Origin of the sequence: Psychrobacter sp. TAE2020, assembly GCF_018919485.1 — a bacterium.
Taxonomy (GTDB): domain Bacteria; phylum Pseudomonadota; class Gammaproteobacteria; order Pseudomonadales; family Moraxellaceae; genus Psychrobacter.
The window spans coordinates 767,801-825,471 of the sequence record NZ_JAHLMU010000001.1 but is presented as its reverse complement, the minus strand read 5'-3'; the positions used below and the strand labels follow the sequence as shown (position 1 = coordinate 825,471).

Sequence of the window (57,671 nt, the reverse complement as noted above, 5' to 3'; positions counted from 1 at the left end):
ATTAATGATATCGATGACAAATATAAATAAGCCATCGCAAACGCTGAGACTATTTGGAATAATTAAATAGCCTTAACGTGTAAAGGCGGTTATCTTAGCAAATTATTGCGCTTAGAACAATATATTTGATAGCCAATGCGTAAACAAGTGCAATACTTGGATAGTATTTGGCGTAATAGGGTCAGGATTAGCAAATATGGCCTTAATATATTAGGCTGATAAAATCTCTTACAATAAATCGCCAACAAACCACTCCGTTATTCGCCAACTTAGGTATGATATTAATATCTCCTCACCGAAATACCGTACTTTTAGTAGCCAATTGCATTAGTGGCTTTTATTAGTAACAATGGTTGTTATGGGCTTACCTTTTTAATAATTAGGTCGGTAGACCTCACGACTCTAAAAATGGACAAGATATGCAACGAAAAGCAATAGTAATTGGCGCGACAGGGTTGGTAGGACAACATCTTGTCAAGCAGCTTAGTGAGCTTTATGATACTTTAATCGTGATTGCACGGCGTCCACCGCGCTATATCAATGCCAGCATGCATTTTTATCAAGTTAATGATTTTGATAACTTAACGGAAGTGTTTACTAGTATTGGGGTAAATAAAAGCACTGACGCTTTTAGTTGCCTTGGCACTACCAAAAAACAGGCAGGTAGTGATGAAGCCTTCCGTAAAGTTGATCATAGTTATAATGTTAACTTTGCTAAACTTTGTCATAGCAGGGGTGTTGAAAACTTCTTTTTACTATCATCAATGAATGCTGATATCGACAGCCGCTTCTTATATAATCAAGTGAAAGCTGAGACAGAAAACTCAATAACTGAGTTAGATTTTAGCCAGCTGGTAATATTTCGTCCCTCATTACTACTTGGCAAACACAAAGGGCGTCCATTAGAGAGCATCAGTCAAAAAGCTTTCCAGCTGATTTCGCCGCTGTTATCTGAATCTTTACCGCTACATCCTATCTCTGCCAAGCGTGTTGCTAGTGCTATGGCGATGAGTGCTCACGATATATATGAGCGCAACAAGTATCGTCCTGAGCCTAGTACCAATAATGTCACTGTTATCGAAAATAAGCAGATGCTTGCGATGACGCGAGTAAAACATTAAGCTAAGTACTCAGTAGCAATAAATAGCACAGCAGGCTAAAAATAGCCTAGGTAGTATAGTGCTAATACTAGTAACCATAATAATCGCTATTAAGAGTGCTTTAAGATAAAGCTTAATAATAATTATCAATAAGGAGTGTATAGATGTCAGAAGCTACTATGAATAAAGAGAATTTTGTCACTTGTGATCTGTTAGATGCTAATCCTGAGTCGCAAGTTTGCCTGCCAAATATCGAAGGTAAGTCATTTTATAGTTTCGGTGGCAAAGATAGATTTTGTGGCGAGATTATCACAGTAAAATGTTTTGAGGATAATAGCCGTGTCAAAACTTTGCTTAATAGCGATGGCAAAGATAGCAAGGGCGAAGGTAAAGTGCTAGTAGTTGACGGTGGCGGCTCTATGCGTTGTGCGCTACTAGGCGATATGATTGCGCAGTCGGCGATAGATAATGACTGGGCGGGCATCATCATTTATGGCTGTGTACGTGATGTCGATGATATGGCTCAAATGGAACTTGGCGTTATGGCATTGGGTTGTATCCCACGCAAATCTAACCGCCGTGATGAAGGCCAAACCGATCTTGAAATTAGCTTTGGTGACTTAACCCTTAATTCTGGTATGTTTATATATGCAGATAACAATGGCATCATTGCTAGTGATAAAGCCTTGATCTAGCATATACTTTTATCTATTATTATATTTATTACCTGTAGCGCTCATAATAATGTAATGCTTATAAAGTATAGTAATGATAAAAGAAAACAGGTTACAAATCTCAGCTTAGCGGCTGGGATTTTTGCCTTAGTAAACTGATTGTAATCTTAATCACAAACCGTTACGGCATACATTTTGGTCAAACGGCAAAAAATTCGTATAATAACCCTCTGACTCTTAACTTAGATCCTACTATCTATGCCTATTACTGCTCTGACTGATGCTTTTGCCCCTATTAACCAGCAGCTATTCCCCATTGACAATGCGCAGCGACGCTGGCTAACGCCGGTGCATGGTGCTGTCAGTAGCTTATGGCTAGCAAGCTTGATTCAATCACCATTTTGGGATGTGGCAGAGCGCCTAAAAGTAGTAGTCACTCGCGATCAAAATCAGCTTAATCAAATTGAGACTGAGTTGGCGTTTTGTGGCGTCGACGCTTATGTGTTTCCTGATTGGGAAACTTTAACATACGATGAGCTGTCACCGCATCAAGATATTGTCAGCGAACGTATTAACCTACTGACTGATATGCCAACTTCAGGGGTGTTGTTGATATCCATTCAAGCTTTGATGCATCGTGTTGCACCCCCAAGCTGGTTAATAGGTCAACATTTTGATCTTAGTGTGGGCGATCAATTCGATATTAATACCCAGCGTGAGTTATTAGCAAAAGCGGGTTACCGAGCTGTCGAAAATGTATTTGAGCCAGGAGAGTTTGCTGTACGTGGCAGTATCATTGATATCTTTGCGATGGGTCAACCCTTTCCACTGCGCTTAGATTTGTTCGATGACGAGATTGAGACTATTCGCTTTTTTCATCCGCAAACCCAGCGTACGCTTACTGAAGATGATCTCAAAGCGATGTTATCTGGCAATGATAGCAGTATGGGTAAAGAGTCGATATCGCTATTACACAAGCTACCTGATATCTCTAAGCCTATTCAACAGTTCCAGATTCTACCAGCAAAAGAGTTCCCATTAGAAGAAGGTAAAGAAACCTTTCGGATGAACTTTGCGGCGATGTTCCCTAATACCAGTAGTCGCAAATTTGAGCTGCATAAAGATGTGATGGCTGGTATCTCTAGTAGTGGCCTTGAATATTACCAGCCGTTATTTTTTGATTTAAAAGACTGGACTCAGGAGAGTAGCCTCTTCGCTTATCTGCCTAGTAATGCCTTGTTAATCACTGATGAGCTAATTAGCGAGCATCAAGTCGAGTACTGGTCACAGATTCAACGGCGTTACGAAGAGCGTCGCCATGATATTGACAAGCCTATCGTTGCCCCTGAATTGTTATATCTGTTATCTAATACCCTAAACGAGCATCTGAACCGTTATCCACGAGTTATTCTAAGCGCGCGTAACGAGCTAGTCAAGATGACGGATGTGGCATCCATTGATGATGAGAGCTCAGAATCAAAGCTGCCATCATCATCAGCTTTAACTGCAAATAAACAGCAAGGTTTAGTCACTTTAAATGTGCAGCCACCACCGCAGCTAGCAGTCAATCATCAGAAGTCTGAACCGCTAGCTGAGCTATTAGCGTTTTTAGGGTTACAAGCACAAACCGCGACCCCAGTATTGATTGTTGCCGAAACTGCGGGTCGTCGGGAGATTTTGATTGAGCTGTTTAAGGGCAAAATAGATATAACTGCCTACGCTAGCTTTAAAGAATTTTTAGCGGTAGATAAAATAGCGGCTGCTAAGGGTACTGCGACTAGCAAACTGACTAATACTGATAAGCCATACGTTGGTTTAACGGTTGCTCCTATTGAGCGCGGTGTTTATGTCCCCGAGCGCTTAGTGATTATTAGTGAGACCCAGCTGTTTGGCCGGCAAGTGTTGCAAACTCGCCGCCGTCGGCAGAGTGGGGTGTCAGAAGAGTTCTTGGTCAAGAGTGTTACTGAAATGACCCAAGGTAGCCCTATTGTACATATTGAACATGGTATTGGTCGCTATAACGGTTTGATTACCTTAGATGTCGGTGATGGTGACCAAGAATTCATTCACTTAAAATACGCTGATGAAGCCAGTATCTATGTGCCAGTTGCTAATTTGCAGATGATTAGTCGCTATAGTGGCGGTGATCCAGCGCTTGCCCCTTTACATAAGATTGGCAGTGGTAAGTGGGACAAGGCCAAGCAAAAAGCCCTCGAGCAGATACATGACGTCGCTGCTGAGCTGCTTAATATGCAGGCTAGACGTGAAGCCAAAGTTGGTATTCATTTCAAAATTGATATCTCGCAGTATGAGCTATTTGCTAGTCAGTTTGCTTTTGAAGAGACTCCGGATCAGGCCAATGCTATTCATGCAGTGATGGAGGATATGAAGCAAAATCAGCCAATGGATCGCCTAATATGTGGTGACGTGGGTTTTGGTAAAACGGAAGTGGCTATGCGTGCGGCCTTTATCGCGGTTAGTGCTGGTTACCAAGTAGCGGTGTTAGTGCCAACTACTTTGCTGGCAGGACAGCACGAAGATAACTTCCGTGATCGTTTCGCTGATTGGCCGGTACGTATCGAAACCTTATCTCGATTTGGGGGTAAAAAGCATCAACAGACGGTGTTGGCTGACTTAGCGGCGGGTAAAGTTGATATTGTCATCGGTACTCATAAGTTGCTACAGCCTGATGTTAAGTTTTCCAACTTAGGTTTAATGATTGTCGATGAAGAGCATCGTTTTGGTGTACGGCACAAAGAGCGTATCAAAGCTATTCAGACTGATGTCGATAGCATGTCAATGACTGCTACTCCTATTCCACGTACTCTGAATATGGCGCTATCAGGCATGCGAGATATGTCTATTATCGCCACTCCGCCAGCACGTCGTCTGGCTATCAAGACTTTTGTGATGCAAAAAACTGAAGCATTAATGAAAGAGGCGATATTACGTGAGCTACTACGTGGCGGACAAGTTTATTTGTTGCATAATGATGTGGCTAGTATTGAGCGTATGGCAGAAACTATCCGTGAGCTAGTACCAGAGGCTAGAGTAGGGGTTGCACATGGGCAGATGCAAGAACGTCAGCTGGAGCAGGTTATGGAGCAGTATTATCATAAGAACTTTAATGTGCTAATCTGCTCTACTATCATTGAAACCGGTATCGATGTTCCTAATGCTAATACTATCATTATCGAGCGTGCTGACAAATTTGGCTTAGCGCAACTGCATCAGTTGCGTGGCCGAGTGGGACGTAGCCATCACCAAGCTTATTGCTACTTGCTTGTGCCGTCACTTAAGGGGCTAAAAGGCGATGCTAAGCGGCGCTTGCATGCCATTGAGCGTGCTAATACTTTAGGGGCAGGGTTTATGCTAGCCAGCGAAGATTTAGAGATTCGCGGAGCAGGCGAGATACTCGGTAAGCAGCAAAGTGGTAATATGCAGGCGATAGGGTTTAGTCTGTATATGGATATGTTAGAGCGTGCTACTAAAGCGATCAAGGCTGGTCGTGAGCCTGATCTAAATACCCCGTTATCACTGACTAGTGAGATTAACTTACATAGCTCGGCGCTGATACCTGAAGAGTATCTGCATGATGTGCATCAACGTTTGCTGTTCTATAAGCGTATTAGTAATGCTGATGATCGAGAAGCTTTAATCGATATTCGTACTGAAATGATTGATCGATTTGGCACTTTACCCGATCAAACTAAGCAGCTGTTTGCAGTACATGGACTGCGTATCCAAGCTGAGCCGTTGATGATTAATAAGATCGATGCTAATAGTAATAGTATGACCTTAGAGTTCGCTCCTGATACGCCAGTTGACGCTTTAGCCATCATAAAGTTGATTCAGACTGACGGTCAGCGTTATCGTATGAATGGCGCATCAGGTATTCGTTATAGAGACTCTGCTAAACTTGCAACCGCGCAACAGCGGGTAACGGCAGTACAAGAGTTGTTACGCTATTTTGATAATCATAAAGTAGTAGAGCCTATATAGAGGTTTTACTATAGCTTAGGCATTCAGACTATAAACTTAACTAGGGTAGCCCTTATTAACGCTAAGGGTTATTTGTAAAGTTGTCTATCTTATTATAGGATAAGGCTTGTTGTTTGATTGGGCCGTTATTGCGACTGTGAATAATGGCCTTAGTTGTACTAGCCTATTGGATAATTTCTAAAAATCTTTAACCTTAGTACAGTTAAGGGAGATATGACAATGACGCTATTTTATCTGTTAGATAACTGATAAAATGACATCAGTAGCCTTTTTGTGGGTTTTATTTCCTTTATTAATACTTTATAACAAGAGAAACCGTCATTATGTTCCAATTACATCCTAAGCTTGCTGCCGATAGTTTTTTGGTGGGCGATTTCCCGTTATCAACTTGTCGTTTGATTAATGATTGTCAGTTTCCTTGGTTGATATTGGTACCACGAGTATCAGGCATTAAGGAGCTTTATGAGTTGTCTGAGAGTGATCAGACGCAGTTTTTACGTGAGTCAAGCTGGTTATCGAGCCAGTTAGCTAAGACTTTTCAGGCGGATAAAATGAATGTCGCGGCTCTTGGTAATCAAGTGTCACAATTACACTTTCATCATATTGTACGTTACCAAAATGACAGTCAATGGCCAAATCCAGTATGGGGTATAACTGCGATACCCTATAGTCAAGAAGTTATGGCACAAATGCAGCAAACTTTGATGATGGCGCTACGTGGACATCATCAAATGCCTTTTGATTGGCAAATGTGATAGGCAAATGCTGTACTATAAGCGCTAGATAACTAGGTAATAGAGCCGTTTTTACGCCGCTCGTTTGATATATTAAACGCCGTTATCGATAATTTAGGATTTTTTAGCTAAATTATTTGATATAAGGCGTTTTTTTGTGACAAACGGTAGATTATCTATATGATTATATCTTTATAATCTATAGGCTAATAAAGCCTTATCAAAAGACATGTCTTTCAACTCCTTTTCCTTATTTTCTTTTGGTAATAACGAGTCAATAGTATGGTCGTTTTAGAGCCACTGAAACCTGATTCCTCGTCCAAATCCCATACTGTGGGTAGCTTTGATTATCCAGAAGTCCTAGTATTGCTGCTTACTGTGACTCTAATAGTGCTACATTCCAAGTTTACTCCCGAATCGATGGCATTATTCGTGGCTGTCAGCATTCCTAGTTTGATGATTTTGATTTACAACTATCGCCGTCAAACTAGCTTCTGGACTTCTAATATAGTGGTGATTTTATTATCTACTGTTATTGGGTCTATGCAGTTTTGTGTAGTGTTATCGCTTAGTTTAAGCTTATTGATCGGCGCACGCATTTTGACTAGTGAGCCTGATAGTCGACTAAGACTACTTATCATCTCTATGGTCAGTATATGGATATTTTACTATGTCAGTATTACCTTAAATGATAATAAACTCGATTGTAATGCAGGGTGGCTGCCATCTTCAGTATTGCTGGCTAGTATTGCGGTGATCTTACAGCAGTTCTGGCATATGCATCATCAGTATCTTAGTTATAATACCACTGCCAAGCAAGCCACAGGGCAAGCCAAAACGATGTTATCGATTATTAACAAGTTAACGCTTTTTATACCTTTGCAAGTATGGCAACCGATTGTAAAAGAAAATCAACCAGTCACTATAGACAATAAACGTGCCAAGCTATCCATTATGTTTTCGGATATCGCTGGCTTTACTGAGTTGTCTGATAGTCTGAGTGCGGATAACTTAGCAGAAATCCTAAATACTTATATGCAGTGCATGACGGCAATTGCTGATAAGCATGAAGCGGTTCTCGATAAGTTTATCGGTGATGGGATGGTTTGCTTCTTTGGTGAGCCTAGTAGCCGTGGTACCCGTCAAGATGCTCTAGACTGTGTAGCTATGGCTATTGATATGCGCCGAGAGATGCGTAGCTTAAGACAGAAGTGGCGGTTAATGGGCTTTGAAGGGTTATATGTACGTATAGGAATCACTACTGGTTACTGTCATGTGGGCAATTTTGGCAGTGATAATCGTCTCAGTTATACGGTTATTGGTAGAGAAGCCAACTTAGCAGCTCGCTTGGAAGTAATGGCCGGCAAAGGAGAGATTCTGATCAGTAGACGTACTCATGATTATGTTTGTCACGATTACGAGTGTAAGTATGTGGGTGCTTTTCAGCTAAAAGGTTTTAATAATGAAATAGAAACTTGGCAAGTACTAGACCCTAGCGCCAATGAAGTTCAATTATCGAAGTGGGTCGATCATACCTTACCTGGCTTCAATTTACATCTAAACTTTAAAGACATGCAAGATGAGGATTATCAGGAAATCAGAAGTAGGCTTACTTTTGCCCTTGAACGCATTGACAAAGAGAGTAGTGCGACAACTACTGAGCCAGCAGAGCAACAAGTAGTACCTGATACTAATAACTAGTACCTAAGACTGATAAATAGCCGCTAGGATGAAAAGCAGGACTATAATTGAGGTGGCTAATAAGCAAAAGAAGCTATTTAAGACAATTAAAAAAAGCCTACTATCATAACTATAGTAGGCTTTTTTATTACTGATTTTGCATAAATAGACGGTTAATTTAACCCGCTTTTATAATCGCAATCAACAGAAATTGATGCAATTAGTGGTTTTCTTTAGCATGGTTCAAAGTATATTTAGGAATCTCGATAGTTAAGTCGTCATCCTCTATCATTACTTGACAAGATAAGCGTGAATCTGCCTCTAGGCCCCAAGCACGATCTAACAAGTCAGCCTCAATATCATCCATTTCATCTAAACTATCAAAACCTTTACGCACGACTACATGACAAGTGGTACAAGCTTTTGACATCTCGCAGGCATGTTCAACTCTGATGCCTTTTTCCAATAATGCTTTGCATAAGTTATTGCCAGACTCTAGTTCAACTTCAATCCCTTCTGGGCAAATTTCAAAATGTGGTAATATAGTAATCTTTGGCATGGGTTAATTATCCGCTGCTAATGAGTTCAAAAAAAGTGAGATATAAAAATAATGACATAACATCAAGTAGCGATAATCCGCTACCCATTTAGGGTTTACCAATCTTGAGCTTTAGTACCAGCCATACTGGTTTTGACGCTTTGGTTCATAATACGAGCAGCGAAGTTATCACTATGTGGCTTAAGTTTAGCTCGTTGAGCGTCAATCAACGCTAAGTCACCAGTACTTAAAGCCGTCTGCATCTGCTGCATCTGCGTGGCTAAAGTCTGCTGCTCTTCTGCCTCTAATAAAGGGGCAAAGTCAGTGAGTGCTGATTGTAAAGCCAATAGTTCACGCTCAGTTTCTACTTTAGTCTCTATCAATGAGCGCGCGTTTTTATCTTCTTCGGCATATTTAAAGCCAGCAATCAACAACTGTTCTTTTTGCTCATCTGATAAACCATAAGCAGGAGTAATCTCAATTTTACTTTCAGTCTTGCTCGTAGTTTCTTGCGCACTAACAGTCAGCTGACCATTAGCATCAATACTAAAAGTAACTTCAATACGCGCAAAACCAGCTTTCATCGGTGGGATACCATAAAGCTCAAATCGTCCAAGCGAACGGCAGTTATCTACTGTCTCACGCTCGCCTTGCACTACATGGATGACCATACCCGTCTGTCCATCTTGATAAGTAGTAAATACTTGGCGCTTCTTAACTGGGATAGGGGTATTACGCGCGATAAGCACTTCAACTAGACCGCCCATAGTCTCAAGACCAAGCGATAGAGGCGTAACATCGAGTAGCAGTAGATTGTTATTACTGTCACCATTAACTAGCTGATGCGCGGTTTGGGCCGCACCCAAAGCGACGACTTCATCAGGATTTAAACGACACAAAGGCTCTCTAGCAAAAAACTCAGTGACTATTTGTTGCACCGCTGGCATACGAGTAGAGCCACCGACTAATATCACTTCGTCTAATGCCTCGATATTAAGTTTGGCGTCACGCAGCACTTGCTCACATACTGCTAAGGTACGGCGATTGACTGGCTCAGCGATAGTCAATAAATCTGCACGACTCAAAACCCCTTGAAAGGCTTGATTGTTGATGGTGATATTGATATCTACTTGCTGATGGTCGGTCAATGCTTGCTTATAATGCTTAGCCTGTTGCGCTAATAGCGATTTGTCATGCAAGCTGACATCATTAGGCGCGATATCAAGCTGTTTAATCAACCAGTTAGTCAACAGACGGTCGATATCGTCACCGCCAAGCGCACTGTTGCCACCAGTGGCTAGGACTTCAAATACTCCGTCAGTTAGCTTGAGGATAGACACATCAAAAGTACCACCACCTAGATCATAAATAAGATAATACTGCTCGCTATTATTTTCTGCACTGCTATCAGTTGTACCATCGGTACGCTGAGCTATTTTGTCGAGCCCATAAGCAACTGCAGCTGCGGTAGGTTCGTTGAGTAAACGCAGCACTTTGATACCAGCAGCCTGCGCCGCATCTTTAGTAGCTTGGCGCTGTGCCTCATCAAAATAGGCTGGAACAGTAATCACCGCCCCCTCGATACTGTCATCAGGTAGAGCGGTGAGCGCACGCTGCTTAAGTGCCGCTAGTATCCGCGCTGAGACCTCGACTGGAGATACCTCACCTTGGGCGGTGACAAAGGCTGGCATGTCTTCTTTATCACCGCTTAACCGATAAGGATGAGAGAATTTAATGTCTGCTTGGCTACGACCCATAAAGCGTTTAGCTGAAATGATAGTGTTCTGTGGATCATCAGATAAGTGATTTAGCGCTTCATCGCCGACTAGGGGGTTACCAGCCGCTGGATAGTAAACTACAGAAGGTAATAGAGTGTCTTTAGGGTTAGTGGCCTCTAGTACTTGCGCTTTACCTGAGCGAACCACAGCTACTAATGAGCGCGTCGTTCCTAAATCTATACCGATACCAAAACGATGCTGATGTGGCTGTGCACTTTGATTAGGTTCAGCGATTTGCAATAAAGACATAAGACAACTCAAAAATAGAATGAATAAAATATAAGGGCAAAATACTTGCCAAAAATAATAACTAACTATAGCAACAGCATATTGCAATGAGACTGCTATAACGTTTTGCAGATTATACGGTATTGGTAACCGCTATTTAACCTCAAGCACAACTTTAAGTAGCTTTGGAAGCTAATTAAACGTACAAGTCATCATCTGTTTGATGGCTATCAGCCAAATTATCAAGTGCTATAGTGATATCAGCGTCTAGTTTCACTAAGAACTTTAGCTTTTGCGTAGCATCGATAGCCGTTTGCCAGTCCTGACTAGTATAAGCTTGATTAAAATACATAGCTTGAGTGCTTAGACGGTCCGCTATCTGTGGATGTAACTGTTGTAAGGTTGACTTACTCTTACTATCAATGGCTTCATCCAAATCAATACGCAGATCCATAGCATCTTCTAAAAAATCTAAGTCAGCGATTGAATTCTCTAGGGTTTGTGCTTGCCCAGCCATATCCAATAGGTAACCGGCTCGGCTATCTGCTCTACTTAAAGTTTGATAGGCTTGATTAATAATTGCAGAAGCTTGCTCGGCTTGTTGTAGAGACTTGGCAACATTAGCTTCAGTGCTATTCTTTGCAACATTGTCAGGATGATAGTGCTTTTGCAGTTGACGTAAACGCTGATCAAGCTCTTTTTGTGCCAGCTCAAACTGTACCGGCTGCTCAAATAATGCAAAAAAATTATCGAACTGAGCATCAGTAAGGTTAGTTTCAGTGACAGAAGTATCCAACTGAGAGGTAGTAACTGAAGTCATGTTAGCGGCCTTATGTAAATGAGCTTGGCAATAAACTGAACGGTGATTAGCCTTGAGAAATAGTTAAACAGGGCTGGATTTTCACGGTAGCTTGACGTATGTGCGCTGTACAGGCGAACGGACTCTATACTGTAAAGGACTCGCCACAGCCACATTCACCTTTTTGATTAGGGTTAGTGAACTTAAAACCTTCATTGAGACCTTCTTTTTCATAATCCATCAGCAGACCATCTAAATACACTAAGCTTTTTGGATCAATAAAAATACTAACGTCACGGCTCTCATAACGAGTGTCATTGTCGTCAGGGGTATCTACGAACTCTAAGACATAAGCCAAACCTGAGCAACCAGCAGTACGAATACCGACTCTGATACCTTCACCTTTGCCGCGATTGTCCAAAAAATCTCGAACATGCTGAGCGGCGCGTTCTGTCATTTCAATCATGCCAACTCCTATTAATTATTGATAATAATATTGTGCTATCAAGACTAAAATTCAAGTAACCAATCAAGGTAACGGCTAGTACTAATAGCTTATTTTTTAGAAACTTTTACTGTTGAAAATGAGCATAAAATAAAAGGTGACAATTACATAAACGTTATTGTCACCTCTATAGCTCAAGCAGCTTTTTATAACTTATACTGTAATGAAGTGACAATTACTTTGAGCTATTAGCTAGTTGCAGCTTCTTTCGCTTCAGTGCTAGCAGCGCTGTGCTTACCTTTATAGTCGCTAATAGCGGCTTTGATAGCATCTTCTGCTAGTACAGAGCAATGTACTTTCACTGGTGGTAACGCAAGCTCTTTGGCGATATCATTGTTCTTGATTTCACCTGCTTGATCCAAACTTTTACCTTTAAGCCACTCAGTTACTAGTGAGCTTGAAGCGATAGCTGAACCACAACCGTAAGTCTTAAAACGTGCATCTTCAATGATACCGTTGTCATCAACTTGGATTTGTAAGCGCATTACATCGCCACAAGCGGGAGCACCAACCATACCGGTACCAACGTTTTTAGCATTTTTATCAAGGTTGCCAACATTGCGTGGATTTTCGTAATGATCAATAACTTGGTCACTATAGGCCATGAGTATTCTCCTGGTTAGATGATGAGCAACAGTGCTAAGCAGCTGGTCGCTCATCTAAATTGGGGTCAAAAATTTACTCGTAATTAACGATATTGTCTGATAGATAATGGTTTACAGTCAGCTATTAATGTTCAGCCCATTCGACTGAGTCTAAATCAACACCCTCTTGATACATATCCCAAAGTGGTGATAGGGCACGTAATTTATCTACAGCAGAGTGCATCTGACTGATAACGGTATCGATGTCTTCCTCGGTAGTATAACGACCGAAACTGAAGCGAATAGAGCTGTGCGCTAACTCGTCTGGGCGGCCAATAGCACGTAGTACATAAGATGGCTCTAAGGTAGCTGAAGTACAAGCCGAACCTGACGATACTGCCAAGTCTTTGAGTGACATCATTAATGACTCACCCTCTACGAAGTTAAAGCTAATGTTTACGATGTTAGGCACACTGTGCTCAAGGTCACCGTTTAGGTAAATCTCTTCAATATCTTGTAAACCGTCCCAAAGCTTTTGACGTAGTTTTGCTGCATGAGCATTATCTTCTTTATAGCGTTCATTAGCTAAGCTAAAGGCCGCGCCAAGTCCGACGATTTGGTGGGTAGGTAGAGTACCTGAACGCATACCACGTTCATGACCACCACCATGTTGCTCAGCTTTTAGACGAATACGAGGTTTACGACTTACAAACAAGGCACCAATACCTTTAGGACCATAAGCTTTATGACCTGAGAAACTCATCAAATCGACTTTAGTGGTTTGTACATCGATAAGCACTTTACCAACCGCTTGAGCGGCATCAACGTGGAATACTACGTTGGCGGCACGGGTGAGTTCACCAATGGCGGCGATATCAGTGAGAGTACCTAGTTCATTGTTAACTATCATCAACGACACTAAGATAGTATCTTCACGCAAAGCCGCTTTAACTTGTTCTGGTAAGATCAAGCCTGTGCTCTTTTGTGGCTCAAGATAAGTAATCTCGAAACCTTCTTGCTCGAGCTCACGGCAAGTATCTAGTACTGCTTTATGTTCGATTTTGCTGGTAATGATATGTTTACCACGTGATTGATAAAAATGCGCAGCACCTTTAATAGCTAAGTTATCTGACTCTGTAGCACCAGAAGTAAAGACGATCTCACGAGGATCAGCATTGATTACTTCAGCGACTTGCTGGCGAGCAGTTTCTACTGCTTCTTCGGCCTGCCAGCCATAGCCGTGTGAACGTGATGCTGGGTTACCAAAGATGCCATCTACTGTTAGATACTCGCTCATCTTAGCGGCTACCGTTCTGGCAACTGGCGTTGTGGCGGCATAATCTAAATAAATAAGTTGGTTATGTTGGCTCATGCTGGGTTTGCCTCGCTGGTCGATAAAGTAATAGTATTAATGTCTTTTAAAACAGAGATCTGTTGACGTTCTGAAATAGATTGTACGTTTTCCATATCTAGTAATTGTGCTAAGGTAATGTTTTTTAAGTAATGTTCAATGTGATTGGATAATGCACACCAAAGATCATGAGTTAAGCACATAGTACCGCCCTGACAATCTCCACGGCCTTCACATTGCATCGCATTAACTGACTCATCAACTGCAGAAATAATAGTCATGACATCGATTTCGTTAAGCGGCTTAGCTAAATAATAGCCACCAGATGCCCCGCGGATACTAGTCACTAGTCCTTGTTTACGCAATTTAGAAAATAGCTGCTCAAGATAGGAGATGGAAATGGATTGACGCTTGGCAATGTCAGATAGGGAAACTGCGCCGTCTTGTTGACTGGTCTGTAATGCTAAATCTAACAAGGCGGTAACCGCATATCTACCTCGGGTAGTCAAGCGCATAATATATCCCCAACTGAGTCATAGTAAGTTAAATTCAATAACGAGCTTATTTGTGTGTTAGGTTTTATTGAATAGACCTATGCTTGTTATGATAGAAATACAGCTTATCGTGAGCACTTAATACAGAAGCTAAATCACATATTATCGCTATTAAACAACAAACTATTGAACCTGAATATAAAGTATGTTGCGTGTAGTATGTGCTGCGATACGGCTATTATACTTAATCCCGACTAATTTAGTCAAGATTAAAATGGTAGCTAATGATTAACGTGGCAGATCACTGCTATTGACAAAAGTAATCATGGGATTAATACTATGTTCTGCTAAAAATACTATTAAATTTAGATAATAAACCAGCTAGAAAATAGTCTCTGTCAGTGCTGTGGTCGAATGTTCAACATGCCCTGATAGTAAATAAGTCTATAGAAAGTAGTTTTTAGGGGTTTGCTGGCCATTTAGACCAGTTAGCTCAATTGAATCGCTTATCGAGTAGATAGATAAATAGGGGAGCTATTGGAGTATCCTTTAAATGGTTAACTAAAATACCGTAAGCAGTACTAATTGATAAGCAAAGTAATCAGGGCCGCAACGGCGATGATGGTAGCAACCACTGCAGCGATAGTTACTGTCTTTTGTTTACTTTGTTGCTCTTTCACGGTGGTTTCAAGCTCGCGATTCTTTATGGTAAGAGTATTAATTTGAGTTTGTTGCTCAGCGATGCGTAGTTTATAGTTATTATTTTTCTCTTCTTTCTCCGCAGTGCTTGACTTATTCTTGCTGTCTGAGCCTTTAAATCTTTTTAATAAACTTTGAATCAGGCCACCCATCCCTACTTTGGCAATGAATCCTCTCACTAGTTGTACTTTTTCGGATTCACCACGCATTTGTAGCTTATCCGTAGCAGCGCTGTCATGCGTCGCTAGCGCTTTTAAAAGCTCGATACTATAAGCATTGATGATAACGTCTGGTTCGCTACGTTCGGCAGGTAAGTTAGCATCTAGTAATACCCCTTTATAACTAAAAGTCGCAAAAACTTGAACGTGAGGTAAGTACAAGCGTAAACAAACCACAGTGCCTTGTTTGGCAAGGGGATAAGCGGCTTTGCGCAGATCAGAGTCTAAACGTAATAGCAGCGTCAGTGCAGACTCAATGAAGACTAATATGATACTAAGAAGAGAGTGAGACAACGTAGAACGCTTCATATGAATAATCCGTTAAATTTAGCAGGTTAAAAAAGTAGCAATACAAAAGTTAAAGGTAGATAAGGCAGCCGTACCAGAATAGCATCATAAACAATAACTGCCCGAATCAAAATATATATAGGCAGACGCAACAGTTGATAATGCTGCTACAAACAGTATTCTAGAATAGTGCTAAATACCCAAATATCTAACTGAGTAAAATAGATTTTATAAAATAAAATCTATAAAATTAAGGATGTAAAACAGTCTTTGGCTGACTAAAAATGACCTATAAGCAGGTTGAAATAAAGCCCGTACTGCCTAACAGTGCTCATCATAACGGTTTCACAATAAAAAGTAATGTATCTCTCTGTCAGTTTGTGTATTGTTGCTTTTGCTAGCAACGGCTTGTTATAAATTTCTTTACATCTTGGGATGAAAAAATATCTATTTAGCATAACTAATTGGCTATAGTGAGGGCTATGATTAAATGTTTAGCATAGCTCACCAAAAAATAAATGCATAGAAGGTAGTGATAACTGACCACTACCACTGGTTATAGTCAGTATGAGTATTGCTACTACTGGCCTTATTCATAGTGAATAACCTATTAATTGATAACTTATTGATTTGCTAGGACAGATAGTAGCGGTTTACAGGAGTTTTGCGTAACCTTAAGTGTTAAATAGGTAGTAGCGCCCATTAAAAAATGTAAAATCGCTTGCACTGCCTTGCCTGCCTTGCTATAAAGACGTTAATACTTCGTTACCGACAGATAGGCGTTGCGCATATTGTTTATATTGCTTATATTTCATGAGAGCGATACAATAATTGGCGGTAGCGTTTATTACAGCCCTTAAACTTGAAGGAAAATTTATGAATAAGTCAGAATTAATCGATAGCATTGCAGAAAAAAGTGGTCTAAATAAAACTCAAGCTGGCGATGCTTTGAATGCGGTTATGGAAAGTGTTGGCCAAGCCTTAGAAGCTGGTGATAGCATTTCATTAGTAGGTTTTGGTACTTTCAGCGTGAAAGATCGTAAAGCACGCACTGGCCGTAATCCTAAAACTGGTGAAGAATTGGCTATCCCAGCTAGTAAAGTACCAAGCTTTAAAGCTGGCAAAAACCTAAAAGAGCGCTTGAACTAAGTCGCCACTATTGATAATCCTAATAATTTGTATAAAAAAGCACCTTAATCGAGGTGCTTTTTTTATTAATAAATTTTAGCTAACAATAGATGAATATTTTGAGTATCGACTAAAATTCACGTATCATAGTCGGCGCATTAGTATCGCTGGCATAGATTTTGTTACTGCTTTATAGCATACTGACGTTTCTCACTATGCCGTTGCCCGCCAAGAGTGCATTTATTGTTGCAATGGTCCTCATCACTATAGGTTAAGAAGCAGAAATAATTATGGATAAATTGCGCGATTTTCTGAAAAGTTGGCCTGGTCGCATTTTATTGATCCTATGCCTATCGCCCCTCGCGCTTTTGGGGATTGAGAGCTACTTTGGCGGCTCAACTGATCCCAACCAAATCGCCCAAGTGGGTGATGCAAGTATAGGGCTATCAGAGTATCAAAGCGCTGTGAACAGCCGACGTTCTGAGATTTTGGAGCAATTAAATGATTCCAGCTTACTCAATGAAGATGTACTGCATCAGCAAGTCCTAAAAGGTCTAGTTGATCGCACTTTGCTAGAACAGCAAGCCGGTAAGCTTGGCATGACTGTATCCGATGACACTATCAATCGTCTGCTGCGTCAAGAGCAGATATTCTTAGATGCCAATGGCGAGTTCTCTAATGATCAGTTTTCCAACTTCTTGCGTCAGCGCGGCATGAATAAAGAGCAACTATTTACAGAGTTCCGCAATCAGTTAAGTTTGGATCAGCTCAATGCTAGCATCGTCGGTACCGCTATCTATCCTATGCAGTCAGTCAGTCAGCTGATTGGTTTGCAATTAGAGTCACGAAATTTGTGGGTACATCGCTTCAATTGGCAAGACTATCAACAGCAAGTAAAGCTGAGCAAAGCAGATATACAAAGCTATTATGACCGTAATAAAGAGGCGCTAAAAAGTGCCGCCGTGGTAGATTTGGCTTATATTCAATTAGATCCAGCTACTATCCCTGTTGATACGGTGACTGAAGAAGAAATCAAGCAGCAGTATGAAGCTTATAAGCAAGGTTTAGAAGTCGTTGATGAACGTGAGATAAGTCAGATTTTAGTTACAGGCGAAAATGCTAAAGATCGTGCCGCCAAGATTAAGTCGCGTTTGGATAAAGGCGAAGCTTTTGCTACAGTCGCTAAAAAGGACTCTGATGATCCCTCAGGCGCTGACGGAGGAGCGATTGGTCGCTTTAATCCCACAGTATTCGGTAAGGATGCACAAGCAGTAACTAAAGCTTTAGAAGGCCTAAGCGTTGGTGATATTAGTGCTCCGATCAAAACCAGCTTTGGTTATCAGATATTTACAGTGACTAAAGATAGTGGCAGTAAAGTACCTACTATGCAGAGTCTACGACCTCAGCTAATTACTAAAGCCGAAGACTATAAGCGTCAGAGTGTTTATGCTGATAAAGTAATGGCGATTAATGATTCGGCTGCTGATGGCTTAAGCATCGAAGATATCGCTCAACAAGAGGCGGTTGCTCTAAAGCGTATTAAAGATTATCGTAAAGATAATAATACCTCAGTATTGTCGCAACCAGCGGTAGTTAAACAAGCTTTTGATGAGTTTACTATTCAGGATCAAGCGGTTACTACTAGTATCGATATAGGCACGGGAACAGTATGGGTACAATCAACTAACTATCGTCCTACTAAGACTCTGAGCTTGGCTGCTGCTACTCCACGCATTACTCAAACATTGCGTAAGCAAAAAGCTAGCGCTTTGGCGTTCGAAGATGCTAAAAAAACAGCAGCTGGTATCAAATCTACAGCTGATATCAATAAGCAAGCTGTAGACTTTCAGTTCTTAGGTGAAGTGAATCGTCAAACCACATTATTGAGTGAAAAAGAACGTGGTTTAGCTTTCAGTAAGCAAGCACCTGCTAACGGAGTAGTAACCTTAGCTAGTATCACCGAAACAGGGGCTACTTTGATCGTGGGTGATAAGATCAAGACTGAACAACAAACCCAGTTATCAGCGCTTGAAAAAGCACAAACTGCACGCATCATTCGTGATAATTTAGGTCAAGATCAGCTACAAGATTATCTAGAGTATTTACGCTTAGTGTATAAGGTTGAGGTTAATGAAAGCAACCTGTCTGGTGCCCAAGGTCGCTAATAAGTAGTATTACTAACCGCTAAGTCAGCCGCTACCTTAGCTGATAGCCTATAAAAAAGCCACTGCGTTAACGCAGTGGCTTTTTTGGCTTTAAGGCTTAAGCGGTAGCTAGCTAAGCGCTTTTGCTACTAACTTATTGATGCCAGCTTAATGACGAAAGTGACGCATGCCAGTAAACACCATAGCGATACCGTGCTCGTTAGCAGCAGCAATAGTCTCGTCATCACGCATAGAACCACCTGGTTGAATAATCGCAGAAATACCTACTGCTGCCGCGTTATCAATACCATCGCGGAATGGGAAGAAAGCATCTGAGGCCATGACTGCGCCAGCAGTAGCAAGTCCAGCATGCTCAGCTTTGATAGCAGCAATACGAGCTGAGTTAACGCGACTCATCTGTCCTGCGCCCACGCCTATAGTACGCTGGTTTTTGCCGTAAACAATAGCATTAGACTTCACATATTTGGCCACCGTCCAAGAGAATAGTAAGTCGGCAATTTGCGACTCAGTAGGCTGGACATCAGTGACAATTTTAAGCTCATTGGCAGTGATAATAGCTAAGTCTTGCTGTTGTACTAGTAGGCCACCATTCACCCGTTTGTAATCTAGTTGCGCGTGACGCTCAGCTGGGGTAGGTAGCGCACCTGAGACTAGTACGCGGACGTTTTTCTTACTAGCAGTCACTTGCAATACACCGTCTTCAATACTAGGCGCAATGATAACTTCTACAAACTGACTGTCGATAATAGCTTTGGCGGTAGCCACTGTCAATTGAGTATTAAACGCAATAATACCGCCAAATGATGACTCAGGATCAGTACTAAAAGCAGTATGATAAGCCACTACTTGATCGTTATTAATAGCTACACCACAAGGGTTAGCGTGTTTGACGATGACACAAGCTGGGGTGCTAAACGCTTTGACACATTCAAGAGCAGCATCCGTATCGGCAATGTTGTTATACGACAGCGCCTTGCCTTGTAACTGCTTAGCAGTGGCGATTGAAGCTTGACTAGCTGCTAATTGACTCTCAACATAAAAAGCGGCTTGTTGATGAGGGTTTTCGCCGTAGCGTAGGTCTTGTACTTTATTAAGCTGCACATTAAAAGTGCGCGCAAAGGCTTCTGGTTGCTGAGTTTCATTAACACGAGAGCCTAAGAAGTTGGCGATCATGCCATCGTATTGAGCGGTATGTTCAAAGGCTTTTACTGCCAAATCATAGCGCAATTCAGCGCTCAATTTGGTATCGTCACCTAGGGCAGTAAGCACACGCTGATAGTCAGCAGGATCAGTAACAATACCCACATCAGCATGGTTCTTAGCTGCTGCACGTACCATAGTTGGGCCACCAATATCGATGTTTTCGATAGCTTCATCCATAGTCACATTAGCGCGAGCAATAGTCTCGGCAAAAGGGTATAAATTAACGACTACTAGATCAATGCGATCGATCGCATGTGCGCTCATGATCTCATCATCTATGCCACGACGACCCAAAATACCACCGTGAATTTTAGGGTGTAGGGTCTTAACACGCCCATCCATCATTTCAGGGAAGCCAGTATAATCCGACACTTCAGTAACGGCGATATCGTGTTCTTTAAGTAAGCGATAAGTGCCACCAGTCGATAATAAGCCAAAGCCTGATTTGATTAGACCTTGAGCAAATTCAACAATACCGGATTTGTTAGAGACCGAGAGTAGTGCAAGTGCTGTTGTACCCATGAGATAAATTTCCATAAAAAAAGCCTGACACGGTTGTCTGGCAAAGGAGAACGAGGGAAAACGAGTAAGCATCATAAAACATTTAAGCAGTTTATACAAAAGTGGATGACCGTTTATAAATAATCTGTAAGTAATTTATAAACAGTCTCTCTATGACATCAAGTTATAAGTCTTTAGTTTTTTGCGCAGCGTGCCACGGTTGAGGCCTAAAATTTGCGCGCATTTGGACTGATTACCACGACTTTGCTCGAGGACTACGGTTAGTAGCGGTAATTCTACTTGTCTCAAAATAAGCTCGTATAAGTCAGTCGGGAGCTCATCGCCTAGAGCATTAAGGTATTGACGCACAGCACGTTCTACATGGATATGTAGCGGTACTACGCTCTCTATAGCGCTAGTTACCTCTGGGGATTTATTGCTATCCTCATAGATTATAGCGGCCACAGTTTGACTAGGGCAGTTGTGATCAGTAGTAGCATCAGCACTATGAGCAAGATGGTCAGAGTTGTGTGCATGGGATGCCATAAAGTAATATCCTTGAGATGAGCAGCAGGTAAGACTGATAATAAACTATAGGGTTATAAGATGACAGAGTCAGTAACAAGCAAAAGGTCTTATTATTGATAGTCCGTAAGCAGCAAGCAATCAGCGACCTAATAACTAATAAATAGCCTCGATAGTAACTTGCTGAATTTTCTGTACCGCTACTGGGATAGTGAACATTAATGATTTACTCTTATTACCCGCAAGTTGGCTTTGGTTACTGAGTAAATAATCCTCTGGCATAGCGATAAAAGCGCCAAGCAAGCCAGCTTTATCATACACAGTCACTTTCAAACTAGGCAGTAGCTGTTTGTATATGCTTTTATTGACTAGATTTGCTTTTATATCACTAAAATTAATGGCTGTATTTACTTGACTACGGCTATGAGACTGCTTAGTTATACTAAACATGGCTAAGTTAGCACTAGGCAAGCTACAAATGGCCACTGAGCAAAGGGCTTGTAGTTTTGCAGCGTAAGCTGGGTTTTTAATCAAAGTGTTTAAGTTAAAAATAATGTATTGTGCAAATAGTAATAGTACTAGTACCAGACAACCTACTAACCATAGTAGTGAGGCTACAGGTGTGTGTGGATTCGCCTTTATAGGTTGACTACGAGCTTGCGCAGTACTTCTAGACTGTTGAACTATGGATTGAGAATAGGCTATAGCGTTTCTACTAGTTGACAAAGGGGTAACTGCACTGGGCTCAGCGACTTTATCAGTAGCCTGATAAGGGTTAACATTGTCTGTATCCTCACTCAACGCCTCATCTAACAGGGCTTGCCACACATTAGTCTCACCATCATCAATATCATCAATATCATCAATATCAACAATTACTGAGTGTTCACAAGCTATAGAGTCAATTGACTTTATCGGTTCAGAATGAAATTTAGAGCTATTAATACTATCTAGCTCAGCAGTAACAACATCAGTATTATCCTTTATATCCCTGACCGTATCAATATCAGGGTCACTGTGGTTAGCACTGACCCCATTATATTTAGAGACTTTATTGTATTTAGAGACTTTAGAAACACGATTATTAAAATGATAGCTGCCAGACTCTGCTGTACGATCAAGCTGGTTTTGGCTAGCCGGATGAGTAATAATTATCGAGTTATCTTCTGCTACAGCGTACGGTTTGTCAACAGACGCCACTAAGTGATCATTAACTAAAAAAAACTGCTGACATTTACTACAGCGACCCCTAGATGCCGCTTGGTCTAACTGTGCTGCTGGCAAGTCATAACAGCTAAGACAATGCGGGCAGCGAGTTTGAGTCGAAGGGGTCATATCATTGAATCCTAAAAGATAATGCAATGGTGTGGTTTACCGAATGCTGCTCCTTAAAACAGAATCTCTATTACTTTGCCCTAAACAAAGAAATTTATAGGCAGATTATAGTGTTAAATTTATAAACATTAGCTGAGTAGTTATCGTAACAGATGTAATCAAATGTTGCTAGCCTGTAAAAGTTCCTGATAAGCGCTGCCAATGTTGATCCTCCTGTGCCGTATAGGCATGCTTGGCATCTAAGGCGAAATAGGGGCTATAAGCCTCACTAACTTGTTGGGTTTGCGATTCAATCAAGCCTGCCAACACGATTCGACCTTTATCGGCAATTAGGGTGGCAAAATAAGGAGCTAGGCTTATTAATGGCTTGGCCAAAATATTAGCCACAATCACATTAACCGCACTGACTTGCTGCTCAGCACAAAAGGCTCGGAAATCGTCAGGTAAGAATGCTTGTAGCTGACCTTCAACATTATTGCGAGCAGCGTTTTGATTGGTGGCAAGCACCGCTTGTGGATCGATATCTACGGCATAAACATGCTTTGCTCCTAATAACAAAGCAGCCACTCCCAAGATACCTGAACCGCAACCATAATCGATCACTACTTTATCGGTTAAGTCTTGTTCAGTCAGCCAATCTAGACATAAACGCGTAGTAGCATGATAGCCAGTACCAAAAGCTAGACCCGGATCCATGATGATATTAGTGGCTTCAGGTTTAGGTGGGGTCAGCCAATTAGGTACAATCCATAGATTGTTAGCGCATTCAATAGGATGGTAATGGCTCATCCACTCACGTTCCCAATCCTTGTCGGCAACAGCAGTAAGCCAAATACGACTGGCATTAACTTCTGCAGCAATCTCATGACTTAGTTGTTCAACGGCTTGTCGACTGCCATTCTCTGCACTAGCGTCAAATAGCCCTGTTAAGATTACCTCGTCCCATAACGGGGATTCACCAGGAAGCGGCTCAAATAAAGGCTGATCTCCAGCATCATCGAGAGCGATAGATAGAGCGCCTGCTTCTAGCAGTAGGGCTTCAGCAAGATCGACGTTTGCTTTTTCACATTGTAAGTGTAGTTGTTGCCATGCCATAAAATAACCTCAGTTAAAATTAGTATAAAAATATTTAAAGTGCTTGCATTAACACCCTAGCGGTTAGCGCAAGGCTTGTTTGGCCTCACTAATCACTCGAGTGTTGTTTTGGGCTTGTCCAGACTTTAGGATAATCTGCCAAAGAGCACGACGACGACTAGCATCTTCAGAAACGACTAAACCACGACGCGCCATAGCTTCAGCCTTACGAGGCTGACTCTTCTTTAGCGCAACTTGTGCCAAATAGAAATAGACCGCTGAAGATTTAGGGGCCAGACGTTGAGCACGAGTAAAACTACTCTCTGCTGCTGTCAATTGCCCAGCTTTTAATTGACTGATGCCAACTTGCATCAAGTTGCGAAACGCTGGCAAGCTGCTACTATTAGCAGTGGCTTTACGAGTTTGCTGTTGAGAATTTTGCCGTGCACGCTCTAATAGATCATTGTGCGAGGGCAGAGGCGGTAGTCTTGAGCTGACAGGATCACGGTTAGAAGGTGCAGCAGTGCTTGGCGCAGTATTGGTCTCATAAACTGGTTGATTAACCGACTGATTAATAGCCGCATCAGGAAGTATTTGAGTAGAAGGCGCAGTATTACTGGGAGCAGGTGGTATATAAGGCTCTATAGTATAGTCGTTAGCATCATCAGCGTAGCCGCTATTAGTATAATAGCCATCGTCAGAGTAATCTTCATCTGCGTAGCTATCCTCATCAATAGTGTAGTCACTATCAGCTTGTTCTAACTCATCGGCGGTAGGAATAATTATAGTGCGCTGTACTGTGGACCGAGAGTCTACCGCCACCGAAGCCTTAGGGCTTTTTACTGAAGGATTTACTGAAGGCGTTGCTGGCGAGAGTGGCGCAGTTTGACAGGCACTTAATAGCAAGCAGGCAAACAATACGCTTATCGATAGTAATCCTTTAGAGCATCCTGTTTGCCAAAGTGGGCTTATATTAGTTTTAGTGTTGCCAATAGTAGTCTCAGCAATAATTATTTGAGGTAGCTTGACCTTAGTCGATAAGCAGATAGATAGTTTGTTGTATTCTATAGCTATAGGGACTGCTGATCGCTTAAATATTGCCATGTTGACACCCTTTTATCACCACATTTTTGATAAAATCTTTATTTTAATACATGTAGAGACAGCAGCCATAACTCTAGATGACTGCTGCTTAGTTTAATTGGCTGCTAGATTAGTTAGTTACTAGTGGGTCAAGCTCTAGAACCACTCAAGGGCTCGATCATACCAAGTGTCGGCGTTTCTTTGTCCTTCACCATCTGCTTGATTATCATTCTGTTGTGTCCCATCGCTATTAGGGGTATCTAACCCTTCGCGTTGGCGTTGGCGATTGATAGCGTCTTGTTCACCCTCAAGCTGCGATTGTTCACGAGCACGATCTTGCTGATATAAATCAAGAGCACAACTACTAGCTTCTTCTGGCAAATAAGCAGAGAGAACTGGTAAATAGCGGGCGTTAGCACAGCGTTCGTTAGATAACTTACCAGAGTTGTTTTCAAGCCATAACCACTCAATACCTTCGGGCTCAGACATAGACACTGGCGTCAGTTTTAAGCGTTTCATATAATCGACCCAAACCGGTAGCGCACCGCTGCCACCACTGAGACCTATAGGCTTGTTATCATCACGACCCACCCAAACCACGCTCACATAGTTGCCGCTGTAGCCAGCAAACCAAGCATCGCGAAAGTCATTAGTGGTTCCTGTTTTCCCGGCTAGATTGAGGTTGCTACCTAGAGATTGAATACTCTTAGCAGTACCGTCTTTAACCACTTGTTGTAGCGCATAATTGACTAAGTAGTTGGTTTCAGGTGGTACGCTGCGCTGAGTATTTAACCCTGTGCGTTGTAAAATACGTCCACGATCGTCGACAACCGTACGAATACTATGAATAGGCGTGCGAAAGCCACCAGTAGCAAACACTTGATACACACCAAGCATATCCATCGGGCTAAGGTTGACGGAACCTAACAGTGCTGATGGGTAAGGAGGAATTTTTTCTTCAACTCCTAAGCGTCGTAACTGTTTGGCAAATGAATCTAGCCCAAATTCCATACCTAAGCGTACCGCGCTTTGATTATAGGATTTGGCTAAGGCGGTAGTCAATGGAACATAACCATGATCACGATTGTCATAATTCTTTGGGTTCCAATCAGTGCCGTCGCTTAAATTAACAGTAATAGGCGAGTCATCGACAGAACTTGCCAAGTTATAGCGACCACTCTCTAAAGCGGTCATATAAATTATCGGTTTCAATAACGAGCCGACTTGACGCTTGGCATCGACAGCACGATTAAAGCCAGTAAACTCGCTACCACTACCTACCACGGCAACTAGCTCACCAGTTTCAGGATTAGCACTAACTAAGGCACTTTGTAGGTCTTTGGTTTTACTACTATTGCGACGCAAATCGCTAAGTTTGTTGCTAACGGCTTTATCAGCAGCCATTTGAGTGATAGGATCGAGGGTACTGATAATAATCAAACCTTCGTTCTTTAGATCGTCAGAATAGTACACATCATTGAGTTCGCGTTTGACGATATCTAAAAAATCAGGAAAACGGCTTTTACCTTCTACCGGCTTATCAACCACGCCTAAAGGTTTCTTTATGGCTGCGTCATACTCTTTCTGATTAAGTACCCCAATAGTCAGCATATTGTTTAACACAGTATTACGGCGCGCTTTAGAGTCGTTAGGATTTCGACGAGGGTTATAAACACTAGGACCTTTCGCCATACCGACTAACAAAGCCTGTTGATCGACCCGCAACTCGTTAAGAGGCTGATCAAAATAAAACTGCGAGGCCAAACCAAAACCGTTAATAGAACGGTTGCCATTCTGACCTAAATAGATTTCATTTAGATAGGCTTGTAGGATCTCGTCCTTGGTATAATGCAATTCTAATAATACCGCCATCAAAGCTTCATTGGCTTTACGTTTCAAAGTACGATCTGAATTGAGATAGAAGTTTTTTATCAGCTGTTGGGTGATGGTCGAGCCACCTTGACGAGCGCCGCCAGAGGAGTTATTAAGGACTGCCCGCGCAATACCCCGTATAGAGACACCTTTGTGTTTATAAAAACCACGATCTTCAGTCGCTACTAAAGCATCAATAAGTGGTTGAGGTACATCATCCAAAGAGACAACCATGCGGTCTTCGTTATTATCAGGGTAGATACCACCGATATTCACTGGTTCTAGGCGAATAATACCAGTCTTATTTTGCTCAGTGCTTTGAATGGCTGAGATTTTGTTATCAGAGATGGTCATCTTGATAACTTGTTCTTTATCAACATCATTAGCGCTGTAACTAAAGCCACGAGTATGAATAAAGTAATTATTACCGGATTTATGATAGCTACCAGTACGGTCATAAGCTTTATTGCTGCGATAATTGAGCAGCTCAAGCCAACTCTTCATAGTATCGTTATCGACGTTAGCGCCTTGATAGAGTTCAAGAGGCTGCGAGTACACTTTTGCTGGGATATCCCAACGCTTGCCTTCAAACTTTTTAGTAATAGTGCGATCAAGTTTGACTAAGTAAAGGGCTAAGAGCACCATACCAGCAATGACAATAATCAGCAAAATGCTGCTAATCACTAAACCGCGCTGTTGCGAGGGCAGAGTACTTATTACTATTTTGGCTGATTTTGGCGGGGTAGAATAGGGTTTTTGCACTGATAACGCACCGTTTGGATATAAAAAACTGCCTTATAATGACGTAAATTGATAAAACTTTCAATCTATCATCATCACCATATCTATTGATTAGCTTTGAGCTGTGAGGGTGTATAATAACCATTACTAGTTATTACTTTAGCGCTATCATAATAACATTAAATGCCAGTTGGCTTTTAATAAAGCGCCTAAGGCCGTTAATTTAGTCTATAAACAGTATATAAAATAGCAACTTATCGGCGCTGTTATGATGTGTTTTTTATGAATTAACAGCAGTAGATCGCCTAGAAAATTTGTCTAAAGGAAATACTAAATACCATGTCTAGCGTTTCATCACTGCCATCGAATGCCCTTAACTACGATGATCACTCGATTACTCAAGGGCTAGTATTGCCACCAATTGGCCACTGCTTTCATTGTGGGGATCCTGTACCACGTCCACCGTTCCATACTGACGTACTAGGTAGCTCACGTGAGATGTGCTGTATGGGTTGTCAGTTGGCATCACAAAGTATCGTTGAGGCCGGTCTTGAGCAGTATTATTTGGATCGCTCAGAGATTAACCGTACGGCCAGCTTGCCTATTCAATTGACGCGCTTAGAAGCTTATGATCACCAAGAAATTAAGTCGCAGTTCGTCTATGCGCAAGATGGTCTATCCGTCGCTGAGTTATCTGTCAATAATTTACGCTGTGCGGCTTGCACTTGGTTGATCGAGTCGAGACTGTATGAGATTGATGGCATCAGTAAGTGTCAGGTCAATCTAACCAATCAGCGCATGCGTATCGTTTGGGATGAAGCTAAATTACCTATCAGTCGTATCTTGGCAGTCATCAACGAAATTGGTTATGAGGCCAAACCGTATCGGCAAGACACCCACGAGGCAATGCTCGCTAAACATAATAATAAAATGCTATTGAGATTAGGGATTGCGGCGCTTGGGGCAATGCAGGCGATGATGTATGCTGTGGCGCTGTACTTTGGTGAGCACAGCGGTATGTTAATACTACAACGCGACTTTTTGCGCTGGGTATCTCTCTTCGTTAGTGTACCGGTGTTCTTCTATGCTGGCGTGCCGTTCTTTACCTCCGCTTGGTCAGCAGTTCGTGCTCGGCAAGTTAATATGGATGTGCCCGTCAGTGTGGCACTGATAGTTACTTTTTTCGCTAGTCTCTACGCTACTATCACTGGCAACGGCCAGACTTATTATGATTCGGTTAGTATGTTTATTTTCTTCCTATTGGCTGGGCGCTATATCGAGCACAATGCACGCTTAAAAGCCGCCACTATGGCTAATGATTTGGTAGTCATTGAGCCTATATTAGTACAGAAAATAGCCGAAGATAAAGAGGCTGCTAGCCTTATCTTGCAACAGATGAGCTCAGCAAACGCTGTTGCGCCTAGCGCTGCTACTGATATCGAAGGCGATACTAGTATTAACACTAACGCCGCTATGACCGCATCTGCTAGCCAGGCGACTGGTACTCTAGCTATGACGTCCGCTATTTCGCCGACTATGGATGTAGCAGCAAACTTTATGCAAGGGATGGATAGTAAGCTACATGCTATCACTGAGCGTATTGCTATTGCTTGGCAGCAGAAGAATAAGCAACAAACTTTAGCTGGCAACAGCGATTCTCAACAAGTAGAGCCAGCAGTGGCCAAGAAAATGGTTACTGCTCATAGCTTGCAAGTTGGTGACATCGTTATGATTGAAGCCGGGGCCGAGATTATCAGTGATGGTATTTTGCTCAGTCAAACGGCAACAGTCTCGCAAAGCCTGCTAACGGGTGAGGGCGACTTGATTATAAAAACCCAAGGTGATTATATTATTGGTGGTGCACAAAACGACAGTCAACCATTCCAGATGTTAGTTACTGCCTTGCCAGCAGACAGTCAGATCGGGCTAATTGATCGGTTAATGAATAGGGCGATGAGTGAAAAACCTAAGCTGGCCCAGCAAGCAGATAAACTAGCACGCTGGTTTGTAGCGCGGATACTAGTATTGTCAGTATTCGTGTTTGTCGGCTGGTATATCGTCGATCCTAGCCAAGCGATTTGGGCGACAGTAGCAGTGCTAGTAGCCACTTGTCCTTGTGCATTATCTTTAGCCACACCGATTGCTTTAACGGTAGCCACTAATAGATTGGCTAGCTACGGGTTCTTAACCACTCGTGGTCATACTTTACAGACTTTAGCTGAGATTACCCACGTAGGCTTTGATAAGACGGGTACTTTAACTTATGGTAAGCCTAACTTATTAAATATTGAGCTATTAAAGCCTAATAATGAGCTGGACTTAGCGGCACAAAAAGATCAGTGGTTATCGATTGCCGCAGCTTTAGAAGTCGGTAGTCGTCACCCTATCGCTCATGCGTTACTGACGGCTGCTTATCAACTGCATTTACCAGCAACCCAACAGTTGATTCATTATCCAGCTGGCGGTGTCGAGGCGCTACTTGATGGGGTAAGATACCGGATTGGTCACCTTGATTTTGCTTTAGATAGCGGCAATGCTAGCAATGAAGCAACTAGCGATAAACTAATCAGTGATAAAGTCACTATCGACTTAGTCAGTCAGCGGGCTAGCTCAGCGGTAGTGCTATCTTGTCAGCAAGTTGATGAACAAACATCTTCGACTACTGGCGAATCAGCAACTAACTGGCAAGCACTAGCTTGTTTTTATTTCAATGACAAGGTACGTGATACTGCACAAGCTATGCTTGATGCGCTTAAGGCTGCTGGCCTAGAGTCAGTTATGCTGACGGGTGACCCTAGTCCGCAAGCACTGATTATGGCTAAGTCTTTAGGGATGCAGTCGGCTTATAATGGCTTGTCACCTACAGGCAAAGTCGATCATATTCAGCAGATACAAGCGCAAGGTGGGGTAGTATTGATGGTCGGTGACGGCATCAATGATGCACCAGTATTAGCAGCAGCTGATGTCTCTACGTCTATTGCTGGTGCTGCAGATTTAGCACAAGTATCAAGCGATAGTATTATTCTAAATGGTCAGATCGAAGCTATTACTGCAGCTAAGCGTATTGCTGATAAAACTGAGCGTATTATTAGACAAAACTTCCGTTGGGCCTTAACTTATAACGGTATTGTGTTAATACCGGCTATATTTGGCTATGTACCCCCTTGGTTGGCTGCTATTGGCATGTCGTTAAGCTCACTGTTAGTAGTGTTAAACGCGCTACGTTTAAAACGTGCTTAACTTAGAAGCTATTTGATAGCCGTTAATAGCTGTACCTACTATATAGATAAAACCTTTAGCGATAAAAAAACCGTCGATAATTAGATTATCGACGGTTTTTATTATTTGATGGTTTTTAATGCTGTTAACACTACCCGTTCAACTAGTCTTGCAAATAGCTAAGTAGACGCATAAATTCGATATACATCCACACCAAAGTAGCCAAAATACCAATACTAAATAACCACTCATAATCTTCTGAGATACCAGCGGCTACACCACGATCGATATTATCGAAGTCGAGTAGTAAAGTAAAAGAAGCAATAACAATCACAAATAAGCTAAAACCTATAGCAATAGTGCCGCCTTCAAACAAGAAAGGGAGACTTGAACCAAAAGCTAGAGATAACACCCATTGCGCTACATAAACTAGCATAATAGCAATAATCGCTGAAGTTACGATTGAACGGAGCTTTTGCGTGACTTTGATTAGCCCAGAACGATATAATCCAAGCATCACTGCTGCCGTGACAAAAGTAGCACACATTGCGGTTACGGGTACAGTGGGGTACATTCTCATAAAGAATAGTGAGATACCACCCAAGAAAATACCTTCTAATAGCGCATAAGGTACGGCAAAGGTTTTGGCTTTATGAGGTTTAAAAGTAATAAACAAAGCTAAACCAAAGGCCGCAAACATACTACCAAAAGCGGCCATGGTAATAAAACCTTGCGATAAACCAGCCATAAGCGCATAAAAGAAGAAGCCGACGCCAGTGATAGCGGCAAGTCCCAGTAATAAACTGGTCTTTTGTATAACACCTTTGACGGTCATTGGCTCACCGCCGATCGCAAGTTCTGCGCGACTGACAATAGGATTTGCCATACTTGTATCCTTAATAATAAATAAAAAATAATATAGATGTTTGCTACTTTAGCAAAACCGTAATTATTGTCAACGGTGTTTGCGTGAGTGTTTTAAGCGCTCGAGTCGCTTGCCTACTCTGATGTTAGCTACTAACTTCCCTGATATTAACTAATAACTGTACTCAGATAAATAAGCAGCGAGATAAATAGATTAGTAGCATTGAGCAGACACTAAGTAGCAGTATAATGGTTCATAAATAGATATTTGATAATCAATATATGGGGGTTATTATCATTATTAACAATGATAATTGATAAAACGGGCTGGTCTAAGCGCTTATTTCTGGTTATCATTGTTATCAATAACGCGATGTACCTTCATTAGGCAATTTACTATTGTCTCCCCACTCAACGCTATGCCGAGTCATCTATGGAAAACTCAGCGCAGTCGACAAGATTGCCGCATTTACACCAATCAGAGCTATTTCACGCTATAAAGAACCCAGCATTTCGCCGTATTGGTTTAATGGGTAGAGCTGGGAAGCGTAGTGTGACCCAAAGTTTAGTACAAGTTGCAAATATCGTTAATGAGATGGGTTTGACCTTGATCATGGATGTAGAAACCGCAGAACTACCTACTCTAGACTTAACAGAAATTGAAAAAGTTAAAATCGTTAAGCGTAGTCTAATTGGTGAGATTTCTGATTTAGTGATCGTAGTTGGTGGCGATGGATCTATTCTGCATGCTGCTGAAGCACTCGCTCGCTATCGGGTACCAGTACTAGGGGTCAACCGTGGTCGTCTAGGATTCTTAGCTGATGTAAAACCTAATGAGGTGGCCTCAAAGCTACACCAAGTGCTAATGGGTGAGTACCAGCTTGATCATCGCTTCTTACTGACTATGGAAATACGAGAAGGCGATAAAATTATCCATGAGGATATGGCGCTTAACGACATCGTGTTGCATGCTGGCAAGTCAGTACATATGATTGACTTTCAGATGAAAATTGATGGTCAAGACGTTTATCGACAGCATAGCGATGGTCTAATAGTGGCAACACCTACTGGCTCAACGGCTTATGCATTATCAGGTGGTGGTCCTATTGTTCACCCTAGCATGGATGCTATTTGCCTAGTACCTATGCATCCGCATACCCTGTCGAGTCGGCCTATCGTCGTCAGTGGCAACAGTGAAATTTGCATTCGTATTCATGAAGATAATCGCACTCAGCCTATGGTGAGCGCTGATGGTAAGCCCAGCATTGCCTTAGATCAACAGCAGCGTTTATATATCCGTAAGCATCCTGATAAGCTGACTTTATTGCATCCGCCTGGCTTTGAGTTCTATGAAGCTTGTCGTACTAAGCTACACTGGAACGTCCATGCTGAAGAGTTCGATCTCGATGATGATGATGATATTATAGAAGGTGAATAAACGTCTTTAATGGTAGCCTGTAAAAACAGTAAGTGGAGCAAATAACATGGACAAACAAACCATATTAGCCAGTCTAACCCCAGAAGTTGCTGACAAGTTTCGTATGGCTATAGAGTTGGGAAAATGGCCTGATGGGCGCAAGTTGACAGATGATCAGCGTGAGACTTGTATGCAAGCGATAATGATATGGGAGCACGAACATTTAGCACCTGCTGAGCGCACTGGTTATATACATAAGCCAGTAGCGGCAGATGGCACTAAAGTAGGTGCTGAATGCGATGTCGAGCATGAGCATCATTATCCTAATATGCCTAATCCGAAAGGGGCAATACAACCGGTAAAATTCCGCAACAAATAGGTATAGCACTAAAGCTTTACCAGTTAAGCCGATATTATTGCTAATCGGTTAGGCTTAGAGTGCTAATAATACAGAACCATTAAAAAGAGCCAAGCTATTAATAATAGCGAGGCTCTTTTTGGTATTAATTTTAAGCTGGTGCAGCGTTAAAGCGCAGTAGTATCGACGTTCGGACGTACAGTCAGTGGATTCTTTTGCATCAAGAATCCTTGCCAACCCCAGTGTAGAAAGTTACGGATATTGGCGTGATCAGTACCATTAGGAGTCTCTAGTACTTGGATATAGTATTCACCAAATAGTTTGAGGGTGTCTAATTGGCTAAGACCATGATGCATGGCAAAACCAAAAATTTTAGCACTACCCTCGTTATCACCAGCAGCATTATGAACCATGCCATTAGTGAATGATTTAGGAGCGTAACGATAGAAGTCATCGATAAAACTGATAACATCATTGAATCCAAGAGCTCTTTTACTCAAACCATTAAGCAGAGCTGATACGTCTGACTGGCGAATACTCATAAGTAGATGACCTTAAAGCGAATTAAACCAATTAGTATTGAAAGTGTTTAATAGATGCTTATTAGTTAGGGTTAAAAATGAAAGATCTTAGTAAGATTCTATAGCAATTGATTATTAACGATTGAAATAGTCTTCATCATCAAATGACGGTGCAAAATTGCCTTGCTCTAGATGCTGCATTTGCGACTGTACCGAACGCTCATCTTGAATACGCTGGTATATCTCTTCACGGTGTACCGCAATATCTTTTGGTGCATTTACCCCAATACGTACTTGGTTGCCCTTAACGCCTAAGACCGTTACGCTAACTTCGTCGCCAATCATCAATGTCTCGCCCACACGGCGGGTCAAAATCAACATACGTCACACTCCTTATGTCGCAGTAATAAACTATTATGCATGGTGTTATATCTCAGTTGCAGGATACCATCGCTACCAAAAACTAGCCCAATAGTTATAAACTATGAAAAACAGAGTGATTTAACTTGTTAATCATAACCAAAATTAAGGTTCAGTAGACTGCTGAAAAATAGTGCGAATAACGATGATAATAATTAAAAAATTCATCTTGCCCAGATGAAGCGTCTATTATAAGACGCCTAGTAAGGGCTGTCACTGATTTTCACAAAATTGGTAGGTAAACCGGCCATCAGTAACAATTAATAATAAATAACAGGATTATAAACAATCCTGTTTTATTAAATTGTGGCTATAAGTCTTTTGGACACCCTATCAGTAAGTCTACTGCCCAGCAACAATACTCTCACCGTCTTCACGATCAAGACCAAAAGCAGTATGTAGCGATTTTACCGCTTTATCTAGATATTGTTCTTGAATCAGGACAGATACTTTTATTTCGCTGGTCGATATCATTTGAATATTGATATTGTTTTCAGCCAAAGTTTGGAACATAAGGCTAGCTACACCAGCATGAGAGCGCATGCCAACACCGACTAGTGACACTTTAACCACATCACTGTTACCTAGTACATCAGTAGCGCCAATCTCATTTTTAACTTCTTCATTGAGCACCTTCATGGTTTTGTCCATGTCGCTGCGATTAACAGTAAAGCTGAAATCAGTAGTGCCATTAGTCGATAGGTTTTGTACGATCATATCGATTTCGATATTGGCACGTCCAATAGGGCTAAGGATAGCGGAAGCAATACCTGGGTGATCAGGAACACCGCGTACTACAATTTTTGCTTCGTCGCGGTTAAAAGCGATACCTGAAATGATTGCGTGTTCCATACTATCTCCTTCGTCTATGGTAATTAAAGTGCCAACGTTGTTTTTGAAATCCTCGTCAAAGCTGCCATCAGTATCTGTGTCAAAGCTCGATAATACTCGTAACGGCACACCATATTTGCCAGCGAACTCTACTGAGCGGATTTGTAATATTTTTGAGCCGAGACTAGCCATCTCTAGCATTTCTTCAAAAGTTATTTTTTCAAGCTTTTTGGCCTTTGAGGTTACGCGTGGGTCAGTAGTATAGACCCCGTCAACGTCAGTATAGATTTGGCACTCATCAGCGCCTAGAGCGGCAGCAATAGCGACTCCAGTAGTATCAGAACCACCACGACCTAAAGTAGTAGCGTTTCCATATTGATCGATACCCTGAAAACCGGCGACTATCACTACATTACCAGCGTCTAATTGCTCACGAATATTCTTGTCATCAATCGACTCAATACGAGCCTTATTATGAGCGGCATCCGTCTTTATCGCTACTTGGCGACCAGTGAATGAGCGTGCGCCAATGCCAAGCTCTTTAATCGCCATAGCTAGCAGTGAGATCGATACTTGCTCACCAGTTGACACCATTTGATCATATTCACGTGGGTCAGGCTGACTACTAATTTGGCGTGCTAAATCGATCAGACGGTTAGTTTCACCACTCATAGCAGAAACTACTACCACGATTTGATGGCCATGGTCGTGCCAACGTTTGACTCGCTTAGCGACATTTTTGATGCGGTCAATACTACCCATTGAGGTGCCGCCGTATTTCTGTACTATAAGTGCCATAAAAATTTTTACCTATTATTCACCAAGGGCTATCTATCATGGTCGATTAGAACCAATAGGATTCTGCATCGACATCAATGACGGATAAAAGCCGGATTATAAGAATGGGGTGCTAGCCTAGCTCTGCCAGCTTGTATTAGCTTTGCTAGTCATGCTTTGATATACAGATAGGCCATGTACGTTATACCATATTTGCACGCCAAAATTAAGTCGCAAGTATAGTTAGATACATGGCGATTGGTTATAGACAATTATAACCAATCCTAGTAGCAGTCATTATTTATCCTATCTGAGTGCTTTGTGCTGTTTAACCATATTGTTGTAGCAAGTTAGCTATATCAGTAAAGCCAGTGTAGCCAGTTTAACCTAGTTGCGTTTCAATCCAAGCGGGTAGTGCACTGATGACTTCTACAGTGTTAGCTACTTTTGGTGCTCCGCCTTGAGCATAGTCAGGCTTACCGCCGCCTTTACCACCAAGCTCGCCGGCTAAATGACGGATGATATCACCCGCTTTTATACGACTAGTGACCGACTTGGCGACACTTGCTGAGAGGGCCAACTGCTCCTCTTTATCGCCGATTAATACTATAACGCTATCAGGTAGTTTTGATTTGATATCATCCATTAAGGGACGAATCGATTTACCGTCAATACCAGCTAAAGTACTAATCAATACAGGAGTACCGGCAATAGTTTGTACTTCGCTGAGTAAGTCGGCGGCTTGAGCACTGGCTAGCTTCTGTTGTAAGCGCTCCAGCTTTTTTTCTAAGTCGCGCTGCTTATCAGCCATAGTCTGTACCCGTTCGGCAACTTGGGGACGTTTAACTTTTAGCTGGCTGGCAAGAGTACTTAATTGCTGGTCGTTTTGCTGAATATACTTGATAGCCCCCATACCGGTAACGGCTTCAATACGGCGTATACCAGCAGCAATACCGGACTCACTAGTGATTTTAAACAAGCCAATATCACCAGTACGTTTAACATGCAGACCGCCACATAGCTCGATAGAGAAAGGCTGCGGTTTGCCATTAACGATGCTATCAGTACCCATAGTTAGCACTCGAACATCGCTACCATACTTTTCGCCGAACAAAGCCATAGCGCCTTTTTCCATAGCTTCATCGATAGACATACTCTCGATATGAGCAGTGGTATTGGCCTGAATTTGTTCGTTAACTAAGCGCTCGACTCGGCTAATTTCAGCAGCAGTTACTGGTTGATCATAAGCAAAGTCAAAACGTAGCACATCACTGGAGACCATAGAGCCTTTTTGACTGACTGAATCGCCTAGTACCTCGCGCAATGCGGCATGTAATAGGTGAGTGGCAGAGTGGTTCTTGGCACTAGCGGCGCGAATACTAGATAGCACTTGAGCTTCTGCGCTCTGGTTGCTATTAATAGTACCCATATTGACCACCCCATAATGGATGATCGCTTGGCCAGATTTTTTGGTATCTTGAACTTCGAAAACCCCAGAGGCAGTACGAATTTCGCCCAGCTCACCGACTTGGCCGCCACCCTCAGCATAGAAAGGCGTACGATTAAGTACCACAACCCCTTCGTCGCCTTCAGCTAAGCTAGTCACTGGATTACCGTCTTGATAAACAGCGATAACTTCGACATCAGCATCTACTAAATGCTCGTAGCCGATAAACTCAGTAGGATTATCGACTTGAATGACGCTGCTATAATCAACATCGAACTTGCCAGCATCACGCGCACGAGTACGCTGCGCTTGCATGTGTTCATCGAACTCATCTTCATTGATGCGAATACCACGCTCACGAGTAATATCAGCAGTCAAATCTAGAGGGAAGCCATAAGTATCATAAAGTTTAAAAGCGGCCTCACCTGAGAGTACGTCACCATCTTGCAAGCCATCAAGCTCAGTAGCCAATAAGCGTAACCCTTGTGCTAGAGTCTTAGCAAATTGCGCTTCTTCTTTTTGGATAGCGTTTTCTATGACGCTTTGCTTTTCAGTTAGCTCAGGGTAGGCTGCGCCCATCTCAGCAACCAAAGGCGTAACCATTTTATAGAAAAACTCACTCTCAGCGCCAAGCTTATTGCCATGACGCACGGCACGACGAATGACACGACGTAAGACATAGCCACGCCCTTCATTACTAGGCATCACGCCATCAGCAATTAAGAACGATACCGCACGTATGTGGTCAGCGATCACTTTAAGTGAGGCTTGTTGCTCATTATTAATCTCTAACACCGCAGCAGCTGCATCCATCAGATGCTCAAATAAATCGATTTGATAGTTACCATGGACACCTTGCATGATAGCGCTGATACGCTCAAGACCCATGCCAGTATCGACACTAGGAGCAGGTAAAGGCAGCATCGTGCCGTCCTTTTGGCGATTAAACTGCATAAATACACAGTTCCAAATCTCGATATAACGGTCACCATCTTCTTCAGGAGTACCAGGTAAACCACCTTCTATATCAGCACCGTGGTCATAGAAGACTTCAGTACAAGGGCCGCAAGGACCTGTATCACCCATAGTCCAAAAGTTATCAGAAGCGTAAGGGGCGCCCTTATTGTCGCCAATACGGATGATGCGCTCTACTGGAATACCGATATCTTTATGCCAGATATTAAAGGCTTCGTCATCAGTCTCATAGACTGTGACATACAAGCGCTGTTTATCGATAGCTAACCAATCATCTGCAGTCAAAAATTCCCAAATATAAGCGATAGCCGCTTGCTTAAAGTAATCACCAAAGGAGAAATTACCTAACATCTCAAAGAAAGTGTGATGACGTGCAGTATAGCCGACGTTATCTAAGTCATTGTGTTTGCCGCCAGCACGTACACACTTTTGCGAGGTCACTGCACGAGTATAATCGCGCGGCTCCATACCCAAAAAAGTCTCTTTAAACTGATTCATACCCGCATTAGTAAACAACAAGGTTGGATCATTATGGGGAATCAAGCTCGATGAGGGGACTGAGGTGTGCTGTTTACTCACAAAAAAATTGATAAAAGCTTGGCGAATATCGGCTGAGCGAAATGGCTGGCTCACAGCGGCTCCTTACTGGCGGATAGAATAAGTAAAAAATGAAGTAAAACGGAGGAAAAATAGAGCAAAATTAGATTAAATAATTTTGCAAGCGATTTTAGCACAAATGCTTATAAGGTGTTTGACCATTCACGCTTACGCTTAGGAGTAAATGCTACTGCTGATAGCTTAGGCTTAGTTTTTGCAAAGTACAACGTCATTAGTTGCTCAAGATAGCGGCATCCGTTTTATCCAGCTGGTCAGCAATAAGAGGATCGGACTCAATAACTTGTACTGGTAAGTAACGCAGCTGCAGCTTAATGGGTAAATAATCGGGAAAGTTGTCAGCCATACTTTGAGTGATAGTAGCTTCAATTTGGCGTACATCGTAAGAGCTAGGCGTAGTCTCACCACGAATGACCGCACGAATAGTTTGGTAACCATTGGCTTTATCAAACTGAGTATTAGTCAATACATTACCTTTATCTATAAAGTAGCTGTTAATCGAGTCTTTAACATTGTTCTCAAAGGTTTGTTGCTTGGCAGTGGTATTTAGGTTGATAGTTAAGTAGATACCTAAGCCTACTAATAACGATAAAGTAACCGCATTACGTCGCAAAAAAGTTAGATAAGTATTCGACTTATAATCATCGTCGACTAAACGGCGAAAGCCTAAGAACCATAGCACCATCGCATTAGTGAATTGGATAGCGATGATGTTAGTAATGGCTAGCAGTAAAGCGCCCAGCCCAAGCTGCATCTCACCATTGGCGAATAAGATACCGCTAGCGGCTAAGGGGGGTACTAAAGCGGTAGCTACCGCCACTCCCACTACCGCCACCGATAAGTGCGGCGATACCATGGCATAAGCCCCTGCCGTACCACCAGCTAGCGCTATCATTAAGTCCATCGATGTAGGCTGAGTACGCGATAAGATCTCTGCGGTCAGCGCTTGATCTCTATGTAACCAGCCGACCACAAAACCTACTAGCACTACTAAAGATATACCAAGGAAGACAGTAATCAACGATTTGCGTAGTAGTGGCATACGGTAATCAATGATAGCTAGCGCCACGCCAGTAATAGGGCCCAGCATCATCGCTACTAACATAGCACCAATCACTACAGCCGCAGAGTTGGTCACTAGCCCGTAGCTGGCAATGATCGCTGACAAGACATTCATCACGAAATACATTTTGCTAGGTAAGGCGTTAGCTTCGATAGTAACCCGTACTTCCGGATAATCTATTTTTTGATCGCTAAATTGTCTAGCAATAAACTGTTTATAGGACTCGAGTTTGGCTTCTTTGGCTTCTTTGGCTTCTTTGACTTCTTTAACTTCTTCTTCCTCTTGCTGTTCTGAAGATTCCACCGAAGCTATAGACTCTGACTCTAACGCTGCATTGCTTTTTTTACGGTCTGCCGCCGCTAGTGGAGGGCTATTAGAAAAGCTGTCGCTAGCGCGGTTTTTAGCGAGGGTAATATTAAGGGTGCTATCGAGAGTGGTATGGCCATTATCACCAGCGTTGGAGTCTATAGCCTCATTTAAGTCTGTATCTAAGCTTGTATCTAAGCCTGACCTTGACTCATCACTGGAGTTTTCAACAGCTTCGATTTCAGTTTCAGGCTCTACAGTAGCGATAACCACATCGGGACTAGGTGAGGTCATTTTTACTTTGAACTTAGGGTGTTGGGCGGCTAAACCGTCTTGAGTGCTTAGCGGATGATCACCATTAGCATAATCTTCATTCTCGGCCTGTAGGCCTTGCAAATTAGCGTCCTCGTAACCGTCGCTATTATCAGTATCTGTTGCGGATGAGTGCTGAGGGTTAGAGGGTGAAGTCATGATAAGGTCACTTTAGTCATAGAATAAGACGAAATTCTTATTGTAATGATAAAGCTCAAAAGATGTCTATATTTTTATGACCCAATAGCAGAGGTTCCGTTAATACTAGGAGTATAAAGATGAGGTCAAAGATAGGGATGTTAAGTACATGGTAAAAAGCAACCATATAGTAAGCATGCATTAATCACGTAGTAACCATACATTAATAAAGTTATTTATAAGACTTGATGCTGAGTAAAAAGTAGCTATTAGAGGTATTTTGTAACACCTCAACTAACTCCCTAATAGTAGCATGGTTTTAGGTAAGAGTCACTGAAAATAAAAGGCTGTAGCGTCTATTGGAAATACTTACTAATTGTGTGGATATGAGGTATAAAGTAGGTATACAAGATAAACACACAACTTAAATAAGGATTAAATTATGAACTGGCCATTATTTTCTGTAATCTACTCTATGGCAGCTACGGTTATCGTTGGAATATTTATGATCACCGCCTTAGTCACAGGTTTCAATGAAATTCCTCATATTCAAATTGCGGTAGCAATAGGTCTGTTAGTCTCTATACCAGCAGGACTATATTTCACTAAAAAAATAGGTAGTATTACTGGTAACGAAGAAGGTTATAAAGACATTATTGCTTAAGCGCTCACTGGGATCTTTTGAGGTACAAGTTTAAATAGTAGCGAAGTTTGAGGAACTAGAGCCTGTTAAACTAGGGCATGTTGAACGAGAGACATAGCACTAATACCCATAGTTATTAATAAGTAGAGCAACTAATAGACATAGTCATTAATTATACTAATAAAAAATTATCCCAATAAAAAACAGCTCCCAAAAAAGGAGCTGTTTTTTATTACTAATTTAGCTGAGACAATAGTTAATCTGCTGTAAAGCTCTAACCAATTATTGTAGTACTACCGTGGCACCATTTTCTATATTGGCATAAACCTCAAGTACATCCCAGTTGGTCAAGCGCACACAACCTGCTGACGCTTGGCGGCTGATGCCTTCAGGAGTAGGAGAGCCATGTAAGCCATAAGAAGGTTTAGATAAACCCATCCATACTACGCCTACTGGATTATTAGGTCCTGGTGGTAGCATATGTACTTTCTTTTGATCACCTTCGCCAACAGTTGCTTTATACCACGGCATTTTGACTTTATTGACGATCTTGAAAGTACCTTGTGGTGAAGGCGTGCTACTACTACCAACAGTAGTCGGATAGGTAGCTACTAACTTGTCACCATTATAAGCATACAAAGTTTGATCGGCTTTATTGGCAACTACTCGGTTAATACGCTGATTAAGCGGCCCACGATTGTTCAATACAGTAATCGTTTCACCAGCTTTATAAGCTTTATTCTTGTTAAGCTTATCTAGATAACGGACATCCATATGAAAACGCTCACCGAGCATCTCTTTTATATCTTGATAATAAAGACCTTTCACTTTTGATTTTGCCTCTGATCCAGTAGGAGTAGTGGCAAAGTTGGTTTTTAGATCTTCATCAGTCAAAGTATAAGTCACTAATACTGGTTTGTTCGCAGGAATGTTTTTAACTAAAGCATCCCAAGTTTTTTGATCCATTTTACCCGTCGCTGGCAAGCCTTTCATATTTTGAAAGTTGATCAAAGCTTTTTTACTGTTCATGCCCCAGCCACCATCAATAGGACCAGGAGAAGCATGATTCCAATCCAACAACGCTTGTATCTTGATCGTCATTGCTGAATTGACGTTCATATTCGGCGACCAAGTCGAACCGTTAACTTGCTTAGCATAATTGGACAAGTTCAAAGTAGTATGAGTTTTGCCATTGACATCTTCGATACTCTTGATAGAAGAATCGTTACTAGCATCTTGACTTGGCTGACTCTCTGCAAGCTCATAAGATGAAGAATCAGTCGAAGCAAGTGAGGCGGCGCTAGGGCCAGCAACCGCTTGTCCGTCACTAATGTCGTCAGTGCTTTGAGACTGCTGATCTTTACGAGTCAGCTCTTCAACACTCATGTTATCAGCGCTGACACTCGGTACTGCTGCTTGAGTGCGCTGATTATCAATCAGTTTACCCATGCTATCCGTGGTCTTAGTGGTTTTATCTTTAGACGGCTTACTAGCAGTAGAGTTGGCATCGATAGAACGATTACGGTTCTCTTCAACTTTAAGACTAGCCAACACCGCTATATCCGGCAAACCAGCTGCCGTGCGTACTGGTAAAGTTCGAGCGCTATCAGTAGAAGCCGCAATAGCGCTGATATTGATACCAGCGGTAAGTGCGGCTATTGACATCGAGGTAACGATTAACTTTATCTTCATAATATTTGATCACAAGGTTGCTACTAATGGGACTATTATGCGCATAATTGAGACGCTGCGCAAACTTTTGATACATCTTTTTAAAGCAATAGAATGTTAGACGTCAATAACTGACGTATTCACTACAATGCCGTGATAATTGAGTCAAGTTTTTCTCTAATTTGGCAATATTTCTCTACTTTAGTAAGCTTGTAATCACAGGAGCTGAACCGGTTTTTCTGTTAATAACTTATAAGTAGCTAACAATAGACTACTCGCTAAAGCATCAAAGTAAAAAAAGCCTGAAATTATTATCATAGTAGATAGCGACTACAGTTATTGGCGCTGCTATTGATTTGCGTCTATAATAGGGGATAGTTTTTATTAAACTTTTTTATCTGCTTGCTAAGTTGTTATTTGCGCAGCTAGTCACGGTTAAACCATAAAACGTCAGCCGTTTATTCATTCTACTCCCACCTCACCAATGAACACGTAATCAATACGCAATCAACATGTAATTAATAAGGTACGATATGCCAGAAGAACAGACTATGAGCGCCGAAGAGTTTCAAGATCAATATGGCTTTGATGTTGATGATTTTAATCTGGATAATTTACAGAGCGATGACGAAAATGAGTTTGCTAATTTGCCAGCAGAGCTCGAAGAAGCTCGCCAAGAGCTAGTTAGTATCCGTGACTTTATCCGCTTCGCTGTCACCCAACTGCGCAACTATGATGTAGTAGTAGCCCAAGGAACAACAGACGAATTCGCTGAGGCAGCGGCGATTGTATTGCACTCGTTATCATTGGACTGGTCTGCTAATGAACAGATTCTAGATTGTCGTCTGACCTCTAGTGAGAAGCAAACAGTATTGAGCTTATTAGAAGAGCGCATAGCTGAGCGTAAGCCATTGAGTTATTTGGTTAATTTGGCTTATTTCTGTGACTTGCCTTTTTATGTTGATGAGCGAGTTCTGATACCACGCTCACCAATCGCTGAGTTGATTCGTCAGCAGTTCTATCCGTATTTTGATGCTAATGAGCTGGCAAAACCTTTAGGCACAACGGTTAATGAGCAGTCTACAGCTTTTTATGAGCATGGTTTAGAGATGAAGCAGCTCTCACATCCAGAACGTATATTAGACTTATGTACTGGTTCTGCTTGTATCGCTATTGCCTTGGCCACCCGTTTTGTCGATGCATTAGTAGATGCAGTGGATATCGATAAAGGGGCGCTAGAAGTTGCTATGGTCAACGTTGACCACCATAATCTTAACCATCAAGTCAATGTGATCGAGTCTGATTTGTTCGCCAAGATACCTGCTGAGAATCAATACGAACTAATCGTCACCAATCCTCCTTATGTCGATGCTGCTATAATGGCTGACTTACCGCCTGAATTCTTATATGAGCCTGAGCAAGCTCTTGCTGCTGGTCAAGATGGCCTAGACTTAGTCCATCATATCTTGTTTGAAGCCGCAGATTATCTTAGCCCTGAAGGGTTGTTAGTTTGCGAAGTCGGTGACAGTGAGTGGGCGTTGAGCCAAGCTTATCCTGATATTCAGTTCGATTGGCTCAAATTCGCTCACGGTGGTCATGGGGTGTTTGCTATAACTTTTGATGAGCTAGTAGAGCATCGTGCGCTGTTTGCTCGTTATGTCAATAATGATGCTAGCTAATATTTATGATGGCAGGGTTTGATGGTATTGAACCTTCTACTATTAGAGCGTTCGATGTTTGATCCTAGATGAGCATTACTATCGTTACTAGTAAGCAAGATTTTAATAGTTGATTCGGTAGTTGAGTTAATAGTGGGTTCGATAGTTAGTTTAATACCTAAAGATAAATTTTACTTGTTAAGGATAGACATGGCAGGCAACAGTATTGGTAAGCTTTTTTGTGTAACCACTTGCGGTGAATCGCATGGCGCAGGTTTATTGGCCATTGTAGATGGTGTGCCACCTGGTCTTGAGTTATGTGCGGAGGATTTGCAAATCGATTTAGATCGTCGCAAGCCTGGTACTTCTAAATACTCAACTCAGCGCCGTGAGTCTGATGAAGTCGAAATTATCTCTGGTGTATTTGAAGGATTAACTACGGGTACTTCTATTGGTTTACTTATTCGTAATACCAATCAAAAATCTAAAGACTATAGCGAAATCAAAGATACTTTTCGCCCTGGCCATGCCGACTATACTTATAGCATGAAGTACGGCTTTCGCGACTATCGTGGTGGCGGACGCTCATCGGCACGTGAGACGGCTATGCGGGTGGCGGCTGGTGCTATCGCCAAAAAATACTTGCGAGTGCGCTTAGGTGTTGAAGTCCGTGGTCATGTGACTCAAATAGGTAACGAACGTAGCGAAGTGCTCGATCCTAGCATTATTGATTGGGAGTTTGTGAATAGCAATCCGTTCTTCTGTGCTGATAAAGAGGCAGTAGGACGCTTTGAGACTCTAATAGACAGCTTACGCCGTGAAGGTACTAGCTGTGGCGCACGTTTAGAGATTATTGCCAGCGGTGTGCCAGTTGGATTGGGCGAGCCAGTATTTGATCGCTTGGATGCTGATATTGCTCATGCGATGATGAGTATTAATGCAGTGAAAGGTGTTGAGATTGGTGATGGGATGAAAGTCGCTGAACAATTCGGTCATAAGGCACGTGATGAGATGACGCCAGACGGCTTTACTGCCAATCATGCTGGCGGTATCCTAGGCGGTATTTCTTCAGGACAAGATATTAGTGTGAGCATTGCGCTGAAACCTACCTCTAGTATTACTACTGCTGGCAAGAGTATCAATACTCAAGGCGAAGCGGTTGATATGCTGACTAAGGGTCGTCATGATCCTTGCGTTGGAGTACGTGCAACGCCTATCGCTGAGGCAATGCTGGCTATCGTGTTGCTAGATCATTACCTACGTAATCGTGGTCAAAACGCCGATGTTGAGCCACCAGTAACGTCAATTACTTAGGGCTTTATTGCTTGTTAATTGGGCGTTAGTATTAGGCGTTAGTCAAACCGCTATTGAAGCTAGTTATCCTTAAACAACCCTTTACTTTGATCTTACAAGGTAGAGGGTTTTTTATCGGCTAGATATTCTGAGTGGGCTTAAGCTATCACTGATTGAAGGTCTTAGGCGAGCGCTTGATAGCCATCAATAGCTATACAGTGCTGATTTCTGAAGACTAGTAATAGCTTTTCACTAGGAATTGCCAACCAGTGACCGAAGTCGACACTGTCTATACCTTGAGTTAATAAGGCTTGGACACAGTCATGACGACTATAGCCTAAGCAATTACTGGTAAATTTACTGGCGATAGAGGAGTTTTTCATAAGCTTACTGTCCTATAGTTAAGTGTTTTACTAATAATGAGTTGGTTAACACTATTTTAGGATACCTGGATATAAAACTGATGTAAGCATTATGGAGATTTGATGGATTAGTAACTAAGCTTAGGGTGCTGCTAGCAAGACAGTGATTTAAAGTAAAAATAACCCTCTACTTGAATTGGATTTCAGTTCTAGTTCTTAGCTAATGGCAAAGTAATGCTAAAGGTTACCCCAGCGAGCTGATTGAGCGTAGGGTTGGCAGCGGTATTGCTAATAGCTACTGTACCACCATGATGCTCGATGACTTGCTTGACTAAGGTTAGCCCCAGTCCAGTGCCTTTTTTGGGCATAGGGCTAGACACTACAGCTTGGTTCTGCGCCATACTCTGGAGATAATCGTTTTGCTGAGCATTACTTGGCTGAGTACTGTTTGTTTGAATACTGTTTGGCTGAGCATTGTTTAGATCGTTAGTATTGCAATAAGCAATGCTTTGATGAGACAAGCTAAAGTAACGATCGAAAGCTTTAGTCAGCGCGTAGTCTGGCAGTAGCTTACCGTCATTGAAGATAGTGATAGTGACAGTGTGTTCGGCGTTAGTATAGATATCAAAAATAACTTTATGATTCGCAAAGTAAATCGCATTATCCAGCACGTTTTGCAAGGCTTGTAGTAGCCAAAAACTGTCAGCATAAACCGTAGTCTTGGCAGTTAGTTGTGCTTGTACAGCGCTATTTTCAGTAATAGTTGCTAGTTGCTGATGATTTATTTTCAGCTCAATGGCTGCTAAACGCCGCTGTTGTAACTTGGGACTGCTGTTTTTGATAAGGCTATTGAGTAGCGGTAGTAAAGCTATAGGCTGACGGTTTAATCTAAAACTGGGCTGCTCAACTTTCGCCAATAATAACAGCCGATCAATCAGCTGCTGCATCTTGATGCTCTGCTCACCGATAGTTTCATTCAATAACTGCCTATCCTCAGCATCAAGCAAGTCGTCTTCTAGCAATTCGCTACTGGCACGGATGGCGGTCAGCGGACTCTTAAGCTCATGAGTCAGGGTATGCACGTAGTCGCTGACATAAGCTCGATTCTCTAGTCGATGCTTCATGGTCTCGATAGTGTCAGTCAAACTGTTGAGCTCATGGCCTAGATAGAAATAAGGCTTTTTTGTTTGTTCTGCTAAGGCACTAGTATATTGAGTGACTAAAGTGATACTTTGTTTTAGCCACCAAGCGACTAGTCCGGCTAAGATCAGCGCCGCTAGGCTAATGATGAGCATAGTAATCAGCATCTGTCGCCGAGTATGGTCCAAATAGGGCAGCACGCTGGCGACAGGCTTGCCGACACTGACCACCCCGATAATCTGGCCTGTAGCATCTTTGATAGGTTGCGCTACATACATAATGGAGCTATCAGGTCCACTATAAGTATCAGAAGTACTTCTAGCGCCATATAGCCCACGCAAGGTCAAATACACATCATTCCATTGGCTAAAATCCTGTCCTTCAGCATTAGTAGCTGCGGGCAACGAGTCATAAATGACTTTACCAGCACTATCAGTGACATAAAGGCGAAAGCTACTGAATTTTTTTTGTCGATAGGCAGGTTGCTGCTGATAATTAGCGCTCTGGCTGGCCACGCTGCTATCAGTGTTCAGTGCTTTAGCTGTCGCTGGTGTGCTGGCAAAAGCACTATCAAGCTGGCTTTGATAAACGTCAGTATAGAGCTGTCCGGACTGCAACGGCAGGCGTAGATTGGCCGCCATCAGCTTACTAGTATCTAATAAAGTATCTTCAATAACTTGTTGGGCGGTAGGTTTGACGTGACCGAACAGCTGAGTAAATACTACGATACCGCAGATGATAAGCACTAGCGCTACCGCCAGCCAAATCCGAAAAAATATGCTTAAATTGAGCAAGCGCTTAGTGGGCGCATCTTGCTGCTGGGCACTACCTATCGGATGCAGTTTGGCGTACCAGTTGCTCTGGTTCAACTGCGAGTTAGTAGGGCTATGAGGGTGTTGATTATCGTCAGCCATTAGGCAGGGCACAACGCATAACCCAAGCCGCGATGGGTATGGATGACATCAATGTCTGGGCGAATAGTAGCCAGCTGTTTGCGAATGGACTTGATATGGCTATCAATAGTCCGCGCCAAACGGTGGTCGGGATAGTCACTAACGGCATTTAAGAGTTGTTCACGACTAAAGACCTGATTGGGTGCTTGTAATAAGGTCAATAAGATTTTACGTTCGGTATTGCTAAGCTCCAACTTTCGTTGCTGCCATGTCAGCGAATAATTAAGCGGCTGATAGTACCAAATACCTGCTAGGCACTCAAAAGTTAGCGCTTGTGCTGCAGTGGTAGTATTGCTATTAACAGTCTGACTTGAGTTATAATCAGGCGAGCTTACAGAGGCATTCTGTTGCTTGGCAGACTGCTGGGTAAGTAGCTGCTCCCGACGCCAAATAGCTTTGAGTCGGGCTACTAACTCTCGGGGACTAAAGGGCTTGGCACAATAGTCATCACCGCCCATCTCTAAGCCCAAGATACGATCGACTTCATCACTACGAGCGGTCAAGAAAATAATAGGCGTGTCTTTTAACTGGTGAATATCAGGAGCGTGGCGAATCTGTTGACAGAGGCTCAAGCCATCACCATCTGGTAGACCAACATCGAGTATTATTGCCGATAGATCTTGCGCCTCAGCAGTATGTAGCATGGGCAATACGCTACTAGCATTGTCTAACCAAGTGATTTGCCAGCCTTCACGTTTGCAAGTGACTTTTAATGACATAGCGATAGCTGGATCGTCTTCTACCAATAAAATATGAGTCATGAGCGCTACTTAGTCGTTAAGACGTTAGTGGATGGATATTTAAAATATACTGGCAACAACAGTCAGTTAAAAAAAGCCATTTAACAATAGACATTGAAAACTGAGGATAAAGCATCATAAAACGCTAATGGCTAAATGGCCATAAATTGCTAATTGCTTTAGCAATGAGCTGTTAGTGGCTTTGAGCGCTTTAAATTATCGTAGCATAAAAGCCGTTCAGTATTGTTTGCTTAGCCACCAAAAGTTGTGAAAAATTGATGGATAATTTTATATAATTAAAGGATGTTTTATGAGTAACTATTTAGAGTGTGTCATGGTTGAGCACAATCCAGCCCAAAAGCAGATAGATCGCGCTGTTATTTGGTTACATGGTTTGGGTGCTAGTGGCCATGACTTTGAGCCGGTAGTACCGCAATTGGGCTTGAACGATGACATGGCTGTGCGCTTTGTATTTCCGCATGCTCCTAAGCGTCCTGTTACTATCAACGGTGGCATGATCATGCCGTCATGGTACGATATATTTGAGATGAGTTTGGATCGCAAAGTAGATGTGGCACAAATCGAGCAGTCGACTCAGTATATTCAAGATCTCATTAGCCGTGAGATAGGGCGTGGGATATCTGCTGAAAATATCGTTATTGCTGGGTTTTCGCAAGGTGGGGCAGTAGCTTATCATTTAGCGCTGAGCTATCCTAAGCCTTTGGCTGGCTTGTTGTGCTTATCTACTTATCTGGCCACCAATGATACTATTGATTACAGTGCAGCCAATAAAGAGCTGCCGATATTGATTGAGCATGGTACTCATGATCCGGTAGTTCCAGTATCGCTAGGTGAGCAGGCCTCTAAAACCTTAGCCGCTAAAGGCTATAATGTCGACTACCGTACTTATCCTATGGCCCATCAAGTATGTATGCCACAGATTCAGGGCATTGGTGTTTGGTTAAATAAGATACTTTTATAAAGTGAGCTATATACAGTGAGCTAATACTATAAAGTAAGTTATAACCAATAAAGCTATTAGCCTGCTAGGTTAGTCAACGCTATCAAGTCAGCTTGGCAAGCAAGTCTAAACAGCCGTAGATGTAACGTGATGTAATATTGTCAGTTATCGATTGAAATAGGATAGTGACTTGCTATATAATATGCTCTTCTATTGGGGATGTTCTGGCTTCGACGCTGGTGATGAAACTCAATGATGCATGTCGAGAGTATATGTCCTCTCGTTAATCCAACATATATTGTTATAGTCGCAAACGACGAAAATTACGCTCTAGCAGCTTAAACCCTGTTTACTTGGTTGCTGATCACCTACAGTTGGTCAACTAAGTTGAAGCGTCCGCATGTAGGATCGCCACAAGGGATTGTCTCAATCCTTTGGGTTCAAAAGTAGAGAATCGGCTAATCCATCCTGACTGTCGGATCGGTGCAGACTAAAATTAAAGACAGAAACTAAACATGTAGATTCATGAGCGTAATGCTGGCGGACGCGGGTTCAACTCCCGCCATCTCCACCAAATATTAAAAATCCGATCACTTAGGTGGTCGGATTTTTTTATGTCTGGATTTTGAGATTGGTTTTGATCCAATTTTTATATAACTATCTTCATAAAACACTTGTTTATTTGAAATGTATAAAAAAATATCTATTAAGAATTCGCATAGTTTATTTATTCATATTTCACTTCTAAAATAAACTATTGTGAGCTACTATTGAATCAGCATAGTTAGTTAATGTCACCAAAAAACAACAAAATATCTTTCACTCTATTTAGACCTGCTTAATAAGTAAGCAGGTTTACCAAGGATGTCTCATGACTCAAGTAATTCAACTAGTTGTGCAAAAAAACGGCAGTAATCAGCTTGCCCAGGTATTAAGTAGTATTAAACCTACTAAGGTTAGTATGGAAGAGGGTATGAAAATTATCCTTACAGAAAGTAAAACAGGTCAACTACCATCAAATATAAAAGCAAAAAAAATTGATAATAACCTACAGATTGCAGATGAGAACGATAATATTTTATTAACCCTAGAAGATTATTATACAACTGAGAATATCCAGCTTGGTACAGTAACAGAGTCTGGCTTCGTTGAATTCAACTATGTAAATCCTGACACAGGTGCAATTTCAGGAGTAGCCTCAGAAAGCTCTTATAAGACACTTGTGTCGGAAATGATCAGTGATGCTTCGTTAATTGGCGGTATTAGTAATGGTATCTTATTAGGTTCACTCGGCGCAGCGGTATTAGGGATTGCGGCTCTAAGTAGTGGTTCGAGTGACGATTCGCCAAAGTTGCCTGCTAACAAGCTACCTATCTCAAAAGACTCTCCTATTACTACCACAGAAGACACGATTGTTACTGGCAAACTACAAGCGGCGACTGACGCTGATGGCGATGCATTGACTTACGCCATCGCCACCAATGCTACTAATGGCAAAGTAGTAGTGGGTAAAGACGGCAGTTATACCTATACTCCAAATGCTAACTTTAATGGTAAAGATACCTTCACCTATACGATTAGTGATGGGAAAGGCGGCATTATTACACAGACCGCTAATGTCACTATCTCGGCGGTCAATGATGCGCCCGTGTCAGAGAACAGCACCATTGCGGCAACCGAAGACACCGTTGCTAAAGGTATGCTGACTAAAGCCACAGATGTGGATGGTGATACTTTAACTTATACGTTAGGCACCGCTACTATTAATGGCAAAGTCGTTGTCAATGCAGATGGCAGTTATAGCTATACACCAAATGCTAATTTCAATGGCACCGATAGCTTCACCTATACCATTAGTGATGGACAGGGCGGTCTTATTACTAAAACGGCGAACATTACCGTAGCCTCTGTCAACGATCTACCCGTCTCAACCAATACTGCGATTAAGGCTTCCGAAGACACAGTAGTCAAAGGCATGTTAGCTAAAGCCACTGATGCAGATGGCGATGTCTTAAGCTATGCACTAAAAGACACAGCAGCTAATGGCAAAGTAGTTGTAGGCAAAGACGGTAGTTATACTTATACCCCGAATGCTGATTTCAATGGTATTGACAGCTTCACCTATACCATCAATGATGGCAAAGGTGGCATTATCACCCAAACCGCTAATGTCACTATCGCGGCGGTCAATGATGCACCCGTGTCAACGGATACTACGATTGCGGCAACCGAAGACACAGTCGCTAAAGGTATGCTGGCCAAAGCCACTGATGTTGATGGCGACACCTTAACGTATACGCTAGGAACAGCTGCCGCTAACGGTAAAGTAGTCATCGGTAAAGACGGCAGCTACACTTACACGCCAAATGCTGACTTCAATGGCAAAGACAGCTTCACCTATACGATTAATGACGGGAAAGGTGGCGTGATCACTCAAACTGCTACGGTTAATGTCGCAGCAGTGAATGATGTGCCAGTGTCAGAAAACAGCACTATTGCGGCAACCGAAGATACCATTGCTAAAGGCTTGTTAGCTAAAGCCACTGACGCTGATGGCGATACCTTAGCTTATACGCTGGGAACAGCTGCCGCTAACGGTAAAGTAGTCATCGGCAAAGATGGCAGCTACACTTACACGCCTAATGCTAACTTCAATGGCACAGACAGCTTCACCTATACGATTAATGACGGGAAAGGTGGCGTGATCACTCAAACTGCTACGGTTAATGTGGCGGCAGTGAATGATGTGCCAGTATCAGAGAACAGCACGATTGCGGCAACAGAAGACACTGTTGCTACAGGTATGCTGGCCAAAGCCACTGATGTTGATGGCGACACCTTAACGTATACGCTAGGAACAGCTGCCGCTAACGGTAAAGTAGTCATCGGTAAAGACGGCAGCTACACTTACACGCCAAATGCTAATTTCAATGGCACTGACAGCTTCACCTACACTGTTAGTGATGGACAGGGCGGTCTTATTACTAAAACGGCGAATATTACCGTAGCCTCTGTCAACGATCTACCTGTCTCAAAAGACTCTATCATTGCAGCGACCGAAGACACCGTTGTTAGTGGCAAACTAGAAGCTGCCACTGACGTTGATGGTGATGCATTAACCTACGCCATCGCCACTGGCGCTACCAACGGCAAAGTAGTCATCGGTAAAGACGGCAGCTACACCTACACATCTAATGCCAACTTTAATGGTAAAGACACTTTCACCTATACCATTAATGACGGGAAAGGTGGCGTGATCACTCAAACTGCTACGGTTAATGTGGCGGCAGTGAACGATGCACCGGTATCAGAGAACAGCACCATTGCGGCAACCGAAGACACAGTCGCTAAAGGTATGCTGGCCAAAGCCACAGATGTGGATGGCGATACCTTAACGTATACGCTAGGAGCCGCTGCCGCTAACGGTAAAGTAGTCATCGGTAAAGATGGCAGCTACACCTACACGCCTAATGCTGACTTCAATGGCACAGACAGCTTCACCTATACCATTAGTGATGGACAGGGCGGTCTTATTACTAAAACGGCGAATATTACCGTAGCCTCTGTCAACGATCTACCCGTCTCAAAAGACTCTATCATTGCAGCGACCGAAGACACCGTTGTTAGTGGCAAACTAGAAGCTGCCACTGACGTTGATGGTGATGCATTGACTTACGCCATCGCTACTGGTGCTGCCAACGGTAAAGTAGTCATCGGCAAAGACGGCAGCTACACCTATACGCCAAATGCTGACTTCAATGGTAAAGACACTTTCACCTATACCATCGATGATGGCCAAGGTGGCATTATCACGCAGACCGCGACCATTAACGTGGCAGCAGTGAATGATGCACCGGTATCAGAGAACAGCATGATTGCGGCAACAGAAGACACCGTTGCTACAGGAATACTCGCTAAAGCCACTGATGTCGATGGCGATACCTTAACTTATGCCATCGCCTCAGCTGCTAAAAACGGGACTGCACTTGTCAATAAAGACGGCAGCTACAGCTACACCCCAAACGCCAACTTCAATGGCGAAGACAGCTTTACTTACACCGTCAGTGATGGTCAAGGTGGCATCATCACCCAAACCGCGACCATTAACGTAGCAGCAGTGAACGATGCACCGGTATCAGAGAACAGCATGATTGCGGCAACAGAAGACACCGTTGCTACAGGAATACTCGCTAAAGCCACTGATGTTGATGGTGATACCTTAACTTATGCCATCGCCTCAGCTGCTAAAAACGGGACTGCACTTGTCAATAAAGATGGCAGCTACAGCTACACCCCAAACGCCAACTTCAATGGCGAAGACAGCTTTACTTACACCGTCAGTGATGGCAATGGCGGCATCATTACTAAGACTGCCAACATCACTGTGGCGGCTGTGAATGATCTTCCAGTGTCAACAGACAGTGTTATTGCCGCTACTGAAGATACCGTTGCTAAAGGTATGCTGACCAAAGCCACCGACGCTGATGGCGACACCTTAACGTATACGCTAGGAACAGCTGCCGCTAACGGTAAAGTAGTCATCGGTAAAGATGGCAGCTACACCTACACACCTAATACCAACCTCAATGGCACTGACAGCTTCACCTACATTGTTAGTGATGGAAAAGGTGGCTTTATCACCCAAACGGCGAATATCACCGTAGCCTCTGTCAACGATCTACCCGTCTCAACCAATACTGCGATTAAAGCGACTGAAGACACAGTAGCCAAAGGCATGTTAGCTAAAGCCACTGATGCAGATGGCGATGTCTTAAGCTATGCACTAAAAGACACAGCAGCTAATGGCAAAGTAGTTGTAGGCAAAGACGGCAGCTACACTTACACGCCAAATGCTGACTTCAATGGTAGTGACAGCTTCATCTATACCATCAATGATGGCAAAGGTGGCATTATCACCCAAACCGCTAATGTCACTATAGCTGCAGTAAATGATGCGCCCGTGTCAACGGACACCACGATTGTTGCAACAGAAGATACCATTGCTAAAGGTATGCTGACCAAAGCCACTGATGTGGATGGCGATGCATTAACTTATACGTTAGGCACCGCTGCTATTAATGGCAAAGTCGTTGTCAATGCAGATGGCAGCTACACCTACACACCTAATACCAACTTCAATGGGACTGACAGCTTCACCTACACTGTTAGTGATGGACAGGGCGGTCTTATTACTAAAACGGCGAACATTACCGTAGCCTCTGTCAACGATCTACCCGTCTCAACCAATACTGCGATTACAGCGACTGAAGACACAGTAGCCAAAGGCATGTTAGCTAAAGCCACTGACGCTGATGGTGATGCATTGACTTACGCCATCGCCACCAATTCTGCTAATGGCAAAGTGGTAGTGGGCAAAGACGGCAGCTACACCTATACTCCGAATGCTGACTTCAATGGTAGTGACAGCTTCACCTATACGATTAATGACGGTAAAGGCGGCATTATTACGCAGACTGCTAATGTCACTATCGCTGCAGTAAATGATGCACCGGTATCAGAGAACAGCATCATTGGTGTTGCTGAAAACATCATCGATACAGGTGTACTTGCTGAAGCGACTGATGTCGATGGTGACACCCTTACCTATGCATTATCAACTGAGGCAGCTAATGGTACAGTGACTGTCAACGCCAATGGCAGCTACACTTACGCACCAAATACTGATTTTAAAGGTGAAGACAGCTTTACCTATACAGTGAATGATGGGCAAGGTGGCATTATTACTAAGACTGCCAATGTGAAGGTTAGCTCACTTGATCAAAAATCTAGCTTTGAGTTGCAAGAAGTCTTTGAAACTAACGTTGTCAGTGAGCCGCAAACGGTAGTAGAAAAGCAGGCTTCCTCTTATATAAATGAAGTTATAGAGTTTGAAATAACCGGTCAAAGTGGGATGCCTCAGCTGGAGCTTTCTAATGGCTCTAATGTTATTCAAGGAAACTACAGCTATACCCTTCAAGGGCCAGGAATCTCAGCTTCAACCTCTGGTAGTATTTCATCAGCAGGTTCAAATATTTACTTGGTTGATTTTCGCACAGGTACTTTACCACCAGGTAAATATACTCTCGACTTGTATGTATATTCATCAGGATCATCAATTGATTTTAAAGTTACTGAATCTAAAGATGTTGAATATACTGAATTTACTGGTTATCAAGACGTAACAGGCAATATCTTCGCGGATGACAATGGCACTATCAGTACACCTACTAACTATGAAATTCAGGTAGATGGACAGTCGCTTGTATTCCAAACAGGTAATCCGGCAGCAAGCCCAGTTACTGTTAATACTGATAATGGTAAGCTTACCTTGGCAGCTGATGGTTCTTATTCTTATCGTTCAAACCGTACTGATCTTGGCTTAGAGGCTGAGAAGCTGGCAGAAGACTTTTATGTGAAAGTTATTGATTTAGATAATAATCAAGTCGGACACTATGGGATCAATATCACTTCAGATGTAACGCCTCCAGAGCCTGGTGAGTTAGTATTTAATAACTTTGAAGATACCGGACTATCTCAGGACGATGGTATCACCTCTGATCGCTCGTTTGACTTAACAGTTAAGAACAATGAAGTTGGAAGCCAAGTTGAGTATCAGTACTCAACTGATGGAGGCATTACTTGGCAAGTATTAGCAAATGGTACGGTTTCTGACTTAGCGGATGGTGATTACAGCTTTAGAGCAAAAGTAACGGATCAGGCGCTCAATGAGAGCTTTACTGCAGTAAAAGATATTACTATCGATGCTACTGCTCCTGTATTAGGTCAAATTCTAAACTTCAACACTGCTACTAATCAGCTAGAGGTTAATGCAGATATAGACCAAGACACGTTGCAAGCCTTTAAGTTAGAAAATGGCACTTTGGTACCACTTGCTGATGCCACTAACATTCCATTTGTAGAGGGTAACTATCAAATTCAAGCATCCGATATAGCTGGAAACAGTACAACATTAGATTTCGTTATGTCTAATGCTTCGGAATACTTTGAGTCAGCTGATGTTATTGATATCGTAAAAGGATCTGCTGGAAACGACTACATTTATGGTGGTAATGGCGATGATATTTTAATATCGAATGGTGGTAACGATAAATTGCATGGCGAAGCCGGTGATGACATCTTGATTTATGGTGGAAACTCAACTGGAGGCAATACATTTTATGGCGGAGCAGGTAATGATACTTATGTCTTTGATGCCAAAGATTTTTCAAGTAACTCGAGTGTTCATGTCTTAGATTCAGAAGGCTCAAATAAATTGGAATTAACAGGATTCAATCCTTCTGACGTTACTTTTACTCGAGTCGACCAAGGTCTAACTATATCAGCAGGGGGTGGGACTATACTTCTCAGTAATCAGTTTAATCAATGGGGTGTTGACAACATCTATTTTGATGATGGGACCGTTTGGGATAGAGCGACTATTGAAGCTATGGCGGGTCAAAAATGGGTCGGTACTGATGGCGATGATATTTTCACAGCTACTAGTGATTACTCCCTATTATATGGTGGCGATGGTAATGACACTCTAAAGGGTGGCGTGAATAACGACTACATTTATGGTGGTAATGGCGATGATATTTTAATATCGAATGGTGGTAACGATAAATTGCATGGCGAAGCCGGTGATGACATCTTGATTTATGGTGGAAACTCAACTGGAGGCAATACAT

38 protein-coding genes, 1 other RNA gene and 1 pseudogene are annotated in these 57,671 nt (G+C 42.4%); 16 read left to right on the top strand and 24 right to left on the bottom strand.

The genetic code is table 11. The annotated features are described in order from the left end of the window. Positions 1-419 precede the first annotated feature (419 nt). The 5 genes from KPY62_RS03165 to KPY62_RS03145 all read left to right on the top strand — a co-directional run bounded on the left by KPY62_RS03165 (position 420) and on the right by KPY62_RS03145 (position 8,211). Positions 420-1,121, top strand: a complete 702-nt coding sequence (locus tag KPY62_RS03165) for an NAD-dependent epimerase/dehydratase family protein (RefSeq protein ID WP_216580782.1) — start codon at positions 420-422, stop codon at positions 1,119-1,121. 158 nt (positions 1,122-1,279) lie between these two features. Next, on the top strand, positions 1,280-1,795 hold the full coding sequence (rraA, locus tag KPY62_RS03160) for a ribonuclease E activity regulator RraA (protein WP_228730721.1): 516 nt from the start codon (positions 1,280-1,282) through the stop codon (positions 1,793-1,795). A gap of 237 nt (positions 1,796-2,032) precedes the next feature. After that, the gene (gene mfd, locus KPY62_RS03155) at positions 2,033-5,776 is read left to right on the top strand and encodes a transcription-repair coupling factor (protein ID WP_216580780.1); all 3,744 of its coding nucleotides are present in this window, start codon (positions 2,033-2,035) and stop codon (positions 5,774-5,776) included. 323 nt (positions 5,777-6,099) lie between these two features. Beyond that, on the top strand, positions 6,100-6,531 hold the full coding sequence (locus KPY62_RS03150) for an HIT domain-containing protein (protein WP_216580779.1): 432 nt from the start codon (positions 6,100-6,102) through the stop codon (positions 6,529-6,531). Between the two features lie 261 nt (positions 6,532-6,792). Next, the gene (locus KPY62_RS03145) at positions 6,793-8,211 is read left to right on the top strand and encodes an adenylate/guanylate cyclase domain-containing protein (protein WP_216580778.1); all 1,419 of its coding nucleotides are present in this window, start codon (positions 6,793-6,795) and stop codon (positions 8,209-8,211) included. A gap of 199 nt (positions 8,212-8,410) precedes the next feature. Here the strand turns inward: KPY62_RS03145 and fdx are convergent, their stop codons facing one another. The 8 genes from fdx to KPY62_RS03105 form a co-directional block, all read right to left on the bottom strand. Continuing rightward, positions 8,411-8,749, bottom strand: a complete 339-nt coding sequence (fdx, locus tag KPY62_RS03140) for an ISC system 2Fe-2S type ferredoxin (protein WP_216580777.1) — start codon at positions 8,747-8,749, stop codon at positions 8,411-8,413. Between the two features lie 95 nt (positions 8,750-8,844). Continuing rightward, entirely contained in the window at positions 8,845-10,755 is a 1,911-nt protein-coding gene (gene hscA, locus KPY62_RS03135; protein WP_216580776.1) for a Fe-S protein assembly chaperone HscA, read from the bottom strand. 175 nt (positions 10,756-10,930) lie between these two features. Beyond that, positions 10,931-11,554: a Fe-S protein assembly co-chaperone HscB gene (gene hscB, locus KPY62_RS03130; protein WP_216580775.1), complete on the bottom strand. Its 624-nt coding sequence runs from the start codon at positions 11,552-11,554 to the stop codon at positions 10,931-10,933. 124 nt (positions 11,555-11,678) lie between these two features. After that, positions 11,679-11,999, bottom strand: coding sequence for an iron-sulfur cluster assembly protein IscA (gene iscA / locus KPY62_RS03125; protein WP_201622293.1), 321 nt, complete (start codon positions 11,997-11,999; stop codon positions 11,679-11,681). Between the two features lie 227 nt (positions 12,000-12,226). Then, a complete protein-coding gene (iscU, locus tag KPY62_RS03120; protein ID WP_201622292.1) occupies positions 12,227-12,643 on the bottom strand; it encodes a Fe-S cluster assembly scaffold IscU in 417 nt (138 codons plus the stop codon). A gap of 124 nt (positions 12,644-12,767) precedes the next feature. Next, on the bottom strand, positions 12,768-13,994 hold the full coding sequence (locus KPY62_RS03115) for an IscS subfamily cysteine desulfurase (RefSeq protein WP_216580774.1): 1,227 nt from the start codon (positions 13,992-13,994) through the stop codon (positions 12,768-12,770). Continuing rightward, entirely contained in the window at positions 13,991-14,488 is a 498-nt protein-coding gene (locus KPY62_RS03110; RefSeq protein WP_216580773.1) for an Rrf2 family transcriptional regulator, read from the bottom strand. The genes KPY62_RS03115 and KPY62_RS03110 overlap by 4 nt, the downstream gene beginning before the upstream one ends. Positions 14,489-15,048: 560 nt before the next feature. Next, positions 15,049-15,693 carry a hypothetical protein gene (locus tag KPY62_RS03105; RefSeq protein WP_216580772.1) on the bottom strand — a complete coding sequence of 215 codons (645 nt, stop codon included), beginning with the start codon at positions 15,691-15,693 and terminating at the stop codon, positions 15,049-15,051. Between the two features lie 855 nt (positions 15,694-16,548). Here KPY62_RS03105 and KPY62_RS03100 point away from each other — a divergent pair. Together KPY62_RS03100 and KPY62_RS03095 are read left to right on the top strand one after the other, a co-directional pair. Next, positions 16,549-16,821, top strand: a complete 273-nt coding sequence (locus KPY62_RS03100) for an HU family DNA-binding protein (RefSeq protein ID WP_201622288.1) — start codon at positions 16,549-16,551, stop codon at positions 16,819-16,821. Between the two features lie 269 nt (positions 16,822-17,090). Then, positions 17,091-18,965: a SurA N-terminal domain-containing protein gene (locus tag KPY62_RS03095; protein ID WP_216580771.1), complete on the top strand. Its 1,875-nt coding sequence runs from the start codon at positions 17,091-17,093 to the stop codon at positions 18,963-18,965. A 147-nt stretch (positions 18,966-19,112) separates the two neighbouring features. On the opposite strand, the gene purH is transcribed toward KPY62_RS03095, so the two are convergent. The 6 genes from purH to mrcB form a co-directional block, all read right to left on the bottom strand. Continuing rightward, positions 19,113-20,690, bottom strand: a complete 1,578-nt coding sequence (purH, locus tag KPY62_RS03090) for a bifunctional phosphoribosylaminoimidazolecarboxamide formyltransferase/IMP cyclohydrolase (protein ID WP_216583090.1) — start codon at positions 20,688-20,690, stop codon at positions 19,113-19,115. A 150-nt stretch (positions 20,691-20,840) separates the two neighbouring features. Further along, positions 20,841-21,122: a helix-turn-helix domain-containing protein gene (locus tag KPY62_RS03085; protein WP_324033934.1), complete on the bottom strand. Its 282-nt coding sequence runs from the start codon at positions 21,120-21,122 to the stop codon at positions 20,841-20,843. Positions 21,123-21,350: 228 nt separating this feature from the next. Beyond that, positions 21,351-22,529, bottom strand: a complete 1,179-nt coding sequence (locus KPY62_RS03080; RefSeq protein ID WP_216580769.1) for a DUF3426 domain-containing protein — start codon at positions 22,527-22,529, stop codon at positions 21,351-21,353. A 168-nt stretch (positions 22,530-22,697) separates the two neighbouring features. After that, a complete protein-coding gene (prmA, locus tag KPY62_RS03075; protein ID WP_216580768.1) occupies positions 22,698-23,624 on the bottom strand; it encodes a 50S ribosomal protein L11 methyltransferase in 927 nt (308 codons plus the stop codon). A 63-nt stretch (positions 23,625-23,687) separates the two neighbouring features. Continuing rightward, positions 23,688-24,707, bottom strand: coding sequence for a tetratricopeptide repeat protein (locus KPY62_RS03070; protein WP_216580767.1), 1,020 nt, complete (start codon positions 24,705-24,707; stop codon positions 23,688-23,690). 135 nt (positions 24,708-24,842) lie between these two features. Further along, a complete protein-coding gene (gene mrcB / locus KPY62_RS03065; protein ID WP_416384053.1) occupies positions 24,843-27,203 on the bottom strand; it encodes a penicillin-binding protein 1B in 2,361 nt (786 codons plus the stop codon). Between the two features lie 435 nt (positions 27,204-27,638). On the opposite strand from mrcB, the gene KPY62_RS03060 reads away from it, so the two are divergent. Beyond that, positions 27,639-30,539: a heavy metal translocating P-type ATPase gene (locus KPY62_RS03060; RefSeq protein ID WP_216580765.1), complete on the top strand. Its 2,901-nt coding sequence runs from the start codon at positions 27,639-27,641 to the stop codon at positions 30,537-30,539. A 142-nt stretch (positions 30,540-30,681) separates the two neighbouring features. Here KPY62_RS03060 and KPY62_RS03055 read toward each other — a convergent pair whose 3' ends face one another. Further along, positions 30,682-31,404, bottom strand: coding sequence for a Bax inhibitor-1/YccA family membrane protein (locus KPY62_RS03055; RefSeq protein ID WP_216580764.1), 723 nt, complete (start codon positions 31,402-31,404; stop codon positions 30,682-30,684). Positions 31,405-31,815: 411 nt separating this feature from the next. On the opposite strand from KPY62_RS03055, the gene KPY62_RS03050 reads away from it, so the two are divergent. Both KPY62_RS03050 and KPY62_RS03045 read left to right on the top strand, forming a co-directional pair. Beyond that, on the top strand, positions 31,816-32,820 hold the full coding sequence (locus tag KPY62_RS03050) for an NAD(+) kinase (RefSeq protein WP_216580763.1): 1,005 nt from the start codon (positions 31,816-31,818) through the stop codon (positions 32,818-32,820). Between the two features lie 46 nt (positions 32,821-32,866). Beyond that, positions 32,867-33,178, top strand: coding sequence for a YeaC family protein (locus KPY62_RS03045; protein WP_216580762.1), 312 nt, complete (start codon positions 32,867-32,869; stop codon positions 33,176-33,178). Between the two features lie 146 nt (positions 33,179-33,324). Here the strand turns inward: KPY62_RS03045 and KPY62_RS03040 are convergent, their stop codons facing one another. The 5 genes and pseudogenes from KPY62_RS03040 to KPY62_RS03020 all read right to left on the bottom strand — a co-directional run bounded on the left by KPY62_RS03040 (position 33,325) and on the right by KPY62_RS03020 (position 40,583). Further along, complete coding sequence (locus tag KPY62_RS03040) at positions 33,325-33,699, bottom strand: HopJ type III effector protein (protein ID WP_216580761.1); 375 nt, start codon at positions 33,697-33,699, stop codon at positions 33,325-33,327. A 192-nt stretch (positions 33,700-33,891) separates the two neighbouring features. Continuing rightward, positions 33,892-34,059 (bottom strand): annotated as a pseudogene (gene csrA, locus KPY62_RS03035) (carbon storage regulator CsrA); the annotation flags it as partial. A 381-nt stretch (positions 34,060-34,440) separates the two neighbouring features. Further along, positions 34,441-35,727, bottom strand: a complete 1,287-nt coding sequence (locus tag KPY62_RS03030) for an aspartate kinase (protein ID WP_216580760.1) — start codon at positions 35,725-35,727, stop codon at positions 34,441-34,443. 361 nt (positions 35,728-36,088) lie between these two features. Next, complete coding sequence (gene alaS / locus KPY62_RS03025; RefSeq protein WP_216580759.1) at positions 36,089-38,761, bottom strand: alanine--tRNA ligase; 2,673 nt, start codon at positions 38,759-38,761, stop codon at positions 36,089-36,091. A 196-nt stretch (positions 38,762-38,957) separates the two neighbouring features. Continuing rightward, a complete protein-coding gene (locus KPY62_RS03020) occupies positions 38,958-40,583 on the bottom strand; it encodes a TIGR00341 family protein (protein ID WP_216580758.1) in 1,626 nt (541 codons plus the stop codon). Between the two features lie 421 nt (positions 40,584-41,004). Here KPY62_RS03020 and KPY62_RS03015 point away from each other — a divergent pair, with 421 nt between their 5' ends. Then, positions 41,005-41,226 (top strand): hypothetical protein, encoded by a 222-nt coding sequence (locus KPY62_RS03015; protein WP_216580757.1) that lies wholly within the window; start codon positions 41,005-41,007, stop codon positions 41,224-41,226. Between the two features lie 261 nt (positions 41,227-41,487). Here KPY62_RS03015 and KPY62_RS03010 read toward each other — a convergent pair whose 3' ends face one another. Next, a complete protein-coding gene (locus KPY62_RS03010; protein ID WP_416384052.1) occupies positions 41,488-42,900 on the bottom strand; it encodes a L,D-transpeptidase family protein in 1,413 nt (470 codons plus the stop codon). Positions 42,901-43,409: 509 nt separating this feature from the next. Between KPY62_RS03010 and prmB the strand changes: the two genes are divergently transcribed. Together prmB and aroC are read left to right on the top strand one after the other, a co-directional pair. Then, positions 43,410-44,555: a 50S ribosomal protein L3 N(5)-glutamine methyltransferase gene (gene prmB / locus KPY62_RS03005; protein ID WP_216580755.1), complete on the top strand. Its 1,146-nt coding sequence runs from the start codon at positions 43,410-43,412 to the stop codon at positions 44,553-44,555. Positions 44,556-44,744: 189 nt separating this feature from the next. Beyond that, on the top strand, positions 44,745-45,848 hold the full coding sequence (gene aroC, locus KPY62_RS03000; RefSeq protein ID WP_216580754.1) for a chorismate synthase: 1,104 nt from the start codon (positions 44,745-44,747) through the stop codon (positions 45,846-45,848). Positions 45,849-46,009: 161 nt separating this feature from the next. Here aroC and KPY62_RS02995 read toward each other — a convergent pair whose 3' ends face one another. From KPY62_RS02995 to KPY62_RS02985, 3 genes are all read right to left on the bottom strand, one after another. Next, positions 46,010-46,210, bottom strand: coding sequence for a hypothetical protein (locus KPY62_RS02995; RefSeq protein WP_216580753.1), 201 nt, complete (start codon positions 46,208-46,210; stop codon positions 46,010-46,012). Positions 46,211-46,398: 188 nt separating this feature from the next. Further along, positions 46,399-48,243, bottom strand: a complete 1,845-nt coding sequence (gene creC, locus KPY62_RS02990; protein ID WP_216580752.1) for a two-component system sensor histidine kinase CreC — start codon at positions 48,241-48,243, stop codon at positions 46,399-46,401. Next, complete coding sequence (locus tag KPY62_RS02985) at positions 48,243-49,043, bottom strand: response regulator (protein ID WP_216580751.1); 801 nt, start codon at positions 49,041-49,043, stop codon at positions 48,243-48,245. Before KPY62_RS02985 ends, creC begins: the two co-directional genes overlap by 1 nt. Before the next feature lie 289 nt (positions 49,044-49,332). Here KPY62_RS02985 and KPY62_RS02980 point away from each other — a divergent pair, with 289 nt between their 5' ends. The 3 genes from KPY62_RS02980 to KPY62_RS02970 all read left to right on the top strand — a co-directional run. Continuing rightward, positions 49,333-50,004, top strand: a complete 672-nt coding sequence (locus tag KPY62_RS02980; RefSeq protein ID WP_216580750.1) for an alpha/beta hydrolase — start codon at positions 49,333-49,335, stop codon at positions 50,002-50,004. Between the two features lie 194 nt (positions 50,005-50,198). After that, positions 50,199-50,557: a transfer-messenger RNA gene (gene ssrA, locus KPY62_RS02975) on the top strand. 297 nt (positions 50,558-50,854) lie between these two features. Then, a partial coding sequence (locus KPY62_RS02970; protein ID WP_216580749.1) for a tandem-95 repeat protein occupies positions 50,855-57,671 on the top strand: 6,817 nt, incomplete at its 3' end.

Bases quoted from the DNA above. Each gene is read 5' to 3' on its own strand.
- iscA (WP_201622293.1), bottom strand. From the start codon at position 11,999: ATGATTGAAATGACAGAACGCGCCGCTCAGCATGTTCGAGATTTTTTG.
- fdx (WP_216580777.1), bottom strand. From the start codon at position 8,749: ATGCCAAAGATTACTATATTACCACATTTTGAAATTTGCCCAGAAGGG.
- aroC (WP_216580754.1), top strand. From the start codon at position 44,745: ATGGCAGGCAACAGTATTGGTAAGCTTTTTTGTGTAACCACTTGCGGT.
- KPY62_RS02980 (WP_216580750.1), top strand. From the start codon at position 49,333: ATGAGTAACTATTTAGAGTGTGTCATGGTTGAGCACAATCCAGCCCAA.
- KPY62_RS03040 (WP_216580761.1), bottom strand. From the start codon at position 33,699: ATGAGTATTCGCCAGTCAGACGTATCAGCTCTGCTTAATGGTTTGAGT.
- KPY62_RS03115 (WP_216580774.1), bottom strand. From the start codon at position 13,994: ATGAGCCAACATAACCAACTTATTTATTTAGATTATGCCGCCACAACG.
- prmA (WP_216580768.1), bottom strand. From the start codon at position 23,624: ATGGCATGGCAACAACTACACTTACAATGTGAAAAAGCAAACGTCGAT.
- KPY62_RS03050 (WP_216580763.1), top strand. From the start codon at position 31,816: ATGGAAAACTCAGCGCAGTCGACAAGATTGCCGCATTTACACCAATCA.
- KPY62_RS03145 (WP_216580778.1), top strand. From the start codon at position 6,793: ATGGTCGTTTTAGAGCCACTGAAACCTGATTCCTCGTCCAAATCCCAT.
- hscB (WP_216580775.1), bottom strand. From the start codon at position 11,554: ATGACTTCAGTTACTACCTCTCAGTTGGATACTTCTGTCACTGAAACT.
- KPY62_RS03055 (WP_216580764.1), bottom strand. From the start codon at position 31,404: ATGGCAAATCCTATTGTCAGTCGCGCAGAACTTGCGATCGGCGGTGAG.
- KPY62_RS03165 (WP_216580782.1), top strand. From the start codon at position 420: ATGCAACGAAAAGCAATAGTAATTGGCGCGACAGGGTTGGTAGGACAA.
- creC (WP_216580752.1), bottom strand. From the start codon at position 48,243: ATGGCTGACGATAATCAACACCCTCATAGCCCTACTAACTCGCAGTTG.
- KPY62_RS03080 (WP_216580769.1), bottom strand. From the start codon at position 22,529: ATGACCCCTTCGACTCAAACTCGCTGCCCGCATTGTCTTAGCTGTTAT.
- KPY62_RS03100 (WP_201622288.1), top strand. From the start codon at position 16,549: ATGAATAAGTCAGAATTAATCGATAGCATTGCAGAAAAAAGTGGTCTA.
- prmB (WP_216580755.1), top strand. From the start codon at position 43,410: ATGCCAGAAGAACAGACTATGAGCGCCGAAGAGTTTCAAGATCAATAT.
- KPY62_RS03110 (WP_216580773.1), bottom strand. From the start codon at position 14,488: ATGCGCTTGACTACCCGAGGTAGATATGCGGTTACCGCCTTGTTAGAT.
- purH (WP_216583090.1), bottom strand. From the start codon at position 20,690: ATGGGTACAACAGCACTTGCACTACTCTCGGTCTCTAACAAATCCGGT.
- rraA (WP_228730721.1), top strand. From the start codon at position 1,280: ATGAATAAAGAGAATTTTGTCACTTGTGATCTGTTAGATGCTAATCCT.
- KPY62_RS03105 (WP_216580772.1), bottom strand. From the start codon at position 15,693: ATGAAGCGTTCTACGTTGTCTCACTCTCTTCTTAGTATCATATTAGTC.
- hscA (WP_216580776.1), bottom strand. From the start codon at position 10,755: ATGTCTTTATTGCAAATCGCTGAACCTAATCAAAGTGCACAGCCACAT.
- KPY62_RS03095 (WP_216580771.1), top strand. From the start codon at position 17,091: ATGGATAAATTGCGCGATTTTCTGAAAAGTTGGCCTGGTCGCATTTTA.
- KPY62_RS02985 (WP_216580751.1), bottom strand. From the start codon at position 49,043: ATGACTCATATTTTATTGGTAGAAGACGATCCAGCTATCGCTATGTCA.
- KPY62_RS03060 (WP_216580765.1), top strand. From the start codon at position 27,639: ATGTCTAGCGTTTCATCACTGCCATCGAATGCCCTTAACTACGATGAT.
- KPY62_RS03070 (WP_216580767.1), bottom strand. From the start codon at position 24,707: ATGGCAATATTTAAGCGATCAGCAGTCCCTATAGCTATAGAATACAAC.
- KPY62_RS03030 (WP_216580760.1), bottom strand. From the start codon at position 35,727: ATGGCACTTATAGTACAGAAATACGGCGGCACCTCAATGGGTAGTATT.
- KPY62_RS02995 (WP_216580753.1), bottom strand. From the start codon at position 46,210: ATGAAAAACTCCTCTATCGCCAGTAAATTTACCAGTAATTGCTTAGGC.
- KPY62_RS03015 (WP_216580757.1), top strand. From the start codon at position 41,005: ATGAACTGGCCATTATTTTCTGTAATCTACTCTATGGCAGCTACGGTT.
- KPY62_RS03020 (WP_216580758.1), bottom strand. From the start codon at position 40,583: ATGACTTCACCCTCTAACCCTCAGCACTCATCCGCAACAGATACTGAT.
- mrcB (WP_416384053.1), bottom strand. From the start codon at position 27,203: ATGGTGCTCTTAGCCCTTTACTTAGTCAAACTTGATCGCACTATTACT.
- iscU (WP_201622292.1), bottom strand. From the start codon at position 12,643: ATGGCCTATAGTGACCAAGTTATTGATCATTACGAAAATCCACGCAAT.
- mfd (WP_216580780.1), top strand. From the start codon at position 2,033: ATGCCTATTACTGCTCTGACTGATGCTTTTGCCCCTATTAACCAGCAG.
- KPY62_RS03150 (WP_216580779.1), top strand. From the start codon at position 6,100: ATGTTCCAATTACATCCTAAGCTTGCTGCCGATAGTTTTTTGGTGGGC.
- KPY62_RS03045 (WP_216580762.1), top strand. From the start codon at position 32,867: ATGGACAAACAAACCATATTAGCCAGTCTAACCCCAGAAGTTGCTGAC.